This window comes from Mucilaginibacter panaciglaebae, from assembly GCF_039539265.1.
In the GTDB taxonomy this organism is placed as follows: domain Bacteria; phylum Bacteroidota; class Bacteroidia; order Sphingobacteriales; family Sphingobacteriaceae; genus Mucilaginibacter; species Mucilaginibacter panaciglaebae.
In genome coordinates this window covers 173,014-230,684 of sequence record NZ_BAABCV010000003.1, presented here as the reverse complement: position 1 = coordinate 230,684, position 57,671 = coordinate 173,014, and the positions used below count along the sequence as shown (strand labels likewise).

Below are 57,671 nucleotides of genomic sequence, written 5' to 3'. Positions count from 1 at the left end.
GTAACGGGTTGGACGGAGTCTCTATCCAGATCAGACCGGTGTTTGGTTTTAAATGAGCTTTTAAAATTTCGGTATCATCAATATCGATAAAATCAAATTCCAAAATGCCGGCGAATAGCTGTTTTAACTGGTTACGCAATCCATGATACATGTCGTCAGGAGCAATGATGTGCGTGCCCGGTTTTAATGATTGAAAGACAGCCATACCTGCAGCGTTACCCGATGAAAATGCTGCTGCGGCAGCGCCATTTTCCAACTTGGTTAAAACATTCTCTAATGCCGTACGGTTAGGATTGGATGATCGGCTATAAATATATTCACCCCGAAAACTTTCATCCGGCAACCGTTCAAACGTGGTCGACGTAATGATAGGTTGAACGACTGCACCGGTGGTATCATCAGTATGATTTCCGGCGTGAATAGCTATAGTTTCCGTTTTCATGGTAGATTGAATTAGTGCGACAATTATAAATTAATAAGCTAACATTTTTATATTTTTACTTAATAAAACTCTGGTTATGAAAAGCAATAAGTTACTGTTGTTGGGTGCTTTATTATTGGCAACAACATTATTTGCATGCAAAAAAGGTGGAGTTTCATCTTCCTTTGATAAAAGTTACGATGCCTGGTTAGCTTTTAAGAAAAAAACAAATGATACGTATGTTTATGTTGCGGTACACGATGTCAAATCCAGTACGTACTCAGAAACAAAAATCACGGTAACCCAGGGTAATATTACAGCGCGCGATTTTGTTTCCTATCAGTATGTATTCAAACCGGATAGCGATATAACCACAAAAGTTCTGACTGACGATTGGCATGAATCAGGCGGGAGTTTAAATACACATGGCTCAACTGCTGCTAACCTGTATACCCTGGATGATATTTACTACAAGGCCCAAAATATCTGGTTAAAAGCCAATACAAATAAAAACGTGGTAACCTTCGAGGCCAAAAACGATGGTTTAATATCAATTGCTGGGTATACACCTAAAAATTGCCCAAGCGGCGATTGCTTTATAGGTATCAATATTAAATCTATTACTCATTAACGCGCCCATCTGTAAAATCTGCGTCATACTACATGTTTAAACAGGTTTATAGTCTTAGTTTCCTAACTAAATTGCCGCTTTTTGCTATTTTTGCAAAAAGTCTTTTTAATGGAAGCTGAAAATAATTTACAGGTATTATTGCAGGATCCGGATTTATCTGCTGATTTAAAACATATCGCCGAAAAAGTGCTCAACCACGAGCGCATTACTTTTGATGAAGGCGTTTTACTATTTGAAAAAGGTGAGTTGGGGTATCTGGGGGTTTTAGCCAATTATATACGCGAAAAGCGCCACGGTGACAAAACTTATTTTAACCGTAATTTTCATATCGAGCCTACCAACCTCTGTGTTTACGATTGTAAATTCTGTTCATACTCGCGTTTAATTAAACAAAAAGAAGAAGGCTGGGAATATACCATGGACGAGATGTTCGATATCGTTAAAAAATACGATAACGAGCCTGTTACAGAGGTGCACATTGTTGGTGGCGTGTTACCCCAATATGATGTCCCTTTTTATACGGAATTGTTCAGACGGATAAAAACGCATCGACCTGAGCTACATGTCAAAGCTTTAACACCGGTCGAATATCATTACATCTTTAAAAAGGCCAAAATTGACTATGCTACCGGCATGAAAATGATGATGGACGCCGGTCTGGAATCAATACCGGGTGGCGGTGCCGAGATATTTCATCCTGAAATCAGAGACCAGATAGCTAAAGACAAATGTACCGCCGACCAATGGCTGGCCATTCATGAAGAGTGGCATAAATTGGGCGGCCGGTCAAATGCTACCATGCTGTACGGCCATATTGAAGAATACAGGCATCGTATAGACCACATGGAACGCCTGCGGCAATTGCAGGACAGAACAGGTGGTTTCCAGACGTTTATTCCGCTTAAGTTCCGTAATAAGGACAACCAAATGTCAAATGTGCCCGAAGCAACAGTGGTTGAGGATCTGCGCAACTATGCTATTTCACGCATCTATTTGGACAACTTTGACCACATTAAAGCCTACTGGGCGATGATAAGCCGCACTACGGCACAATTGTCACTAAACTTTGGAGTAGACGACATCGATGGTACACTTGATGATACAACCAAAATATACTCAATGGCGGGTGCCGAAGAGCAAAAACCGGGTATGAGCACTAAACAGTTGGTTGAGTTGATTAAACAAGTAGGCCGCCATCCAATTGAACGCGATACCTTATATAATGTAATTACCGACTATAACGATTATCAGTTTGCTGAGGAACCAAAACCTCAATACTATAAACTGCCGGTGATTAATTAAAGCCCCACTTAATCCTCTCCAGTTAGGAGGACTTTTAAGAAAGGGCAAAGTACATAAAAAGTCTCCCCAACAGCGGGAGATTTAAAGGGGGCTAAATGATAAAAACGCTATACATTGTCCGCCATGGGCAAACAGATTTAAATAAACAGGGCATTGTACAAGGCAGGGGGCGCGATACCGACCTTAATGATGAGGGCCGCAAACAAGCCCGTCAGTTTTTTGAGGCTTATAAAGCTGCACCGTTCGACAAGATTTATATATCAGAGCTTAAACGTACTCAACAAAGCATACAACCGTTTATTGATCTGGGTATCCCATTCGAAAAACTTTCAGGGCTGGATGAACTGGCCTGGGGTATCTATGAAGGTGCACCTAGTACCCCTAAAACCAAAGCCGCCTTTTTAAAATTAATGCGCGAATGGGTCAGTGGTAAACTGGATAGTAAGTTTGAAGGAGGCGAAAGCCCAAACGAGGTAAAGCTGCGTCAGCTGGAGGCTCTGAAAGCCATCATGAGCCATACCGAAGAAAAACAGGTACTAATTTGTATGCACGGCCGCGCAATGCGTTTATTATTATGCCTGCTTACTAATAGGCCTTTAACCGAAATGGATAGTTTTCCGCATCAAAATCTGGTGCTTTATAAAGTTATTTTTGACGGCGAAAAATACGAGATCACCAGCTTTAACAATGCCGAGCATTTAAAACACGACTAACATCCCTCTGTGAAAAATATAAAAATATCAGCTGTCAGCTATACCAATACCAAACCGTTTTTATACGGTATACAAAATACCGGCATCAACAACAAAATTGACCTAAGCCTGGATATGCCCTCAGACTGCGCGCAGAAACTTATCGATGATAAAGTTGATATCGGGCTGATTCCGGTGGCGGCTACATTGAATATGCCATATTGGGAAATTGTATCTGACTATTGCATTGGTGCAATAGGGGCAGTTAATTCGGTATTTATCTTTAGTAATTGTGATATTAAGGATATTAACACTATTCAGCTTGACCCTGAATCAAGGTCATCAAACAACCTCGCCAGGGTGCTACTTAAAAATTATTGGAAGATCACGCCCGAACAAGTTATAAATGCAATCGACTATTCAGTCAGTCAGGATAGTCAAACCGCATTCGTACAAATAGGCGATCGTACCTTTGGAAAAAAGGAGCAGTTTAAATATGTATATGACCTGGCCGAGGAATGGCAGAAGTTTACTGGTCTGCCATTTGTATTTGCGGCATGGATAGCCAACAAGCCTATTCCCGCCGATTTTATTGCTGAGTTTAACCAATCGCTCATGTATGGTTTAGATCATCGCGCAGAACTGATTAAAACGCTTCCTTCGCGGCCTGACTTTGACCTGGAAGATTATTTAATGCACAAACTTGATTTTACACTGACCGAAGATAAGCGCAAAGCGCTGTATCTTTTTCTGGATTATATTAAGACGCTTTAACTAATTTTCCTTTAACATATCGCATAGCGGGCTTTCAGGCCCGCTATTTTTGTTATAGGCTATCACAATCGGTTGATATTCAATGTAACAAAAACGATAGCAATTAAACCCAGGCCAGCTTTCTACATCGAAGCCATTGATTAACGTAAAGAAATTAAGTTAGTTATGGTAAAAAAAGCAAAAAGATATAGCACAAGTTTTAAAGTTGTCCTGATTTTATTGGGGGCAATTGCAATTGGCTATTTGGCTAAATTTTTTACCGGTACTAAACAGGTAATATTTACTGATACGGTAGCAGAAAATCATTCGCCCAAAAAACATAAGCGAAAACATAAGCTAAAAAGGCAACTGCCTATAGCAGCAGCTTTACCGGTGGTTGATACGATTGCTAGGTCTGAAAAGGTATTAGCTGTAAAGCCAGCCGTGGTTAAGCATCTGCCTGATAGTACTGATAAACGTGACAGCTTTTTATATACCACCTATGTACGGCCTAACGTAACAGGTATTGTCAGGCTACGTAGGCAGGATAATTTTTATGCCGACGTAATTGCAGATATCCCTGCAAATGCCAATGTAAGGGTGCTTAAAAAAGGGCACACATACTACCAGGTGGTATATAATAATAATACAGGCTTTGTCCCAAGGTGGGCACTGCAAATAAAATAGGGCGCAAAGCCGCAAAAAAAATTATGGAGCATCCTGAAAGCTCTGCAAATCGTTCTTTATTTAGGCCTTACAATTGTAAATGCGGCGTTACAATGCTGATTTGGTACATTTTAGGATCTTTTAAAATACCCTTATTTTATTTTATACACTAAGTAAAATTACACTTATTGTATTTTATACACTATGTATTTTAAAAAATTTATAATTTATTATTTTAATACAATATAAATTATGAAAAATTCACAAAAATTGAATTTTATTTTAATTGATTGCAAAAGTGCCGTACTTTTGTTAAAAATATTAAAACAAAGAAACTACTATGAAAAAGTTAATTTTCACCGCAGTATTTGCTACCTTAGTTAGCGTTGCTGCATTTGCCGATGGCGGAAAAAAAACATCTACTACAACTGGCGAGGAAAACGTGTCATATGCTGTATTAACTCAATTCCAAGATAATTTTGCGGATGCGGGCAATGTAACATGGACGGTAAGTTCAACCAGCCAAAAAGCAAGCTTTACAAAAAACAATGTAAACTATACAGCTTACTATGATTCAATTGACCAATACTGGGGTTTAGCTCAGGAAGTTACTTTTGCATCAGTTACTAAAGAAGTTAAAAACGTAATAGCAAAAAATTATGCCGACTATGACGTTAAATCAGTGACCAGATTTGAAACAAATGATGGCGAAGAGCCGGTTGTTTATTTCATTGGCCTGAAAAATGCTAAGGAAGATTTGATATTAACAATCTCTCCGGCTGACGGCCAGATCGAAAACATTGCCAAAGTAAAATAATTGATATTGCTAAATAAAAAGCTCGCTTAGCATACTAAGCGGGCTTTTTTGTGCCCGGCAATATAAGTATGTAATGTCTATGTAAATAGTAGATTATTTTTGATGTAAATTATTGTTATTTGAAACATTCACGCTAACTTTAAAAATAATTTCAATTTAAAACATTAAAACTATGAGCTTAAGATTAGGCGATAAAGCCCCAAATTTCACAGCACAAACTTCACAAGGCGAGATCAATCTTTATGATTATCTGGGCGATGGGTGGGGAGTATTATTTTCGCATCCTGCAGATTATACACCAGTTTGTACAACAGAACTGGGCAGAACAGCAGCTTTAAAAGATGAGTTTGCCAAACGCAACACCAAAGTACTGGCATTAAGCGTAGACTCGGTCGAGTCGCATAAGGGTTGGATCAATGATATCAACGAAACACAGAATGTGGAAGTTGACTTCCCGATAGTTGCCGACGAGGACCGTAAAATTGCTGAAGAGTGGGATATGATACATCCAAATGCCTCGGTAAGTGCAACCGTTCGTTCGTTATTCATAATAGGCCCTGACAAAACCATTAAGTTAATTATCACTTACCCGGCATCAACCGGCAGAAACTTCCAGGAAGTATTGCGTGTACTGGATTCATTGCAACTGACTGCTTACCATAGCGTATCTACACCGGCCGACTGGAAGGATGGAGAAGACGTGGTAGTGTCTACGGCCATTAAAAGTGAAGACATCCCGGCGAAATTTCCAAAAGGGTATACCGAGGTTAAACCGTACTTACGTTTAACGCCGCAGCCCAACAAATAATTTTATTTGGATAATTAAATATTTTTATATATTTGATGTAACAAGTGCATATCTATTCCACTGATTATTAATACCATTTTGTATTCAGTCTGGTTTGATTATATGTCTAAAACAATTATTAATACTATTACAATATTATGAAAACTGGAAAAGTAAAATGGTTTAACACACAAAAAGGCTACGGTTTTATCATTACAGAAGAAGGTAAAGACCTGTTTGTGCATTTTAAAGATGTACAAGGTGGCGTAAATGCCATCAAGGACAATGATAACGTAGAATATGATGTGGAAGACGGTAGAAAAGGACTACAAGCAGTAAATGTAAAAAAAGTATAATTACTTAAGCCTATTAAAAAAAACCTCTGGAATACAGAGGTTTTTTTTTTGCCCAAAAATTTTAAAATATACTTAATTGATTTACTTTAGGCCCACTAATTTATAAGTAAGTATATGACTAATGCCGCACAGGCCAAAGCCAACCGTAACGTTCTATTTTTAGTGATTGTAGCTTCGCTGGGCTACTTTGTTGATATCTATGATCTGCTCATATTCTCGATAGTGCGTGTAAAAAGTTTAACCGATATTGGTATTGTCGACAAAGCTGACATTACCGCAAAAGGTACTTTTATTATCAATGTGCAAATGTTTGGCTTGCTATTGGGCGGTATCATTTGGGGAATTATGGGTGATAAGCTGGGGCGTATTAAAGTTTTATTCGGGTCGATTATTTTATACTCTGCCGCCAACTTTGTTAACGGCTTTGTGCACGATGTCAATACCTACGCGCTGGTGCGATTCTTTGCCGGTATAGGCCTGGCGGGAGAGTTGGGTGCGGGTATTACCCTGGTGAGCGAAACAATGAGTAAAGAACGCAGGGGATACGGCACTATGATAGTGGCTGTTGTTGGTTTATTTGGTGCGGTATTAGCAAATATAGTGGCCAAGCATTTCGGTTGGCGTAATGCTTACTTTGTGGGCGGCGGCCTTGGCGCTGTCCTGCTTTTGCTGAGAGTGGGGACGTTTGAATCGGGTATGTATAAAAATGCTCAGCAAAGCGAAGTTTCGCGCGGCGATTTCCTTAGCCTCTTTACCAACGGAAAAAAATTATTAAAATATCTGTACTGCATCCTGATAGGGGCGCCGCTTTGGTATGTGGTTGGCATATTGGTTACCCAGTCGCAGGAATTCGGGGTAGCCCTGAAAGCTAAAGATGTGTTAAACGCAGGCGACGGGGTACTTTATACTTATATCGGTATTTCTGTAGGCGACCTGGTAGCAGGCATCATGGCGCAGATCACCAAATCAAGAAAACTAACTATGATGTTGTTTCTGTTATTATCGATTATCTGCGTGGCTTACTATCTTAGTTCTACCGGCATGTCAAGCGGGCAGTTTATTAAAATATGTTTCCTGATGGGCTGTACAGTGGGTTATTGGGCGACATTCGTCACTATCGCGTCCGAGCAGTTTGGCACCAACCTGCGCGCTACCGTCACAACCACAGTACCCAATTTTGTGCGCGGTTCCTTGATACCTATCAATGCGGCATTTGCTTTTTTTAAAGGTCATTACGGCATGATCAACGCCGGGTATATCATGATGATATTGCTCACCATAATTTCGCTGTTTTCGTTGAGCCAGCTTCAGGAGACTTTTGGTAAGGATTTGAATTATATGGAGGAGACGCTGTAGTCTCTTACATCCGGTTATTTTGAGCGTATACGAAAGAATCTATACACGCGCTATCAACGTATGTGAATAGATTTCTCCTGCTGGTCGAATTGACATTCTTTTTTAAGAATCCCAGATTTGACACCTTCATTACCTGCCAAATCAAATAAAATCGCATTTTTGCGCCAATGATTACCAAAGAACAAATCGTTGACGACTACCAGAGCATCCAGGATGAGATCTGTACAGCCCTGGAAATCTTGGACGGCAAAGCCAAATTTGAGCAGGAATTATGGCAGCGCGAAGGTGGCGGCGGTGGCCGTACCCGCGTTATTCAAAACGGCAATATCGTGGAAAAAGGCGGTGTAAACTTTTCGGCTGTCGATGGACAACTGCCTGAGGCTATCAAAAAAAGCCTGAAGATTTACCAGGACGATTTCTTTGCCGCTGGTGTGTCAATTGTCATACATCCAAATCATCCGCTGGTACCTATAATCCATATGAATATCCGGTATTTTGAAATGCCATCAACCTTTGGCGGGATGAAAGAGCCTGTACGCTGGTTTGGTGGGGGGATCGATTTAACACCGCATTATGTTTTTGAGGATGATGCCAAATTCTTTCACAGCAGCTTAAAAGCTACGTGCGATAAGTATAATTCAGGTTTTTATGACCGTTTCAAAAAATGGGCTGATGATTATTTTTTTATCAAACATCGTAACGAAACCCGTGGCGTCGGCGGTATATTTTATGACCGCCTGACGGCTACTGAAGAAACTTCTTGGGATGATATTTTTGAATTTTCAAAAGCTGTAGGCCGTTCGTTCGCGCCCATCTATACCGAGTTGGTCAATCGACATAAAAGCGAACCTTTTACTGCCGACCAGCAGCAATGGCAATACCAGCGCCGCAGCCGTTATGCCGAGTTTAACTTGGTTTATGACGCCGGTACCAAGTTTGGCCTGGAAACCAACGGACGTATAGAGTCCATTCTGATGAGCTTGCCACCAACAGCTAAATGGCTATATAATTATCAGCCGGCGACAGGTAGTGAAGAAGAAAAAACTTTATCATTGCTAAAAAAAGACATTAACTGGGCATAATATGCAAAAAGCTGCGACACTATTGACCTTACTGGCAACTTTATCATTCACCGATAGAGAGGCAACGCTTAACGGTAAATGGAACTATGCAGGTGGTTGGTTCAATCACAAATTATCAGCAGCACCAAAAGACTATATTCAGCAGCGCAAATACACCGACAGGGGCTTTGATGCATGGCTATATGCAAAAGGAGAGAAGGACCTGAAGTACGAGAGCGGGACCTATACCCTGCAAGGCGACAGCTGCCTGGAATCCCAGACCTTTTGCCTGCAGGATCAAAGCATGATAGGTAAAACGATGCATTATCATTACGCTATACGCAATGATACACTGATCCTTAATGGAATACTACCCAATGGTGCCGTTATTGAGGATTATTGGGTAAAAGAGAAGTAAGCGCTCACTATCCCTATCCTCACCACCACGTTGCGCGGTACCCACCTTTCCGTCGCTTAAATTTTCCCTAACTTGAGTAGCGCCGGATAATCATCAAAAGCTTTAATATGACAAAATTCAAAAACGCCTTTAGGAAATGTCAAAGAATGAACTGGACGTCTGTTACATAAGCCGGCTTAATAGCAAGAACAATATTGTCGTCTGTAACAATCATCTGATTATTTGAGCACAATTGTCATTTGTTTAAGTAGGATGACTTTTTTTATTATGTTTGTTTACCAAACATTACTAAAAGTTATGAATAAAAAACAATCATTGCTGCTGGCAGCAATACTTGCCGCAAGCACTTTAGCAGCTAATGCACAGATGAGACATGAGGATACAGAGGTTTATGAACCAGTACCAAATGTTGTTACTCCAGGTAAAACTACAGGTGATGCGCCATCAGACGCTATCGTATTATTTGATGGTAAAAACCTTGACCAATGGACTATGACCGATCACCGTGGCGATCCGGCTAACTGGTTTGTGGCAGACGGTATATTGACTGTGAACAAACGTAGCGGTAATATCGAAACCAAGAAGTCTTTTTCAAACTATCAATTACACCTTGAGTGGCGCATACCTTCAAATATTACCGGCAGTGATCAAGCTCGCGGAAATAGCGGCGTGTTCCTGGCTTCGTTAGGTAAAGGCGATGCCGGTTATGAGTTACAAGTGCTTGATTCTTATAAAAATAAAACCTATGTAAATGGTCAGGCGGGAAGTATTTATAAACAGTTTATTCCGCTGGTTAACCCGGCAAGGCCTCCCGGCGAATGGCAAACTTATGATGTGATCTGGACCGCGCCAACTTTTAATGATGATGGTACTGTTAAAACTCCGGCAAGAGTAACAGTATTGTTTAACGGTGTGCTGGTGCAAAACGATGTATCATTATTAGGCCCAACCCAATTTGTTGGTAAGGCTAGTTATCAAAACGCAAAACATGGACCTGCGCCAATTAAATTGCAAGCGCACGGTGACAGAAGCGAGCCAATTAGTTATCGAAATATATGGGTTAGAGAACTGTAAACCCAGTTTTATATATACCTAAAAATAAAAAGCCATTTCGATGAAAATTATGTCATCGAAATGGCTTTTTTGTTAAGCAAAAGTTAAGTAAGTAACCAATGATTAAGATCATTTAATAGTTTATTAAATGATATGCTTTTGCTAAATTTTTTCTAATTAATTAATTTACAACTGATTAAAATAAGTATATTTACGTCATCAATTTTTGTTCTTTAATCTCAACAAATCATGAAAAAACTCCCCCTGGTTTTTTGCTGTTTATTTTTTTGCGCATGTTCATCAAAAAAAATTATTAATAATCAAGCTATATTTGATTCACATCCCCAACCATTTCGTGTTTCATCAATAGGTAAATGGGATAATCGTTACGTGATTTACACCCTTACCGATGCCCATAATATTTATTTTACGGTCAAAGATATTTCAGGCAAGGCTTTAAAAAAAGGTGATGTTTATGCCCCCAATTTATCAATCGTTCATTGATAAGTTAGCGCCTTATTTATAACTTAGCAGCTTAACGGATATCAATCCGTGCTAATCGATAAATAGCTTGTCATGATAAAAGATCTAAATTCACTAAACCAGGTAGCCGAATTTCATACTACATTCAAACACCCAATATTACCTGTTCCCACAATACCTTCTCCCGAGCGTTGCAAACTACGCGTTGAACTGCTGGCTGAAGAATTAAAAGAACTGCAACAAGCTATAAACGATAACAACATGGTTGAAATTGCCGATGCACTTTGCGATTTGCAATATGTGCTGTCGGGCGCTGTTTTAGAATTTGGTTTGGGCGAAAAATTTAAAGAGCTATTTGACGAGGTTCATCGCTCAAATATGAGCAAAGCCTGCAAAACATTAGCAGAGGCTAATGATACCGTTGCTCATTATCAAGGCAGAGACAATACCAAATCATATCATAAAGAAGTAGATGGCCTGTTTTTGGTTTACCGCGCGCAGGACGATAAAACTTTAAAATCTATCAATTATTCGCCGGCTGATTTGGCGAAGATATTAGGCTGATTAATGCTTGATATTCTTTATCATGACGCGTTTCTGGTCGCCGTAAATAAACCGCATGGCTTGTTGGTACATCGTTCAACAATTGCAGCCGACGCCAGCGAATTTGCACTACAATTACTTCGCGATCAAATAGGGGTGAAAGTAAATCCGGTTCATCGTCTGGATAGGGCCACCGGTGGTGTATTATTGTTTGCTTTGGATAAAGACACTGAAATAGCAATGCAGCAACAATTTGCCGATAATAGGGTCAATAAAACTTATCTGGCGATAGTACGAGGTTATGCTGCTGATGCCGAGGATATCAATTATCCGTTAAAGAAAGAAAATGGTGCTTTACAAGAAGCTTTTACAAGTTATACCACTTTAAAACGCGCGGAATTGCCAGTGCCATTCGGTAAACATGAAACTTCAAGATACTCATTAGTTGAAGTAAAACCTTCAACGGGGCGTATGCATCAAATACGCAAGCACCTGAGTCATGTTAATCATCCCATAATTGGAGATACCACTCACGGCTGCAACAAACAAAATAAACTTTTCAGAGAGCGATGGGCCATGACCACGCTGATGCTGCATGCATCAAAATTGAGCTTTATACATCCTGTAACTAAATCAGAACTTATTATTGAAGCCCCGATTAATGAAGAGTTCAACAAAGTTATGGCGTTGATGGGATGGCGACCAACAAACAAACAAGACAGTATTTTGTAGTATTGGCATGACAGATCCATTAAATTATATTATTTATAAAGATGGCGAAGCGCATAACATCACCATCACGCAGGTGAACAAAAATCAAGGAAGTGCCAATTTATCCCCCACCGGTGTTTTCAAGCTATCAGAGGGACAGGTTGATATGGGCGATATTATTTTTGATGATAAAATGCAGCAATGGGAATATACCGGTCTTGGTGATTTAAACCATCTGGAGGCTGACGAGATTGCCAGTTTTATAAAGATCAATTATAATGCTCAGCTAAAAGCTCCTAATGTAAAGTAATTTACGTGTTTTACCATTTAACTTTCTATTATTGTCTAAACTAAGCGATTTGTAGATAATAGTTGCGGTTTTGCGGGATATTTATTTTCTATTTCAATTGAGTTTAATTGATCACACATTATGAAGAGTTTTATATGTAGATGCGCAATAGTGGGTAGTTTGCTTGTCAGCTTCTCTGCTCAGGCACAACTTAAGGAAGACGAAAAAGTAAAACTGATTACGTTAGATCCGGGCCATTTCCATGCTGCATTAGTACAGAAATTTACTTTGCCTGATATTGAGTCGGACGTTTATGTTTACGCACCCAAAGGTCCGGATGTAAAGTCGCATCTGGAAAAGGTTGATGCGTATAACTTCCGAAAAATCGACCCTACACATTGGAGTGAAATTGTTTACACAGGTCCGGATTTCTTCGAGAAAATGATTGCCGAGAAAAAAGGAAACGTAGTAGTAATGGCCGGTAATAATCGCAAAAAAACAGAATACATCAAAAAGTCGATAGACGCCGGTTTTAATGTGTTAGGCGATAAACCAATGGCTATTGATAATGAGCATTTTGAAATGCTTAAAAGCGCCTTTGCCAACGCTGCCAAAAAACATTTGGTGTTGTATGATATCATGACCGAGCGTTATGAGATTACCAATACTTTACAGCGAGAATTTGCAATGATTCCTGATGTATTTGGGCAGCTTAAAAAAGGTACACCCAAAGAACCCGGAGTTGAGATGGAAAGCGTGCACTATTTCTACAAATATGTATCGGGTAATGTACTGAGTCGTCCGGATTGGTTCTTTGATGTAAAACAGCAGGGAGAAGGACTGCAAGATGTAGGCGTGCATTTGGTTGATTTAACTCAATGGGAATGCTTCCCCAATAAAATTATCGATTATAAAAAAGACATTCAATTTAACAATGCCCGCCGTTGGCCATCGTATATTACCTTGAGTCAATTTAAAGCCATTACTAAACTCGACGGCTTTCCGGCCTTTTTAAAAGCCAATGTAGTAAAAGATACTATCCTTAAGGTGTATGCCAACGGATCGGTGAATTACAAGCTTTTCGGCGTTAATGTAAAGCTTACAGCCAAATGGGGCTACGCTGCGCCTGAAAATAGCGGCGATAGTCAAAACTCTGTACTTCATGGTACCAAAGCCGATTTATACGTTCGTCAGGGTGCAGTGGAGAAATACACGCCTGTATTGTATATCGAACCGGTAAATCCATCCGCCGACTATGAAAAGCTGGTAATGGCGCGTCTAAAATATCTGCAAAAAAAATATCCTGGTATTGATCTGAAAAAGAATGACAAAGGTTGGGAAGTTACCATACCTGAAAAATACAAAGACGGCCATGAAGCGCACTTCGGTCGGGTTACCGAAAAATACTTGGGCTATCTACGCGATGGCGATATGCCGGCTTGGGAAGTACCAAACATGATTGCGAAATATTTTACAACCACCAGAGCGCTGGCTCTGGCAAAAGGCCAAACCAAAGATTAATATAGGGAGGCGCAAATAAGGCGTATCTTTGGCTATGATAAAAAAGGCGCTTAATAACCTGAAGATTGGGGCATTGAATGAAATGCAAAACGCGGCGCTCAATGCCGACTCAAAGCGCGATCTGATCTTGCTATCGCCAACAGGCTCTGGCAAAACGCTGGGCTTTTTATTGCCGGTGCTTCAATCGCTTCATCAGGAAAAAGATAGGGTGCAAGTATTGATCCTGGTTCCTTCGCGCGAATTAGCTTTGCAGATAGAACAGGTATTTAAAACCATGAGCAGCGGCTTTAAAGTTAATTGCTGTTATGGCGGGCATTCCACCAAAATCGAAAAAAACAATCTATCGCAACCGCCGTCAGTATTGATAGGCACGCCGGGGCGTATAGCCTTTCATATCCGTAATGAAAGTTTCAGTACCGAGGCTATCCATACCTTGGTTTTGGATGAATTTGATAAGTCGCTTGAATTTGGTTTTCAGGACGATATGTCAATGATCATTGGCCAGTTGGATCATCTGGGAAGGCGCATACTAACATCAGCGACAAAAATGAATGAAATTCCGGCTTTTACAGGTGTGACTGATCCGGTTAAGCTGAACTATTTGGAGAATAAAGCTAATATGCCTGATATCGAGCTTAAAGCAGTGAAAACGGCGGCTCCTGATAAATTGGATGCCTTATTATCCTTGATCTGCAAAATTGGAAATCGAGCCACATTGGTATTCTGTAATCATCGCGAAGCCACTGATCGTATCAGTGATTTATTGTGGGATCGGGGGATTGAACATGGCCTTTATCATGGTGGTATGGAGCAGGAGGATAGGGAGCGGGCTTTGATCAAATTCAGAAATGGCAGCCATCAATTATTAGTTACTACTGACCTTGCATCCCGCGGATTAGATATCCCCGAGATTGAATACATTATTCACTATCAATTACCGCATACAGAAGATGCTTTTACACACCGCAACGGCCGCACTGCACGAATGCGAGCCAAAGGTACAGCCTATGTAATTTTGGCGGATGACGAGTTACCTAAATATTTAAAGCGCGAGCCCGAACTTGAACAATTGCCTGAAAAGCTATTTTTACCACACACTTCGCCCTGGGCTACTTTATACATCGCCGCAGGTAAAAAGGATAAAGTCAACAAAGTAGATATTGTTGGGTTAATATTAAAAAAAGGCGAACTGGCAAAAGATGATTTGGGGAGAATAGAAGTATTGGACAAAACGTCCTACGCTGCGGTAAAGCGTAATCAAATTGAAAGGGTAGTGCAGCGACTCAAAAGCGAAAAGATTAAAAATAAAAAAGTTAAGATCGAAATATCTAAATAACCGATTATGAGCAATAACGATATAATGAAGAAGCTGAGGGTGGCTATGAAGTTTACTGACGATGATATTATCAAGGTATTGGCGCTGGCAAATTTTCGAATAACCAAGACTGAACTAGGTGCCATATTCAGGGCCGAAGATCATCCAAACTTTAAACCTTGCGGCGATCAGATATTACGTAATTTCCTGAATGGTTTGATTATCCATCAGCGCGGCCCGCGTCCACCCAAATCTCAGGACAGCCAGAAACCTCAATAATGCTCTTTGCGCACTGATCCTCTGATGATGTGCGCTTTGCCACTTTTTATCATTTGTTTTAAAGCTGGCGAAAATTCGACCCGGCCGCCAAAGTCCTGTACCCAATATAAGTTATATACCCATATACCAACTTCTTTAAAATCCGGATTCATGAGGTTTCGGCAATGACCTTCACTATGAAACCAGCCGTTGGTTACCTGTTCAATACTCATTTGTCCTTGAGCTATGTTTTCGCCGACGGTAAAGCTTTGATAACCGTCATGTTTATAGCCTGCATCTTCGGCACGTTTCATAGCATCACGTCCGTCTTTGCTAATGTGGCTGAAATATTTTTTTGACGCCATATCTTTTGCATGGCCTTTTGCTGCTTTTTCCAGATCATCATTCCATACTAATGGAGGGGCTGGGGGCATATGCGTGTTACCACAGTCACAGCCTATGGCGCGGGTTTTATTAATTAGCTCTAAAAACTGTCTTTTGAATTTGCTGCTACCGGGTGTTTGTGCGTACAGGTTAGGTGCGTGCAGCGCTAAAACAAATCCGCACAAAAAAGTTAAATATTTCATTATTGATATATGATTACTTATGCCCGTATCAGATGTTTATTTTTTATGCTTTTTGCGCAGCCGATAAAAGATGACAAATAAAGAAATTAGCCCTATAGCAACAATCAGGATTATAATGAGGCTATCTTTTTGGATGAGTTAGCTTTTAAAGGTTTTCTCCTGATGATAGATGCTTTTTTTTTGACCTGTAGTGAATCCTGAGCATTGGCAACCAGGTTTTGTTCGCCCTTTAATAAACTGTCATTGATAAAATCCCGACGTTTGGCAGCAATATCGGCTTTAGTATAGTTTTTAAGATGGGTATAAAGTAATACATAGCCCTCTTCAATTTTCGACTCGTCTTGTGGGGAATGATTGGCTTTGGATAATGTTAGGGCTTCATCCAGATCGCGCATAGCTAATTTGTAATCTTTGATCTCCATTTTGATGTTAGCTAACACCAACAAAGAAGCCATGATATTTGGAACATCTTTTAACGCCCTCGATAAACTATTTGATTGAAGAATAAACCATTTAGCCTGAGGATACTTACGTTGTGAACGGTATACTTTTGCAAGGTTGTTAAAACTGCTGCGCAATCCTATAGTATCATTTATTCCTGAATAAAGATGCAGCGCCTCATACGAGTAATACAAGGCCTGTGCCTGAAAATTCTTTTTTGTTCTGTTGTCCAGGTTGTCGTAATTCAGATATTGTGTAGCCAGCTGTGCAAGTAACGCAGCTCTCAAAGTGTCATTAGTTGTTACACGGACCAGCTGTTTTAAGGTATCAATATTAGTAGTGAGTGGCGACAATGGTGTGTGCGCAGCACTGTCGGCCGGCAACTGAGAGGCAAACAATTTTAATCCGGCAAATAAAGTAATGATAAGTATGGTAAGTTTCTTCATATATAGTCGCTTTACTCAGCTTATCAAGCATAGTCAAATCGCATGCCTCTTTGATTAAAGGTCTGACTATTAGTTAGATATATTTGGTAAAGGGAACTAAATGTAGGCTAAAATATCGGAATACAAAAATAATAGTACAGAATACTATACACTTAATTTTATTAACAGATAAATGATTCGTAGTTATCCAAAAATTGCGTTAAAAATGACACCTTGGTAAACAGGAGGTTAAAAAGATTAATTCCCAAGGTAGCTGTGATAATTCCGGCTAAAACATCCAGCACATAATGATGACTGGTGTAAATAGCCGTCAGCCAAATTCCAATCATGACAGTAATCAAAACTATCTTCATAAGCCCTAGGTGGTTTTTAAAGGCGTAATAAACCACTATAATAGGGTAGGCCGAATGCAAAGACGGCATTGCAGCAAAAACGTTAGAGCCTTTCTGATAGATAGACTGGAAGATATGGACATTGAAATACTGATCAAATCTTGCCAGGCCGCCAGTATTACCTGGAGTGTTGGCGATGAATGTAAAACCATGCTCCTGAATATACCAGGGTGGTGCTGCGGGGAAGCTATAGTAAACTACAAACCCAAGTAGGTTAACCACAAAAAACGTCATGGCAAACGATAAAAACTCGCGCCTGTTTTTGAAAAATAAATAAGCAGCAAAGCTAAGTGGTACAGGTATCCAGCAAAGGTAAAACAGCCCGCCCAAAATGTCTAAAAAATGAGTTGAGTTGGCTTTCCAATATTCATTTGGAGTTAGGATATGGCCATTGAAACTGATGCCGAAAAGGTTTTTCTCCAGATGATAAAGATCGGCAATGTGTACAGGGCTGATCTTATAATTGGGGATGGCCTTCATATAATCAAAAAGTATCCAGTAAACTATAAATACGCTAAAGCCCAATATAAATTTACGACTGATGGACGATGCATAAAAACATGCGTTGAAAATAACAATCAATACAAGCTGATCTGATTTAAAACCAACTACCCATGCTGATAACAGTAAGTAAGCAACAGAAAGAAATGTAACAGTTAAAATAGATTTGGTATTAACTACCGGGCCTTTAGTGATAACACCATTCATCTTTATTTTTTAATAAAGTCTGAGCGGAAAATCTTATCCCACAAAGGTGAGCTTACACCATAACCTTTTTCGGGATTTTGGTAATGGTGCAGCATGTGGTGTTGTTTTATTTTTTTCCAGACGTTGCCCTTGAAATTAAAATGGTGGATAGCATAGTGCGAAATGTCATAAAACAAATAGCCTAAAATAAAGCCGGGAAAAAACCCGAAAACGCAATTTGTGGGCAGTATGACATCAAATAAAAAGTAAAAACCAGTAGCCAGTGGAATGCTTACTGATGGCGGTAAAACTAAACGTTTTGCATCGCTTGGATAATCATGATGAACACCGTGGAAGATAAAATGCAAACGCAAACCGATCTTGTTTTTAGGCACGTAATGAAAAACAAAACGATGCATGATGTATTCTACAAAGGTCCATACAAACAGGCCGATAAAAAAGTATTCGAAGTAAGCCAATGCACCTATTTGTTTCACAAAGAAAGCTATATAGGTACTGGCTAATATAACCGGTACAAAAATAAATACCGGTACCAGATAATGAACTTTGGATAAAGCTTCTAACAAGTCGCTTTTAAACATCCGTGTCGATTCTTCTGAATTTGATATGAAATTTTTTGCCATGGTTAATCAGGGTTTAAAACGTTCTGCTATTTCTCTGCCTGTGTTTGGATCTGTGCCTTTAAATTCCACATAAACGATGTTAGGTACCCAAAATGAGCCACCCTCAATCTTTACAAAGATACGGTTAACCATCATTTGTTTTTGTGCAATTGTTGCGAAGATATGATATTTTCCGTCGTTTGCCTTCATCAAAAGCATAGGAAATTTTTTGTATGATACAAATCTGACATCATACTGATTGTTCGGTAATTTTTTACTTACAACCCCATATGCAAACTTACGCTGTATATAGCTCAATTCTTCTCGTTGCCCTTTTTCTGCATAACGCAGCCAGTAAGGATGTACCGGCTCATCTTCATTTAAATGGCCGTTTGGGGCATTTAACTCGTAGATAAGTGTATTTGAGTTTGGTAAGCGTTGTAAGTAAAATAGGCGCTGGATGTTATCAGCCGGTGTCGGAAATCTATCCTCGTCAATTAAAGGGGGCTTTTGTGGCGTATGTATTGTCGTTTGGTCAGATGGTAAATAAGAACAAAGGGTAGTGAATAGCAATAAAATAGGTAATCTCATTAAGTCAGCGGCGTTAATTCTTTTCTTGTTTCTTTAGTGTGGCTTTAGCGTCAGTTAATCTTTTAAATGCTGTGATGTTGGTTAATACCGCAAGTAAAGTGACAGGTATGGTAAAGATAGACATGGTTTCAAAAACATGGTACCTGATACCGGGAACATATAATTTGTAATTACCGCCAATATACAATGAACTCACGCCGCAGATAATAGCGCATAAACCAATAGTAACTACACGCTCGGGGCGCTGCATTAATCCGCCTTTGCATTCAATGCCAAGCCCTTCAGCGCGAGCACGAACATAGCTTACCATCATTGATCCAATCAGTGCTATAAAAGCGAAAATTGAGCTTAAAAAATAGTGCTGGGCTATCAGGTAGTAGCAGATACCGAAAAACATGATCAGCTCGCTATATCTGTCTAACACCGAATCGTATAAGGCCCCGAAAATTGACTTCATGTTCCCCAGACGCGCAACCTGACCGTCCAGCATGTCAAACAGGCCGGCAAACAATATCAAGCCACCGGCCCAGCCAATATAGCTTAAATCGCCGCGGTTCCCTTCCTCGCCGCCAATTACAAATATTATGGCCACGCCGATATTCAATACAAACCCTATGGTAGTAACTGCATTGGGCGTGAGGCCCAGTTTAATTAAAAGCTTGACAAAAGGGTCAATTACCTTGTAAATACCAAGCTGCAGATTTGTACGTATAGATGTTTGTTGTGCCATTAATATTATTGTCGGGTGTTAAAAATCAAGTTTTACCCTTGCGCGTACACCGAATTGGGATACATCCGGATGATCCAGATAATTAAATCGCTTCACCAAATCGATGCGTATAAATTTAAAAATATTTTCTACACCAATACTACCTTCGATGTAGGGTGTTTTACCCAACGAATAGGTGATAGGTGTTCCATCACTTCTAACCGGAAACTGATATAGGTCAGGGTGCAGGTTAGGGTTATTGTCATTACTTAGCTGACCGTATATGGCTTTAAATGAAGCAACTTCGCGCCATTTTAGTTTTTTAAATAGTGGGATTTTATTAAAAAAGAAACCCATAAAGTGTTGGTCAATGTTCACAGCTACATATCTATCACTTACAAATTCCAAAAAGTTCATCAAGTTATATGAGTACAGGTCGTAAGCATAAGTTTGATTTGCGTGGAAAATGTTTAATAACGGATAAGGCACCTGGCCAAATATTTTGCCACCCTCAATAAAGGCATCGGCATAACCCAACTGCGACAAGTAGGTGCGCCTGTCTATGCGGGCATGTACCGTTTGATAATTGTAAGAACCGCCTACGATATCTTTGAAACCTTTAGTATAATCAAAGCTAATCACCGGATACTTACTTGGGATAGGCACCCGATATATCTTACCTTGATAAAACTGCTCATTCGGCGCATAGCGCAGGTTTAATGATGCTTCTGCAGTCGTGAGGTTATTGATTCGCCCGGCGTTATTGGTGAAATATAGTGAACCCGCAGGCGATTGCGTTAATTTGTTTAGCGACAGTGTATAGGAAAAGTGGTTTTCATATTCATGTACATAGTCAAATTTATAAAGATCATTATACAAATACTTGTCGTTTTCGCCACGTTTAAATGACAGCAAAAAGTTATCCTGTTGTACAAATCGTAACTGAGCACCCGGAATTTTAGTATCGCGGTTAAAGCTAGCCCTGATATAGTTCTGCGGAAACTTGTAAATAGATTTATCATTAAGCGAATACGTAGCGCTCAAAAAGCCTTTCCATTTTTCATCTTTAAAACCGTAGGCAGCGTAAGTTTCAAAATAATAACGTTTGCTCAATTCAGGAGTAGTACGTCCACCTAACCTTAACTTTAAACCCTCAATTGGGTTAAAGCTATAAAATGCGTTCGACGGCCCCACTTCAAACCAGTTAAACGATTTATAGCCGGCAAGCAAAAATGTAGCGATGTCCAACGTACGTTGGAAAGACTTCATGTGCGATAAGCTGTCGATGTTTTTATAAACTTTTGCCTCGGCAGTAGTCAATGTGTCCAGCCGGTTTTGCTGCCAGAACAGTTCGCTCCGATGCGAAACTTCATTAGAAACAACGGCGTCTTCGACGCCCTTTTTATAGGCGGTGTCGGGCCGGGGCTTATTTACCGCATAATTTTTGTAAACAAGGGTTCTGATACCAAACAAGCCGCCATTCTTATTTTTATTAACACCAAAATCTGCAAGATTAGTGCTTTTACTAAGATGGTAACGGCCATCAGGGTTTTGCTCAAATTCCAGGGTAATACCCATCGACTTAACAAAGTTTAAGTTGATGTTTTTGTTAATACCTAATTTGGCCCGTTGTACGGCATAATTGCTGTCCAGCGTGATGTATATCTTACCCTCAAATAACATGTCCTGCAGGTTACGCGGCGTAAAGCTCAATTCAACCAGTTTCTGTCCATTGTCAGTGGTAACCGTATCAGTTATAAAATACTTATAAAATGTAGGCCCGCCATTTGCTATCGGACTTAAAAAATTATTAGTCATCAGGTTGATGCTATTGTCATAGATATCAACCTTGGCATACATATATTTAAAAAGTTCTGTTATACCTTCTTTGTCTATTGAGCCACCATAATCAACTGTGCGTGTACCTAATATAACCGTTCTTTCTTTCTCAGGATTTTTGCGATAATAATATTGGGATAGCTTTTCGTCCAGATACAACGGTAATAATGATTTACCAGGAACAGTAGTACTGTCACGATTTTCAAGGACGAACTTGTACTTTTGCAGGAACTTTTTATTGGCAATTTTATCCGACAAATTAGCTATAGAGAACATCATTTTATCATACTCTTTATATTCAACATAGTTATAAGCTTCGGGGCGATTGAGGTCACGGTGAGCAATTACTTGCCTGATCAGTTCGACCGCAGGATTACCTTTGTTACGATATTTTTGTTTCTTAGCGGCCTTTACCTTAACCTCGGTTAATTCGGTTTCTACCGGCATCAATCTAATATTAACAACCTGAGATATGCCGGGTTTGATATTGATAAATGCATCTTTATAACCAACAAAACTGGCCTTTATTTGCTTAACAGGCTTATCTGTTGTTATAGAATAGCGACCAGCACTGTTGGTTGGTGCACCTATAGTGGTACCCGCAAAACCTACACTAACGTATGGCATAGTCTCATTTTTTTTTGAGCCGCCATCAGTCACAACACCAGTAACACGGGTAAGTTGGGCAAATAAAGCAGAAGTATAAAATAACAAGAAAGCGGTAAACGAAAGCTTTCTTAATAAACTTTTAAAATCCATGTACATCCTTTATACAAACTCACTTTAACAAGTGCTTATTTTATTTACTATGCTTATTTGATAAGAATTATAAGTCATAGTTACAAACTTGAAGTGCGTTTGAAAACGGGTGCAAAGGTAAATAAATACAATAGACTTCTGTGGTCAAAAAGTCAAATAAGGCGCTCTGTTGATAAAAATCAGCAGGTTTTACTAAAATTTGACATTTAGCAAATTGAGCCAGATGATGACATGCAAAATGATGTTAGCATAAATTCCCGCCAGCATGTCGTCAGCCATAACACCCCAGCCGCCGGGCAGCGCCTCTAATTTGCGGATGAGAAGGGGTTTGGCAATATCAAAAAATCTGAAAAGTATAAATCCTGCAATGAGATATTGTAAAGTCGCAGGTACAAAAAGGACACTGACAAATAAGCCGGCTACTTCGTCAATTACAACCCGGCTGTGGTCTTTACCCCAAATGGGTTCAACTTTATTACCGCTCCAAACTCCTAACGCGGTAACCACAAAAGTAAGAAGGAGGGAAGAAATTAAAGCCGGATTGGCATCGCGAAATAAAAAATACCAAACTACAGCAGCAAAAAAGGCCGCTACCGTGCCAACACCCTTACCTAAGTAACCAATGCCAAAAACAGTAGCGGCCAGTTTATGAAACAGCATAATTATTTTGCTTCAACCAGTTCTTCGTAATAATCTAAACCCAGGTGAGTAATCAGATCTTCGCCCATTAAGTAGCGCAACGTGTTTTCCAGTTTTATCAGTTGTTTAAATATATCGCTTTCGGCAGGTAAACCCGGGGCAGTTTGTGGCGATTTTAAGTAGAATGACAGCCATTCCTGAATACCGCTCATTCCAGCCCGTTTAGCAAAATCGCTAAATAAAGCTAAGTCTAATGCGATAGGGGCAGCCAGGATCGAATCGCGGCACAGGAAATTGATCTTGATCTGCATCTTGTAACCCAACCAACCAAATATATCGATGTTATCCCAGCTCTCTTTGTTATCACCATGCGGAGGGTAATAATTAATGCGGATCTTATGGTAGATATCGCCATATAATTCGGGGTTTTCTTCTGGTTTGAAGATATCTTCTAATACACCCAGTTTAGACACCTCTTTAGTTTTAAAGTTATCCGGATCATCCAATACCAAGCCGTCGCGGTTACCCAGTATGTTGGTCGAGAACCAGCCGCTCACCCCTAATGACCTGGCAGCTAAGCCGGGTGCCAAAACGGTTTTCATTAAAGTTTGACCAGTTTTAAAGTCTTTACCTGCGATAGGCGTGTTGGTTTCTCTAGCCAGGTCAATCAAGGCAGGAATATCGACAGTTAGGTTAGGGGCACCATTAGCAAACGGAATACCCAATTTTAAAGCCGCATAAGCGTAGATCATGCTTGGCGCGATCAATTTATCATCGGCTTTTAAACCCGCCTCAAATTTATCTAAAGTGGTGTGTACGTCTGATGCTTCGTAGTAGATCTCGGTTGAACCGCACCAAACTAAAACTACGCGTTCAAGGTCATTAGCTTCTTTAAAGTTTTGAATATCAGCTATCACCTGCTGAGCCAGCTCATACCGGGTGCCGGTTTTAACGTGAGTACCTGTTAAGTTTTTTGCATAATTTTTATCAAAGGCCGCTTTCATCGGTTTGATTTTCTGTAACTCGTCTTTTACCGAGTTAAGCAAACCGGCATCAAGTACCTTTGCATTCATTGCAGATTCGTAAACGTTATCTTCAAATACGTCCCAGCCACCCCAAACAATATCATTCAGGTCGGCCAATGGCACAAAGTCCTTAACTTTTGGACGGCGGTTTTCTGTACGTTTGCCTAAACGGATGGTGCCCATTTGGGTAAGTGAACCTATAGGTTCGGCCAACCCTTTTTTTACGGCTTCAACTCCGGCAATTAATGTAGTTGCCACTGCTCCTAATCCCGGTAGCAAAATACCAAGTTTGCCTTCGGCAGGTTTAATGTTGCTTTTCATGTTTTAATGTTAAAATGTAGATTGATGGTATTATTTGGGGGTTATATCCACTTATTATCCTTATACCATTGTAAGGTTTCTTTTAAACCTTCGGCTAAGGGGTATTGCGGGTCAAATCCAAGATCCTGTTTGGCCAGTTCATTACTGCATGACCAATTGACGGCTATTAATTCCTCCAGTTTCTCCAGATTTAAAATAGGGGCAGTGTTCCTCAAAGAACTTACTTTTTCTGAAATGCCGGCAATTAATTTTACAAAATTTACCCAAAGATGAAACTTCAACGTTTTTACGTTCAAAATAGTCTTGGTAAGCGTACCCAATTCATGCCGGTCATAGAAATTCCCGTCAGACAGATTATAGGTTTTCCTATCGCCTCTATGCAGTGCATTTACAGCGGCTTTAGCCAGGTCGGTTACATATATAAAGCTTAATTTTTGCTCGATATTACCAATATAAGGTTCCAGGCAATTGCTTACCTGTTTAAAAAAGATAAATATTCCCGTATCGCGGGGTCCGTATACCGCAGTTGGCCTTAATATGGTGTAATTTAATCCGTTAACAGCTTTCAGCATTTTTTCTGCTAACAGCTTACTCCGCCCATAAGCGGTGATAGGGTTAGGGTAGGAGTCTTCGGTGATGATACCGGGTAAAGTTTTTAAAGGGCCTATCGCAGCCAAACTACTTATCAGCACAAACTTTTTTAATGTATCACCCAAAACTAAAGCAGCCTGCGCAAGGTTTGCGGTGTATTCGGCATTTACTTTATTATATTCAGTTTCTGAGATTGCCCTGGTTACACCAGCCCCGTGAATAATATATGAATATTGCTTTTCTGATAGCTCAGCTTTAAGCGCATCGACATCCGAGTAGTCTAAATAGACATACTCAATATTAAAATCCTTAAGATGTCCGGTTTTACTATTTTTCCTGACTGCTGCATACACTTCCAGATTATTCTGTAAAGCTTCGGTAATCAGATGGTATCCAACAAATCCGCTTGCCCCGGTTATTAAAACCTTTTCCTTCATATCGCTTTTTCGTAGATGCGGTATGTTTTATAGGGGTCTCCTTTAATAGCCTCAATTGCCTTATTGATCATGATATTATTTTCCAGTGTCCAGCCGGCATCGGCATAATCGTAACCTTTACGTTTGTATTCTTTAATTATGGTGCCATATAAAACAGCCTCAATTCCCAGTTTGCGGTATCCTTCAACAACACCCAGGGCGTAAATCCGGATGCCCCGGATTTTGCCTTTGCCAAACAATAGTTTAAATAAGCCGGTAGGAAACAAGCGGCCTTTTTTTATGGTTTGAAAAATGTTATTGTAATCTGGTAACGCAACTGCAAAACCTACTACCTTACCGTCTTGTTCAGCTACCAAAGCAAAATCAGGATCCAGGATCAGTTTGAGATCCTTAGCCAACCAATCAAACTCGTCATCGGTAAGCGGCACGAAGCCGGTATTTTTATCCCAGGCGCTGTTATAAACTTCGCGCAATTTGATGGTCTCATTTTTAAAGTCTTTTAGGTTTACTTTACGGATAACGACATTACTGCGTTTTAGACGTTCTTGCAGAGCATCTAATAATTTAACCGACTTATCGTCATAATTCTGACCTTCCCAATGCCAGCCTATCAAATCTATCTGTTTATCAAATCCGGCTTTCTCAACCAGGTCGATATAGTAAGGAGCATTGTAAGTAAACATTAGCACCGGCGGGCTGTCAAATCCTTTGATCAATAAACCACAAGCTTCGTTAGTAGAAAAGTTTACCGGGCCGATAAATTTGCCGGTTATTTCCTGTTCTTTTAGCCAATCGGCAGCTGTTTTAAAAAGCAGCTTGGCAGTTTCCTGATCATTTATACAATCAAAAAATCCCCAAAAACCATCATTAACATGGTTGTACTCGTTATGCGCATTATTAAGGATAGCAGCTATACGGCCAACTATTTTATCGCCATCAAAAGCTAAAAAGCACTGCAATTTATTGTGTTTATGAAAAGGATGCTTAGTTAACAGATCACGTTGGGCTATGAATAATTCAGGCACATAGTTTGGGTCGCCCTGGTAAAGATCATGAGGGAAATCAATAAATGCTGCGAGTTCTTTTTTGGAATTTACCGGTACTATTCTTTTCATGCGGGATGCCATGGTTTATGACTATGAGTATAAAAAAATGCGGCCATCTGTTAAATGGCCGCATCCTATATTGCTGATAATTATATTCTTTCTTTAACGCCCATTACCACGCCCACATCTTTAAATGCTTTGGTAATTTTCTCAACAGCTTCTTCAATCTGTTCAAAGGTATGGGTTGCCATTAACGAGAAACGCAATAGAGACGAATCTGAAGGCACGGCTGGTGACACTACCGGGTTAACAAATACGCCTGATGATTGCAGGTGTTTAGTTACCAGGAAAGTTTTGTCGTTGTCTCTTACATAAATAGGTAAGATAGGGCTTTCTGTTGGGCCAAGATCAAAACCTTCGTCCAACAAAAGTTTCATAGCGTAGTTGGTATTATCCCAAAGTTTCTGGATACGCTCAGGCTCTGACTCGATAATGTCTAACGCGGCAATTACGCTGGCTACGGAACCAGGTGTCATGCTTGCACTGAACATTAATGAGCGTGCACGATGTTTCATATAATCAATCGTATCGGCATCGGCGGCAATAAAACCACCCAATGAGGCTAATGATTTACTGAAGGTACTCATGATCAGGTCAACTTCGTCAGTTAAGCCGAAGTGCGAGGCGGTGCCGGCACCTTTATGACCAATAACACCTAAACTGTGGGCATCATCAACCATAATATTAGCGCCGTATTTATCTGCCAGTTGAGTAATTTCAGGTAATTTAGCAATATCACCTTCCATGCTGAAAATACCATCGACAACAATTACTTTTACGGCTTCTTCAGGCAGCAAACTTAATTTGCGTTCCAAATCGGCCATGTCATTGTGTGCATATTTGATAACCTTTGAAAATGAAAGACGGCTGCCATCAATTAACGAAGCGTGATCAAATTCATCTAATATCAAATAATCATTACGGCCCGAAACGCATGACAGCACACCTAAGTTAACCTGAAACCCTGTGCTAAATAACACTGCGGCTTCTTTACCAACAAAAGCGGCTAACCGGTTTTCAAGTTCAATATGAATGTCAAGCGTGCCATTTAAAAATCTTGATCCCGCGCAGCCTGTTCCATATTTATCAATTGCTTTTTTTGATGCTTCTTTGATCTTAGGGTGATTCGTTAATCCCAGATAAGAGTTTGATCCGAACATTAACACGCGTTTACCATCTATTATCACCTCCGTATCCTGTGCAGACTCGATAGGTCTGAAATACGGGTACAGTCCTTTCTCCCTGATCATTGCCGCATCTTTAAATTGCGCAATTTTCTCATGTAGTTTTTTAACCATGTATATTAACCCTGCTTAAATTTTTTGTAAAAATACCATGAATAAGTTTATAACCTATATTAAGTCTGTAATTTTTTTTAACACCTGCCTTATTAATGAAGGTGTGCTGCTCTTCTCAATCGGCAAATTAATTAAATTTTTTATTTATTTCAGGCCTATACTTTTCATTTTTTTTCAAAATAATATAGAAAGGCTGGCGCCCCGGTATTTGATTGTAGAATTTAAGTAAAAATGTTGTGGCGCTGCTAACAATATATGTTTATAAGGCGATATTCGCACTCCCGAAAGTTTAAACCAATAGCAAGGCCAGCTTGACCTTTTGTTTTTATGTTTACTTGATCTGCCGATCATTTCTACTTATGAAAAAAAAATATTTATTGTTGATAATTAACTGTGTCTTTTTTAATGCTGCAAGTGTTTTCGCCCAACAGCCTGCAGATACTATACCCAGTGTTATTACTTTAAAGCAGAGCATACTTTTTGCATTACGCAATCAACCCGCAGTAAGGCAGGCTGCGATTGACCAGCAGATCAATGAGCGGGATATCCGTATCGGTTTATCAGGCTGGTTACCTCAAATTAATTCGACCGGCACTTATAATCATTACTTTAAAGGTAGCCCGGTAGCTTCAACCACGCCTGGAATTGTTTCGCCTATTGATGAATTTTCAAGCCTGGGTTTACAGGCCAGCCAGGTAATATATAATAATGACGTGTTGTTAGCATCCAAAACAGCCAACTACTCACGCTTATATTATCAGCAAAATACAATGAGCACCCAAATCAATGTGGTGTCCGATGTCAGCAAGGCGTTTTATGATGTACTTTTGTCTCAAAAACAGCTAAATATAGTTAATGAAGATATAACCCGCCTGCAACGGAGTTTGAAAGATGCTTATACCAGATATCAGGCCGGTGTAGTAGATAAAATTGACTATAAACAGGCGACCATTGCATTAAATAATGAGATTGCGTTGCGTAAACAAACTTCTGAAAGCATTAATGCCAAGCTTGCTTATTTAAAACAGATCATGGGTGTGAATCCTCAAGAACAAATCATATTGTCTTACGATTCGACCAATTACGAAAAAGAAGCTTATATAGATACCAATCAAACTGTCAATTACAATAATCGTATTGAGTATCAATTACTGCAAACAGAGAAAAATCTAAGAAACCTTAATGTAAACTATTACCGCTGGGGATTTTTGCCCTCGCTTTCAGCTAATGGCAGCTATAGCCTGGCTTACTTTAATAAGCATTATGGCGATCTATACAGCAACGCTTATCCAACCGGCTATGTTGGCTTGTCTTTGGCGTTACCCATTTTCCAGGGTACCCGACGTTTGCAAAATCTGGCCAAATCGCGGTTAGAAGTTCAGCGTGCCGATCTGGATATTGTAAATTCACAAAACACTATTAACACACAGTTTACCCAGGCGTTAGCGAGTTATAAAAGTAATTACACGTCCTGGCAGACGGTGAAACAAAATGTTGACCTGGCGAAGGATGTGTATAATGTGGTTAGCCTGCAATACCGGGAAGGTGTAAAAACTTACCTGGACGTAATTGTGGCGCAGTCAGATTTGCGTACCGCAGAGTTAAATTACTATAACTCATTATTTCAATTATTGTCGAGTAAAATCGACCTGAAAAAATCATTGGGAACACTTACAGTGGATCAAATACAAGAATAATACGATTGTATAGTAAAAAGAAATTAAAGATTATTACCCTCGCTACACTAATGAAGAAAAGATACATATTTTGGTTAGCCCCGGTTGCTATGTTAGCATGGGCATCATGTAAAGACAATTCAGCAAAGCAAGACGGGCCGCCGCCGGCAATGTCAGTTACTATGGTTGTAGCAAAAATGGGCGACGCTGTATATTATGATCAGTATCAGGGCACCGTTGTGTCATTAAATAATGTTGAGCTGCGCGCACAGGTATCGGGTTTTATAACAGGTATCTTTTTTAAAGAGGGAGATGTTGTACAAAAAGGTCAGCGGCTTTATGAAATCGACAGACGCAAATTTCAGGATGCAATAGCACAGGCACAGGCCAATTTAGCCAATGCTAACGCAAACCTTGACAAGGCTAAGAAAGATCTGGATCGTTATAATATGCTATTAAAGAATGACGCAGTTGCACGCCAAACTGTCGATCAGGCAACGGCGACTTATGAAACCAGCAAAGGTCAGGTTGCTGTGGCGAAAGCAGCTTTGGCATCGGCAAAAACAGACCTTTCTTATGCCACAATCACTGCGCCGGTTACCGGTCGTATCGGTATATCGCAGGTTAGGTTGGGGTCGCAGGTTGGTGCCGGTACCACCTTATTAAATACCGTATCAAGCGAAAACCCAATTGGTGTCGATGTGGTGATTAATGAACAGGATATCAACCGTTTTTATGATCTGCAAAAAAAGAGCACCGACTCAACTTTCAGATTGATACTACCCGACGGTGTAACCACTTATGATAAACCCGGAAAGCTTTTAGCTATTGATCGTGGCGTCAATAATCAAACCGGATCAATTAAAGTGCGGGTACAGTTCCCTAATGAACGTTCAATATTGAAAGATGGCATGAGCGCAAACTTAAAAGTGCTTAACAGTCAGTCAGGTAATCGCGTTATTATACCGTATAAAGCAGTTACTGAACAAATGGGCGAATTCTTTGTGTTTGTGGCTAAAGATACCACTATCCGGCAAAAAGAAGGCGGGGCAAAAAAGGATACTATTGCCTTTCAACATAAAGTGGCTATAGGTCCGCGGCTGGGCGATAAGGTCGTTATTGTATCGGGCGTTAACGCAGGCGACCTTGTCGTTACCGAAGGGCTGCAACGTCTACGTGACAGTAGTATGGTGACATCAGGTACCCCAGGTACTGGTACACCAGCCAAAAAATAATTTTCGGTACTTAAATATATTTTAAATGATCGCAGAAACTTTTATAAAAAGACCTGTTACAGCAATTGTTATATCTATTGTGATTGTTGTAGTAGGTATTTTAGCTATCACCAGTTTACCGATAGGGCAGTATCCGGAAATTACTCCGCCCACAGTTACTATTTCCGGTAGTTACACCGGTGCCGATGCACTGACGGTTGAACAAACCGTTGCCACCCCTATTGAGACTCAGGTTAATGGTACGCCTGGCATGACTTACTTACAAAGTAACAGCACCAATAATGGTGCTTTAAGTATGACAGCCAATTTTGAGGTAGGTACTGACATTAATATTGCTGCACTCGACGTGCAAAATCGTGTTGGCATTGCTACGCCGACTTTGCCCCAGGAAGTGCAGCGTTTGGGCTTAACTGTTAGAAAAAAGAATCCAAGTATTTTAATGCTGGTTGCAATGTTTTCGCCAAAAGGCACTCATGACGTAACCTATTTGGACAACTACGCTAACATCTTCATTAAGGACGCCTTATTGCGTACCAAAGGTGTGGGCGATGTGATATCGCGTGCAGACGATTTTAGTATGCGCATCTGGCTAAAGCCTGATAAACTGGCCGCCCTGGGAATGACTCCAGCTGATGTAACGGCTGCATTGAACGAGCAGAATGCACAGGTAGCAGCCGGTACAATAGGTGCAACACCGCAGGAAACCGGACAAACCTTTGAATATTCTGTAATTGTAAAAGGCCGGTTAGCTAAACCAGAAGAGTTTGGCAATGTGATTGTACGAACCCAGCCAGGCACAGGCGCTGTTGTGCACCTGAAAGATGTTGCCCGGGTTGAGCTGGGTAAATTTAACTACGCCGGCAACTCTTATGTCGATGGCAAAAGAGCATCTTATCTGTTGATCTACCAGGCGCCAAATGCAAATGCAATAGAGACTGCTGACAATGTATATGCGACTATGAAGCAACTTAAACAGTCATTTCCTGTTGACGTTGATTATGTAGTTCCGTTTGAATCAGTTACTGTAGTTAAGGTGTCCGTACGTGAGGTGGTTGAAACATTGGTTATAGCGCTGTTCCTGGTGGTTATTGTGGTATTCTTGTTTTTACAGAGCTGGCGTACAACTTTGATCCCGGTATTAGCTATTCCTGTATCCATTATAGGCACATTTATTTTCTTTATTCCCCTACATTTCACTATTAACACCTTAACCTTATTCGGGTTTGTACTGGCCATTGGTATCGTAGTGGACGATGCCATTGTGGTGGTTGAAGCTGTGCAGCACTATATGGATCAAAAGAACCTTTCGCCAAAGGAGGCTACTTTACATGCTATGCGCGATATATCTGCACCGGTGATAGCCATTGCCCTGATTCTGGCAGCGGTATTCGTTCCCGTAGGCTTTATACCGGGTATAGTAGGCCGGCTGTATCAACAGTTTGCAATCACTATTGCTATATCGGTATTGATCTCTGCCTTTGTAGCCTTGTCCCTAACACCGGCATTATGTACTTTGTTACTAAAGCCACATAAAATGGACGAAAGATCAAGTGGTTTAGATAAATTTTTCTTCAGATTTAACAGTTGGTTTGACAGGGTTACCGGTAAATATCATAATGGTGTACACAAAGGAATACAAAACTCGAAATTTGTTGTCATCATATTAATTTGTATAATAGTTGGTACCATACTGTTATTTAAAGGTAAACCAACGGGTTTTATACCGGTAGAGGATGAGGGACGTGTCTATATCACATTCGATTTGCCAGAAGGCTCATCGACTCAACGTACAGTGGCTGTACTTCATCAGATGATGGATACCCTTGATAAAGTGCCGGAGGTGGCACATTATGCTGCTTTAGGTGGATTGAACGTTGTAAGTTTCGCTACAAAGTCAAACAGTGCTACCATATTCGTACAGCTGAAAAACTGGGACAGCCGGAAAAGAACGTCACTGCAATTGGTAGGTGTGTTGCAAGCTAAGCTAAGCGCCAGGTTTAAAGAAGCCAATGTCGTGGTGATACCACCGCCTGCTATCCCGGGTTTAGGTACTACGGCCGGCTTCTCATTTATATTAGAAGAAAAACAAGCTGGGGGTGATATTAAAAATTTTGAAAGTGTATTAAAGAATTTCGTTGCAGCTATTTCAAAACGTCCTGAAATTGGCAAAGCATTTTCATTTTTTACTGCGCGTACACCGGCTTATCAACTCACTATCGACCGCGAAAAGGCCAAGCGTCTGGGCGTTCAGTTATCAGATATTAATAATGCGTTGCAAACTTATATGGGTAGCGCTTACATTAATGACTTTACCTTGTATGGACGTAATTTCAGGGTGTTAGCCCAGGCCGATACCAACTATCGTACTAATATGTACAACCTGGGTCAGTACTTTGTGCGTAACTCAAGTGGTGCTATGGTACCGCTAAGCACGCTAACATCCTATAAGATGATCGAGAATGCGCCATTAATATCGCATTATAACTTATTCCGATCTGCCGAAGTTGACGGTAATGCTAAAGAAGGCTACAGTAGCGGCGATGCATTAAAAGCTTTAGAAGAAGTAGCTGCCACAAACCTGCCTCAAGGCTATGGCTATGAGTTTTCGGGCCTTAGCCGTGAGGAGAAGCTCTCGGGATCTAAAACAGTTTACATTTTTGCATTATCAATAGGTTTCGTATTCCTCTTTTTGGCTGCCTTGTATGAAAGTTGGTCAGTACCGTTTTCGGTACTGTTAGCCGTGCCATTGGGTGCATTTGGTGCGATATTGTTCCTGACACTCCAGCCTTCGCTCGTCGACAACATTTATGCACAGATAGGTTTAATTACACTCATTGGTCTTGCGGCCAAGAATGCCATCCTGATCGTTGAGTTTGCCAAAGAGCGTGTGGACAGTGGCATGGAGTTAGAAAAGGCTACGCTTGAAGCTGTCAAACTACGTCTGAGGCCAATTGTGATGACATCAATGGCGTTTATACTTGGTGTTACCCCGTTATTATTTGCCGCAGGCGCAGGTGCCGAAGCACGTAAAACAATAGGATGGACCGTATTTGGCGGTATGCTTGGTGCAACTTCATTAGCGATATTTATAGTACCGGTGTTATTTTACCTGATAACTAAAGTTGCTTATGGAAAGGCTAAGTTAGCAGAGCTGCAGAAAAACTATAAAGAAAACCCCGACGAACTTCACTAATAGAAATTAATAATCTCGAGACGCCCTTAGCTAAATGTTAAGGGCTTTTTTATTGCGCATTTTTTAATATAGCCAGATACCGGTTTTTGTATAGATATTAAGACACTTTAAGCCTTTAAAAGCGAGCGCAAAACAAATTGTACCATACAAATTGCCTACAAAATCAGGCAATTTTGTTGCAATTACCGCTATCAACCTGATAGCAGCTAATTAATCCGTATTGATTTTAAGTACTCAAGTATAAGGCTCATTATTAGTATTTAAGCTATTAACAATTGTTAAAATCAGCTAAAATTATGTATGCCTGTACAGCTATTCAAGTGTTAAAAATGTAAAAAGATGGCACAATGGCAAAGTATTTGATTAACTGGGGTATTAACATATATCTATCACTATTAACAATTAAAGAGAAACACAACAATGAAAAAGTTAACAAAATTAGCAGCAGCAGCTTTAACGGGTGTTGCGCTATTCATCGGAACTACTGTAAAAGCACAAACTACCCCGGCAAGTAAATTGCGTTTTGGTATTGGATTAGAAGCAGGTGCACCAACCGGCAACATACACAATGGACCAGGAGGCTCAAACTTTGAATTGGGTGGGACTGCCCGTTTACAATACGGAACAAGCGATCACTTTGCATTGACACTAACCTCAGGTTATTACAATTTCTTTGGTAAAGATTATGATGCAACAGTAGGTGGTGTAACTACCCATTTTGACGCCGCAAGCACTGGTGTAGTACCGGTAAAATTAGGTTTAAAGGCCTTCTTCTCTAACAATGTATATTTCTCAGCAGAAGCAGGCGCCGGATTTGAGACTAAATACGCTAAAGACACTAAATTGATCTTATCTCCGGGCTTAGGCTGGGCTAATCAAAAATGGGACGTTGGTGTACGTTATGAAGACTTCTCAGGTCAAAACAATAACTACGGTCTGGTAGGCTTACGTATAGCTTATGGCTTTGCGTTATAACAAAACAGGGAACCTTCAAGAAAAACAAAGCCCCGGTGCATACGCATCGGGGCTTTGTTTTTAAAATGATAATCGGTTAAACCAATTTTCCTAAAGCAGCTTTAATTCTTGACATCGCTTCAATCAGTTTTTCTTCAGATGCAGCATACGACATACGGATCGATTTTTTGTCGCCAAATGAATCACCGCCAACAGTTGATACATGGGCTTCTTCCAGCAGGTAAATGCTTAGCTCATCGGCGTCTGTAATTGTACGGCCATTATAGCTTTTGCCAAAAAAACTGGTAACATTAGGGAAGAAATAGAATGCGCCACCTGGCAGGTTTACTTTAATGCCATCTATGTCTTTCAATAAATTATAAACGATATCGCGGCGTTTTTTGAAAGCTGCACGCATCTCTAGTACAGTTTCTAAACCACCCTCATAGGCAGCTAAACCTGCGCGCTGGGTAATAGACGAAGTACCCGAGGTTATTTGCCCCTGTAGTTTATCAATAGCGGCTGCAATCTCTTTATTTGATGCGGAATAGCCTAAACGCCAGCCTGTCATCGCAAAACCTTTTGACCACCCGTTAATAATGATCACACGATCTTTAATGCTGTCAAACTGAGCAATTGACTCATGTTTATCAACAAAGTTAATATGCTCATAGATCTCGTCAGACAGGATGTAGATATCAGGATATTTTTCAAATACTTTAGCCAGTCCTTCCAACTCCTCTTTGCTGTAAACGCTGCCGGTTGGGTTACATGGCGATGAGAACATGAAAAGTTTAGTTTGTGGTGTAATGGCTGCCTCCAATTGCTCTGGTGTGATTTTGAAGTCACTTTCAACGGTGGTGTCAATAAACACTGATACACCTTCAACCAGTTTAACAACTTCTGAGTATGATACCCAGTAAGGAGTAGGGATTATCACTTCTTCGCCCGGATTAACTAAGCAAAATAACACATTAGCAATTGATTGTTTAGCACCGGTTGAAACAACGATCTGGCTGAAATCATAATCAAGGCCATTTTCGTTCTTCAACTTGGCAGCAACAGCTTTGCGCAGCTCAGGGTAGCCCGGTACCGGAGTATAATAGGTATAATTATCATCCAGTGCCTTTTTTGCAGCATCCTTAATATGCTGTGGAGTATTAAAATCGGGTTCGCCAAAGCTAAGGTTTATTACATCAATACCTTTAGCGGCAAGTTCGCGGCCCATTTTGGCCATTTTAATAGTAGCTGATTCTGACAGGTTGTTGATCCTGTTACTTAATGCACTCATAGTTTGTTTTTATTTGTCGCGCAAATATAGAAAATAACCCCGAAGGCTACGACTAAAGCTTTAAGTGGTAATGCATTATTTACTTTCTTTTATCAAGCTTCGGCATTATGGTATAATTACCCTAAATTTGACGCCTGATCCATCGCTTTGCAAGAACAAAAGAAGATAATCCTTATTTCGCTTGTTACCGGTATTGTGTTAATGCTGGCTAAGTTTACTGCCTATTTTATAACCAATTCTAACTTTGTATTGACTGACGCTGCAGAAAGTGTGGTCAATGTAGTAGCAAGTTCGTTTGCGTTTTTCAGCATTTACTTATCAGCGCAACCCCGCGATCAGAATCATCCTTATGGACACGGTAAGATTGAGTACTTTTCGGTTTTTATTGAAGGAACATTGATTTTTATCGCCGGTGCCGGTATCGTCATTAAATCAACTTACGGCATATTTCACCCTAACGTGATACATGACCTGGTTTTGGGTGCCATTATCATTGGTGCTACAGGAGCAATCAATGGCATTTTGGGTTATTATATGACTCGTAAGGGTAAATCTATTCCATCTATAACCATCGAGGCAGATGGGCATCATTTGCTAACGGATATGGTTACCAGCTGTGGTCTGGTGATTGGTTTATTGTTGATACACTTTACCAGGATAGCCCTGCTGGATAGTATCCTTTCTATCCTTGTCGGTACTTATATTGTCTTTACCGGCTATAAATTAGTCAGAAAATCTGTTGGCGGGCTGATGGACGAAGCAGATTTTGATGTGGTAACCAATGTAGTTAAATTTTTAAGTGACAACAGGCGCAATGCCTGGATTGATGTGCATAATTTAAGAGCGCAAAAGTATGGTAATGAGCTGCATATTGATTGTCACCTGACATTACCTTATTATTTCGACTTAAATAAAGTGCATGAAGAGGTTTCGTTGGTAGATAGAATGATCAACGCCAACGCAACCAAAACCGAGCTCTTTATTCATGCTGACCCCTGTTTGCCCGAATGCTGCCATTATTGTAATATGCCCGACTGCCCGGTTAGGTACGAGCCGAAACGCGAGGATATTGAATGGACTATGGACAGGGTTATCCGCAATAAGAAACACTTTGAACAAGAATAATGTATCTATTTAACGTACGTGTATATGGCTTGCTGATAAATGCTAACCAGGAAATACTGGTGAGCGACGAACAGGAGTATGGTATGCGTTTTACCAAATTTCCGGGCGGTGGCTTGGAATATGGTGAGGGATTAACAGATGGATTAAAGCGCGAGTTTGTTGAAGAATGTAACTTAGATGTCGAGATCGTCAATCATTTCTATACTACTGATTTTTTTGTGAAGTCGGCTTTCAACGACTCACAGATCATCAGTGTGTACTATGTGGTGCAAAATACCACACCGGTTGACTTGATCATCAAAACTGATGTTTTTGATTTTGATAGCGATATGGAGCCACTTCAATCTTTCAGGTGGATAAAACTCAGCGAATTGAATGAGGGTGATTTCACTTTTCCAATTGATCAACACGTTGCAAAACTTTTACTACAAAGCTTATGAATTTAGTTGAACGCGATCTTAAAATAATTTGGCACCCCTATACACAAATGAAAACGGCCCAACCGCCGGTACCCATTGTACGGGGTGAGGGTGCTATACTTTTTGACGAGGACGGCAAAAAATATATTGATGCGGTGTCATCGTGGTGGGTTAATATTCATGGGCACGCCCATCCTTACATAGCAAAGAAGGTATCCGAGCAGTTGACAAAACTGGAGCACGTAATATTTGCCGGTTTTACCCACCCTGCAGCAGTTGAGTTGGGTGAACGGTTGCTTGCCATTTTACCGGCCAATCAGCAAAAGGTATTTTATTCAGATAATGGCTCCACGGCGGTAGAGGTAGCCATAAAAATGTGTTTGCAGTATTGGAATAACCAGGGCCAGAGCCGCACCAAAATGCTGGCATTTAAAAATGCTTATCACGGCGACACCTTTGGCGCTATGGCTGTAAGTGGCCGAAGTGCTTTTACTGCTGCTTTTGATTCGCTCTTGTTTGAGGTTGAGTTTATTGATCTGCCTACACAAGAAAATATAGAAGACCTCAAATCTCAAGTCTCAAATCTCAAATCGCTATTAGCCTGTTTCATTTTTGAGCCATTGGTACAAGGGTCGGGTGGTATGCTGATGTACGAGGCGCAGTACCTAAATGAACTGATTGCTCATTGCCGCAAGGAGAGTGTACTAACAATAGACGACGAAGTTTTTACCGGTTTCGGCCGCACAGGCAAGCCATTTGCCGCTGATCATATTACTGAGCAACCAGATATTATGTGTTTCTCAAAAGGACTTACCGGAGGTACTATGGCTTTAGGGCTCACCACATGCACGCAGCAAATATTCGATGTTTTTCTATCGGATGATAAGTTAAAAACACTGTTTCATGGGCATTCGTTTACGGCTAACCCTGTAGCTTGTGCTGCAGCATTGGCTAGTTTAGATTTGTTTTTAGATCCGGCGACAGCCGAAAACATTGAGCGCATAAAAAACTCGCACGCTAAATTTGCAGAGCGTATCAAGAATCACCCTAAAATAAAAGCGGTGCGTCAAACAGGTACCATCGTGGCCATGGAGTGGGAGACGGGTGATAATACTTCCTATTTTAGTTCGTTGCGCGATAGGTTGTATAATTACTTTTTAAAGGCCGGTATAATTCTGCGCCCGCTGGGTAATATTATCTATATTTTACCTCCATATTGCATAACCGATGCCGACTTAAATTACATTTACAGCAAAATTGAGCAGGCACTAGAAGAGATATGATACTATGAGCTTACACAAAATACTACCTACTATAATTGCTAATAACCAGCTACACGCGCGCTGGCTAAACACCTTGTCGCTGATGGAGAACACCGGGGCGCGCAAAATATCAGCCAGCGAGGACCCTGCAACGGTTACTTATATCATCTTAAAGCATGCTGCAGAAGAGCATCGCCATGCTTTTTATCTGAAAAAACAGATTGAAAAAACCGGTAAGAACAGCTGCCCAACTTATGCTGATGAATACCTGGTAGCATCAAACTATAGTAAATACTATTTAAATAAACTTGATGTTGAAGTAAGCCGCTATTTAAAAAAAGAACTTAACTTATCAGGTAAAGATTTGCGATTTGCTGCTTATCTGCTGGTAACTTATGCTATCGAGGTGCGTGCAGATGAGCTTTACCCGGTTTATCAGGCGGCTTTGGACGGAGCCGGTAGCAAGATCAATGTCAAGTCGATTATTTTAGAAGAAGAAGGGCATCTGGAAGAAATGATCAATCAACTGCGCCAATTTTCGCCGCAATGGCAGTTACATGCCGATAGGGCTGTTGCAATAGAAACCCGGTTGTTTAATGACTGGATTGTTGCTTTAGGTAACGAGGTTAATTGATCTGACTATCAGTCTAATACGCTAAATATTCTGTAAATATTTGCTGCATGAAAGCCTTGCCCGTTAGCAAGGTTTTTTCAGTTACCGCCTTATCTGCGTTCTTGTTTTTTACGTAGATCATCCGGCGACCCTGGTTGTCATATGATACCGCTTGTTCGGGTGTCATGAAACCGAAACCGTTGTCCCAATCATAAAATGCAAAAGCCGGAGCGTAGGGGTTTAACAGGTTTTTTGACCACCCAAACTTTTGTGCCGGCATGTTGACCTGTGCTAAAAGTGTAGCTGCTATATCGATCTGATTACCTAACTTATTTACTATTGTGCCTTTGTATTCAGGTTTCAGAACATCACCCATAAACAACAACGGTATATGATATTTCTGCGGACTGAATGCTCCCGCGGTACTCTTAGGTAAACGATGCCCGTGATCGGCAACCAAAATAAACAACGTGTTTTTATACCAGGCTTGCTTTTTTGCCTGTTCAAAATAAGCATTCAGGCATGAGTCTGTAAACCAGGCTGTACTTCTGAACCGATCAGCGACATCCTTGCCTTTAAAATGGCCTTTAACCGGTAACACGAAAGGCTCATGATTGGTGGAAGTTTGCAGCAACGAAAAGAAAGGCTTGGTTTGCTTATTCAAGTAAGCAACATGCTTGTTAAGCAGCACGTTATCAAACGCACCCCAGGTTGACCCTATTTCACTTTCGCGCATCGTGTGACGGTCAATGATCTGATCGATATGATGATCATGCATATAGGTATCAAAGCTCATATAATCGGCAGAGCCTCCATAGAAATAAGAAGTGGTATAACCCGCACTTTTAAAATCTGTTATCAGCGAAGGTAGTTTTCTCTGCTTGGTGGTATCAACCACAATCGTGCGGATTGCCTGGGATGGAAAGCCACTCAAAATAGCAATCAAGCCCTTATCAGTACGGTCGCCGGCCGAATAAATATTATGGAATAAGACGCCTTCTTTAATAAACTTTTCAAAGTTTGGTGCGTCGCCTTTTTCACCGCCTAATGATTCTATCAGGTCGGCAGTAAAGCTTTCCAGTTGGATGATCACCACATTTGGTTTATCGGTTGTCAGGATATGAATCGTTGTATCTTTTGGTGTTTTAAAAGCCTCGGCTACTAACTTCTTCGCGTCATTTGGCGGCAAAAATAAGTAAGGATTATATGGCTTACGCAGGTTCTCAAAAATGTTATTAAACAAATTCCATTCTGTGTTTTGAGCAGAAAGGTCCAATAATTGATTATCAGAGAAATAGCCGGCGCTTTGGTTTATAGGATCGGGGGTAAGGGTGCCCCGTAGTATAATAAAGTTTAGTCCAGTCAACAAAACCGACCATAACACTTTGCTGCCGGTGTTTTCTGCAGGTTTTTTAAAGCGATAGTCTATTATATAATTTGATAGCAATGCTCCTGCAACAAATAAGCCCGCCATGATAGTTAAATTCAGGACAATAGGCGAGGAGGCAGTTGATGACATCGACTCGGCAGGCGAATTGTACAGCGTATCAAAAGCCCTGAAGTTTACTTTAGCACCCCATTCGGCAAATATGCCCAGGTCAACAACCGCTATCAAGCTTATACAAAAAAGGCAAAACCAGGTATAAATTTTAAGCCAGATAGGATGAATATGTTTTTTATTTCCTGAAAGCCAGTTGATAGTAAATATCAGGAGCGGAATAATGGCAATGTAAGCTGTAGCCGATGCATCCATACGGATGCCATACAAATAGGTTTTTAAAATGTCGGCAAAAGTTGCGCCTTGCAGTTTGGCGTGAAAATATATTTCAAAAACTACCCTGGTTAGTGCAAAAAACAGTAGCCAAAAAATATAAAATCTTATAAAACTAAAAAGGCTTCTTAACATTGAATGGCAAAAGTAATTAATTTACCATAAGGTTAAGAAGCCTTCAAAAAAATGTTATAGCACAGACTTATCTGCCGCTCATCGCTTTCAGATCATCCAGCGAAATTTTTTCAAAACCTGCCGGAATTCCGAAGCTGCCGGTAGGAGCTTTTTCATCAGTTACTGATTTTAAGGTTACATCCAGCGCCTGACCTTGCTGAATAGTAGTAAACTGAACAGGAGTACCGCCGGCCCCAACAAAATATTTGGTTAACATATTTGTAGGCATGGTTACATCGTTGGTTACCCATGCTACATAGCTGCTACCGCTTTTTGTGTCTTTTACATCAACCTTTTTGCAACTATAACCATTAATAACCTTCGTTTCGGTTGATGGTGTAAATGCAAACTTCGGGGCCGCTGCGATACCTTGTTCAATTTCGTCGGGTGTTAAAACAGCAGCTTTTTTAATAGACGCTACGGGCACGTCAACCAAAATAGCAACGTAAGTATTCTTGTTATTGGTTAAAACCTTGATCAAGGCAGGCCCTTGCTGTGTTACCGAAACAGCCGAATCCGGAGTGAAATATATTTTTGACTCTGCATCGCCCATCTGTGTCTTCAGGGCATATGTAGCAGTACCTTGTGTATAAGATTTTTGAGCACTGGCAGTAAAAGCTAAGGCGCTGAACGCCAGCCCTGCGGCTATTTTTAATTTAGTATTCATGTTTTGTTTTTTGTTAGTACAATTTAGCGATTATTATTTATCAAGCAACCCCTCTAAATAATATTTAATTAGATAACGAAATATATGAAATGTTACGTTTTAAGCAATAATATTTTGCCCGGCTGTCGGCGGCTTGTTTTTCCCAATCGGTAATTAACTGATCGTTGTTATTGCCGCCGATGATCAACGTTTTAAATTGATAATTATTGGTTAAGCCGGTAATAGTTGCATGCGGATTATCTGTCAGATAAATATAGTCGACTTTTAATTTATCTGGCAATCTGACATTTTGCAGGGGTTTATTGAAAATCAATACTTTAACATGATTAAACCGGATAATATTGCCGTGCTTTAATAAATAGGGCGATACTATATTTTGCGCAAGCGTATAAACCGAGGTATCTGTCACTTTACTGCTATCCAGATAGGGCTGAATGCTGTACCGGTAGTTCTTATCGGTACAAGCCAGATCAGACAATATAATAGCCTTATCGCCCTGTTTAAAAACTATTCCTGAGTGCTTGCGTAAATTTAAAAAGACTATACTGTTTGATGATATTGATTTGAACTTTTTAAAGCTGCTGCTAATTGCCAGCACAAACAGCAGAACCAGGGCTAGCCTGAGCAGTAACATTTTGCGGTTAAAGAAATAGTAAGCCATACAAATAATTATAGCATAGGCCAGGATATATTCGGCGGTATTAAACCATATTTTGTTGATGCTGGCAAAGGGGGCCTGCTCAATTACCAGAAGCACCTTATTCATGATCAGAATTGATTTCTCCAGTATCCAACCCAGCGATGCGGATACAAAAACAATTTGTGGCAATGCCAGATAAAATATACCGGTAAACAAGATCAACTCGGCCGGGAGAATAATAAACAGGTTGCTGATGAGGAAATAAACCGGGAATTGATGAAAATAAAAAGCAGCCAGCGGAAAAGTAATTACCTGTGCCGCTATGGAAACCGAACAAGCCGCCCATAGCTTATCTGCCCATCGGTTTTTAAACCCAAGCAAGCCATAAACCATAGGCTGTAAAATAATCATCCCGGCTACAGATAGGTAGGACAGTTGAAAACCAACATCGGAAATATAGAACGGATTATAAAGTAGTAAAAAGAAAGCCGAGACAGCCAGGATATTTAATGTATTGATATACCGGCTATAAGTTTTGCCGATGATGATTAGTGAGATCATGACAGCGGCCCGGCAAACAGCAGGCGACAAACCGGTTAATAAAGCATAATACCATATCAAACTGATAGTAAGTATGGCTTTGATCAGCTTACCATGCTTATACCGGCCTATAAAGCCCAATAGTATATTTAATAACAGGTATATGACAGCCACGTGCCCGCCGGATACAGAAAGAATATGGATAGTGCCGGTCTTTGAATAAGCCTGTAATAAATCACTGCTTAAATCAACTTTATAACCCAAAATTAGTGTCGAGGCCACATTAACGGCCGAAGTATCGTGAATGTTTACCTTTAGTTTTTCTACCAGATGTCGCCTTAGTTTCAATGCATAAGCAATAAGGGGATTCCCTTTGCCATGAGCAATTACCCTGTATTGGCCTGGGTATAAATAAGTTTGCTGGTAAATATTCTGATTAGCCAGATATTGCTTGTAATTAAACTCAGCCGGGTTAAACGGCGGATCAACAGCGTTGTATTTTGCCGGGATCAGCAACTCATCTCCGTATTGCAGCTTTTGAGCAGTTGTGTCATTGATGGTTACCAGTAAAGTGCCTGTAGCCACGGTTGGCTTCCCGTCAGACATTTGCTGGTTAACCGTTGCAGAGAATCTTATCAGTCCATTTTTAAAAACCGGCTCACTGTTGATCCTGGTAATTAAGTATGGCGAGTGATGCTTTGAGAAATGTGCCGGCTGATTCAGCTCATTGTTTTCAATGACACAAAACCATCCCGCGAAAAATAAAATTAAATGGATAAGGACGCCACCAATCCATCTGGATTTATAAAAATCCAACCGGGCATAGCCCAGATTAAATGCGACAAAAATTAAGCTGAATGAAAGGAGCGGAATACTAACCCAATTTAAATAACCGGCTGATGAAAAAGATAATCCCAACCAGATCCCTGACAGAAATGGTAACAGTAATACAATAAACGGGATTTCGCCTTTATGATTAGCTATCACTTTGAGATGAAGATTACAGGATTTAGTAGTGCTAATTTAACCTTATAATCCTTAAAAGCAATGGCGGCCGGGTTGCTGCTGACCCGGAATTTCGGGCATCCGACAAGTACCGGGTGCATCAAGTCGTTGGTCACAACACCAATAATGGGCAGCAACCATAAAAAGGGTGTCATGTTGGGTTATAAAATCCACGGCCTCTAAAGGTGAAAATGACATATTTTGTTCATGTCATCTCGACCAACGGGAGAGATCTATACACGCGCTAAGCAATAGCGTAAATAGCTATGTATAGATATCTCGCTATCGCTCGATATGACAACGTTATATTTTATGTCATGTGTAGGCTCCCGAAGCATGAAGTAAAGGCTTAAATCGCTTTATTATTCCCAACGCTCACCCTTCGAGAGCCTTAGGGTGACACCTGTTTAACAAAGTTTAACTTTTTACTTCAGCCCCTCGTCGGTATTGTCACCACAACTACCGGGCGATTCCCTGAGTTACAATTGATCCCGGACTTCGAGCAGGAATTTCTTTAAGTTTTCTAAAGAACCAATAATACGCTGGCTGTCTTTACTTTGGCCCATGTTCTTTTTCAGATAGTCTTTAGCGCCGGGAAGCGTATAGCCTTTATCGCGGATGAGCGAAAAGATGATTTTAAGATTCTCAATATCTTCCGGACTGAATAAGCGGTTGCCCTTTTTATTCTTCTTGGGTTTAAGAATATCGAACTCTTTTTCATAAAAACGTATCATTGACGGGTTGACGCCAAACATGGCCGTTACTTCGCCCATGGTATAATACATTTTGCTAATATCGCCGCCCTCGTATTCCATACACAAATGTATTTATAATTTGTCAAAGTGTATAAAAGCGTTTGAAAGTGCATAAAAACTACACAATTTTTTACCTTTGCACAAATATGCAGCAAGGTAGCTGCGTCTTATAATTGATATGACTGCTAATCAAATACGCCAAGCTTTTCTTGATTTTTTTGCCTCAAAGGGCCACACCATAGTTCCGTCTGCACCGATAGTGGTAAAGAATGACCCTACGCTGATGTTTACCAACGCCGGTATGAACCAGTTTAAGGATATCTTTCTGGGCGAAGCACCGGTTAATTCGCCGCGTGTAGCCGATACCCAGCGTTGTCTGCGTGTATCAGGTAAACATAACGATTTAGAGGAGGTGGGTATTGATACCTACCACCATACCATGTTCGAGATGCTGGGTAACTGGAGCTTTGGCGACTATTTTAAAAAAGAAGCGATAGCCTGGAGTTGGGAATTGCTGACCGAAGTTTTGAAAATTGACAAAAGCCGGCTGTATGTAACCATATTTGAGGGCGACGAGAAAGAGGGTTTACCAAAAGACCAGGAAGCTTTTGATTTCTGGAAAGCTTTGGTGCCCGAGGATCATATCCTTTTAGGTAATAAAAAGGACAATTTCTGGGAGATGGGCGAAACCGGCCCATGCGGACCGTGTTCTGAAATTCATTATGATAATCGTAGTGAAGCCGAAAGAGCCAAAGTGTCGGGCGCTAAACTGGTTAATGCTGACGATCCGCAGGTTATCGAGATCTGGAACAACGTATTTATGCAGTTTAACCGACTGAAAAACGGATCGCTGCAACCGTTGCCTGCTCAACATGTAGATACCGGTATGGGCTTTGAGCGTTTGGTGCGTGTAATACAGGGCAAATTCAGCAACTACGATACTGACGTGTTCACGCCGATGATTGACTTCATCGCACAAAAATCAGGTAAAAAATATAATGCCGATGCTATTGCTGGTGATGGCGATTGGAACGCCGCCGTAGCCATGCGGGTACTGGCCGACCATATTAGGGCGGTAAGCTTCGCCATTGCCGATGGCCAGCTGCCATCAAACAATAAAGCCGGTTATGTCATTCGACGTATTTTACGCAGGGCTGTACGCTACCAGTATCAATACTTAGGTTTCAAAGAGCCATTCCTGAATCAACTGGTGCCGCTGTTGGCCCAACAGTTTCATGGGGTATTTGATGAGCTTTGGAACCAGAGGGATTTTGTGCAGAAAGTGATTTTGGAAGAAGAAGCATCTTTTTTACGCACGCTAGAGAACGGCATCAATAGATTTAATAATTATATAGCCGATCAAAAAGGTCAGTGCATAGCCGGTGCTTTTGCATTCGAGCTTTCTGACACCTATGGTTTCCCGCTGGATTTAACGGAGCTGATGGCTCGCGAAAAAGGTTTTGATGTTGATACCACAGGTTTTGAAACTGCTTTGCACGAACAAAAAGCACGTTCTCGCGCAGCCGGTGCTATTGATACCGGCGACTGGGTGATCCTGAAAGATGACGACACTGTTGAGTTTACCGGTTATGATGAAACCGAAACCGTGGCTCACGTAGTAAAATATCGTAAGGTAACGGCAAAAGGTAAGGAGCAATATCAGATAGTATTGGACAAAACGCCTTTCTACGCAGAAAGCGGCGGCCAGGTAGGCGATACCGGCGAACTGATCTTTCCGAGTGGCGAAGTCATAAACGTTACCGATACTAAAAAGGAAAATGGGCTCATTGTTCATTACATTGATAAACTGCCTCAGGATATTGACGACGCTTTAACAGCCATTGTTGATCAAAGCCGCCGTAACAGTATTATGAATAACCACACTGCAACGCATTTACTGCATGCAGCAATGAAACAGGTGTTGGGTACCCACGTTAACCAGAAAGGGTCATTGGTAAATGCCGAATATCTGCGTTTTGACTTTTCGCATTTTGCTAAAGTGACTGATGATGAGCTGGCGCAGATCGAAGCTATCGTCAATGAAAAGATCCGCGAAAACATCGCCCTGAAAGAAGAACGCAATGTGGCTTATGATGTAGCCATCAGCAGTGGCGTAACAGCCTTATTTGGCGAAAAGTACGGCGATTTTGTACGGGTGATCACCTTTGATGAAAAATTCTCGAAAGAGCTTTGCGGTGGTACACACGTAAAGGCTACCGGCGCTATAGGTTACTTTAAGATAGTGGCCGAAAGCGCAGTTGCAGCAGGCGTGCGCCGTATTGAAGCTATCAGCGGTATAGCTGCCGAGCTGTTTATTAATGAGCAAATCAAGCTGGTGTTACAGGTTAAAGAACTGTTAAAGAATCCAAAAGATATCACTAAAAGCATTGAAGACCTGTTGGCCGAAAATGCGCGGTTAAAGAAAGAGATCGAGAAAAGCGTTCTGGAAAAATCAGCAGGCTTAAAAGACGAACTGGCTCAAAAGGTAGAAAATATTAATGGCATCAAGTTCTTGGCGCAACAGGTAGAGCTGCCAAATGCTGATGCCATCAAAAACCTGGCTTATCAGCTGAAAGATATTGTGCCTGATCTGTTCCTGGTGCTAACCTCTGTTATTGATGGCAAGCCGGGTATTACCGTAATGATTGCCGATAACCTGGTGAATGAAAAAGGCCTGAACGCCGGTAACATCGTTCGCGAACTGGCTAAAGAGATTCAGGGCGGTGGCGGCGGTCAGCCGTTCTTTGCTACTGCTGGCGGTAAAGATTTAGCGGGCCTGGCTAAGGTGTCAGAGAAAGCGAAAAGTCTGATTAGTTAATTAACCATCCAAAATGGCTCATATAGCCTTTGCTTTAGCCGCAATACCTATTGGTCTATTTAATATTAACCTTATATTTGACAGGATTAATAAAGTTTTAAATCCGATTTTATCATATGTCCGTTTTGGAAAAAACTGTGAGCGACAAGTACGAATTAGTTGTAGGTTTAGAGGTTCACGCACAGTTATCTACCTCAAGTAAAGCTTTCTCGTCAGATTCGGCTGCCTTTGGCGCCGAACCTAATCATCATATCAGTGCTATCTCATTAGGCCATCCGGGTACGCTGCCACGCATCAACAAACGCGCGGTTGAGTATGCTGTAAAAATGGGGCTGGCCTGTAATTGCACTATCAATTTAGATAACCGCTTCGATCGTAAAAATTACTTTTACGCCGACCTGCCTAAAGGTTATCAGATCACCCAGGATAATATGCCGATATGTCTGGGCGGATATATCACCGTCAAGCTATCAGACGGAACAATCAAAGATCTGAACATCCATCACATCCACATGGAAGAGGATGCGGGCAAAAGCATGCATGATAATCATCATGCCGATTCGCTGATAGACCTGAACAGGGCGGGGGTGCCGTTGCTGGAGATTGTGACCCAACCGGATATGCGCAGCGCAGAAGAAGCCGGTCATTTTCTAACCGAAACACGAAAGATCCTGCGTTATCTGGACATTTGCGACGGTAACATGGAAGAAGGCAGCATGCGCTGCGACGCAAATATATCTGTACGCTTAAAAGGCGAGACCTCATTTGGTAACCGCTGCGAGGTAAAGAACCTGAACTCGATCCGTAACGTACAGCGTGCCATTGAACATGAATTTGTGCGCCAGGTGCAGATCATTGAAGCCGGCGGCCACATTGATCAAAATACCTTAAACTTTAACGCCGACACGGGCGAAACCTCAGTATTACGTTCAAAAGAAATGGCTAACGATTACCGCTATTTCCCTGAGCCCGACCTGATGCCGTTAAAGCTAGACCAGGCTTACGTTGAAAACGTTCGCCAGTCGTTACCGGCGCTACCCAATCAGCTTTATAAAAAATATATGGAGCTGGGGTTGTCAGATTATGACGCGTCGGTACTTACAGCTGATAAGGAAGTGGCATTATATTTTGAAGAACTGATTAAACACACTCAAAATTATAAAGCCGCTGCCCACTTGATGATGGGTGCGGTTAAATCATACCTGAACGAAACCGGTAATCACATAACTGATCTAAATATTAACCCGGCCCACCTTGCCGGTTTGATTAAACTGGTTGAAGCCGGCTCTGTCAACAACACGGTGGCATCTCACAAACTATTCCCGGCTATGGTCAAATCGCCCGAAAAAACTGCCGAACAACTGGCTGGCGAACTCAACTTATTGATCACTGCCGGCACCGACGATGTAAACAAATACATTAAAGATGCCTTAGCCAAATATCCGGATAAGGTAAAAGAATACCAAAAGGGTAAAAAGGGCGTTTTGGGTTTGTTTATGGGCGAAATTATGAAAAGCTCCAAGGGTAAAATTGACCCGCAGGCTACCAATAAATTATTAATCAAAGAATTAGAATCAAAATGAAGATACAATCATTAACTTATGGCGCAATCGCATCGTTATTGGTGCTGGCAGCCTGTAAAGACGAATCGAAATTTAAGATAGAAGGCACTATAAAAACCGCCGGTGCTGTTAAAAAAGTTTATCTGTTAGAAGCTGACAGTGCGCAAATAAACGTTGTCGATTCGGTAGCTATCAACAGCGACGGTAAGTTTGAAATTAAACATAGTGCGCCTTATGCCAACCTTTATAAATTGCGTATAGGCACAGGTGTTTTTGACCTTATCGCAAAAAATGGCGAGGTAATTAATTTCACCACCGACCTCAAAGACAAAACCCCGGTTTATGAAATAACAGGTTCTGAAAACTCTGAAAAAATTCAGGAGTTTAACAAGATCAGTAATTTTTGGGGCCAAAAAAATGGAAAAATAGTTGAAGAATATCAGGCCAAAGTTGAAGCTGCAGGTAAGGAGTCAGATTCTCTGGTAAATATATACCGCCCGTTGTTTTTGAAAAATATGGACGATTACGCCCAAGCGGTGTTAAAATTTGTTAACGACAATAAAAACTCGCTGGCTTCATTTTATGCATTGTCATCACTGGAGCCTATGCGCTACGAGCAGCAAATGGTTGCCTACGCTGATGACCTTAAGAAATCAAACAGCTTTACCGACAATCCTGCTGTACAACGCTTTATTAGTCAAATGGAAGCTGCTAAGCCTACATCAATAGGACATAAAGCTCCTGATTTTACGATTAAAAGTATAAAAGGCGATTCAATTAAATTGTCCAGCTACCGGGGTAAATACGTAATGCTTGATTTTTGGGCCTCCTGGTGCGCGCCGTGCCGTGCCGAAAATCCCAATGTTTTAAAAGCTTACAACACCTATAAAAATAAAGGATTCAATATTTTAGGTATTTCACTTGATATTAGCAGGAACGACTGGGAAAAAGCGATAGCTGATGATAAATTGGCTTGGGCACATGGGTCAGATCTGCAACGTTTTGAAGGCCCTACAGAGCGCCTCTACCATATTGAGGCTATACCCTCAAACTTCATTATTGATCCGCAAGGTAATATAGTGGCGAAAAACGTTACGGGACAGGCGCTTGAAGATTTTTTAAACAAAACTTTTAAATAAGGCACATTAATATGTTAAGTCCATGTGACTATTAACAATTTGTTAATATTAAGTTTACTGTAAGCTTTTTTTAAGTATATACTTTTATAACAAAATTTACGATAGCACATGAGCACCTCTACCAAACAAAAGATATTAATAGTTGATGATGAGCCGGATATTTTAGAGCTTATTGAGTATAACTTAAAAAAGGAAGGATACCAGGTGTTTTCGGCACGTAACGGGCAGGAAGCAGTTACAGAAGCTAAAAGATCATTGCCAGACCTTATTGTGCTTGATATTATGATGCCTAAGATGGATGGTATTGAGGCTTGCCGCATTATGCGTACCATGCCAGAGTTTAAAAATACTTTTATGGTATTTTTAACTGCCCGAAGCGAAGAGTATTCAGAAATTGCAGGCTTTAATGTAGGTGCCGATGATTATATAGCCAAACCCATTAAGCCGCGGGCTTTGGTTAGCCGCATTAACGCAATTCTGCGCAGGAATGCCCCCGCCGAGGAAGTAGGCGATAACAAACTGGAAATAGGCGACCTGGTGATTGACCGCGAAGCATACCTGGTTTACAAAGGCAGCGAAAAGGTAGTTTTAGCTAAGAAAGAATTTGAATTACTATATCTGCTTGCATCAAAACCGGGCAAGGTTTACACCCGCGAGGTGATCTTGAAAAACATTTGGGAAGACTCGGTAGTGGTAACCAACCGCACCATCGACGTACATATACGTAAACTGCGTGAGAAATTAGGCGATGATATAGTGGCCACCGTTAAGGGCGTAGGCTACAAATTTGAAGCTTAACAAAAATAACAAGGCCCCGAATGGGGCCTTTGTCATTCTGTATCAAACTTAGGTTATGCTACAGCTTTTCTTTTAGAAGCAGTTGTTGTTTTACCTTTTGATTTGGCAGTTACTGATTTAGCTTTTGTATCCGCTTTCGCTTTTACATCGTCCGCAGCTTTTTTGGCTTTAGTGGTAATGTCTTTCGCTTTAGCGTCTGCTTTTGTTTTCACGTCAGCCACTTTAGCTTTTGCTTTTTTTACTTTGGTATCGGCTTTAGTTTTAGTATCTTTTGTTTTTGATGATACGGCATCGGCTTTAGCTTTTACAGTTTTTTTAGCGGTAGTAACCTTACCGGTAGCTCTGCGTTTAGCCGGAGCAGCTGTTGTTGTAAGATCATCATATTTATCTTCGGCAGCTTCTTTCAAGTCTTCTGCTTTATCTTTAGTTCCGTCCCAAAGGTCTTCAATGACATCTTTTACCTTTTCGAAAAATCCTTTTTCTTCAGGTTTGGTTGCTTTATCACTCATGATATTTTAAGTTAGATTTATGTTTTTAAGAAATTGCAATAACTGCACCAATCTCATTTTTAAGCAATTTACTGTTCAGTTGTAAGTCAAAAGTGTAGCTGTTAAGCTTAAAAACTGTACTTTTGCTGACTACTATTTTATACATGAAGATTCCAAAATTTGCCGACCTGATACTGTTTGAAGATAATGACCTGATTGTCATCAACAAGCCGGCTTTTGTCAGTTCGCTTGACGAACGCGAAGGGGGCGAGATCAATATACTGCGCCTGGCGAAAGATTATAGCGACGACGCCCAGATATGCCACCGCCTGGATAAAGAGACCTCAGGAGCGCTGATTATAGCCAAAAATCCCGAGGCTTATCGCTCCGTATCTATGCAATTTGAAAAGCGTCAGATCAGTAAAGTATATCATGCAGTAATTGACGGTACACATACGTTCGATAAACTGCTGGTCGATCTGCCGATACTAAACGTTGGCAAAGGCAACGTAACTATCAGCAGGCAGGAGGGAAAGCGTGCCGAAACATGGTTTCAATCACTCCGGTATTTTAAACATTATACGTTGGTAGAATGCAGGCCGGTAACCGGCCGCATGCACCAGATCCGTATCCACCTGGCCACTCAGCGCGCCTCTATAGCCGGCGATGAAATGTATAAGGGCAAACCGGTTTACTTATCGGCCATTAAACGTAAATACCATTTGGGTAAAGATCAGGAAGAACTGCCTGTCATGAAACGTTTTGCGCTGCATGCTTACCAGGTTACCTTTAAAAAGATGGACGGCGAGCCAATAACAATCCACGCCCCATATCCGAAGGATTTTGAAACGCTGCTAAAGTTGCTGGAAAAGTTTGACAGTTAATTATAACAAAGACGTCAGTGCAAGAAAGGACGACGAAGCAATCTCTGCGCGTCAATTCCCGTAAACCAGGATATAGTTCGATCTTTAATTATCCGTCTATCGTGCTGAGACTGCTCGTGCCTCAAAATGACGCCTGGGGAGATGGGCAAATGACACACTACCCAATCATTACCCCGGGCTTATTCACTATCGGCAGCTTAATGAAGTTGGTGTCGATAATGCTTTCGGGCAGAAAGATGAATTTCTTATCATAGATGTGATTGCCGATATAGTAACTCACCCAATACTCGTTGGCCAGGCCAAATGTTTGCTCATCTATCAGTTCTATTTGTTTGCTTGAATTGGCATCCACCGACGCAAACATATGGCGCAGCGTAGACGTTTTTACCTGCTCACCATCCCGTTCGCCATAACCTTTCGACGTGATCAGTACGTTTTCGATAGGCTCATTCTTTAAATTAATGAGGTAAACATGAAATATTTTGCTTTGTATGTTTTCGCCCTCCAAAGCCACGGCAACGGCAATATCGGTCACATCGTTTTCGGGGAGATCTTTGATCATAGTTAGTTGATTAAGTTGGTTGAGTTGGCCGGGTGAGTAGTTAAGTGAAATAATCATTCACTTAATCACCCATCAACTACGCTCCATCACTTACTTTTTCTTAGCAAACTTCTTACCACCTTTTTTAGGCGCTTTACTATCGGCATCGGCCAGGGCTTTGCATTCTTCGTAAGTAAGTGCCTGCGGGTCTTTATCTTTCGGAATCTTAACGTTCTGTTTGCCAAATTCGATGTACGGCCCCCAGCGGCCATTTAATACTTTAACTGCCGGATCTTCATCGAAGGATTTGATTAGTTTTTCGGCGTCTTTTTTGCGCTTTTCCTGTATCAGTTCAATGGCTTGCTCTTCGGTTACATCCAGCGGATCAATTTCTTTTGGTAATGAAACAAACGCGCTGTTATGGCTTATGTACGGACCGAAACGACCCACGGCTACCTTCATCTGCTTACCTTCAAACTCGCCCACCACTTTAGGTAATTTGAATAGCTCCAAAGCTTCTTCCAGCGTAATAGTCTCAATACTTTGACCGTTGCGTAAGCTGGCATATTGTGGTTTGTATTCTTTGTTATCATCGCTGGCATTTTCGCCTATCTGTACAAACGGCCCGTACCGGCCAATCCGTACCGATATCTTTTCGCCTTTTTCGGGGTGTATGCCCAACTCGCGTATACCTGTCGCCTTGTCTGCGGTTTCCATGGTGCTTTGAACATCGGCATGGAAAGGCTTGTAAAAATTGCCGATCATGTTTGTCCATTCTTCAAGGCCGGCAGCTATTTCGTCAAATTGTTTCTCCACTTTAGCAGTAAAGTTAAAATCGACAATACCTTTAAAATGCTGTACCAGGAAATCATTCACCACCGCGCCAATATCAGTTGGAAACAGCTTGCCACGCTCGGCCCCGGTATTTTCGGTACGCTCTTCTTTAGCTATGTTACTGCCTTTAAGTGTCAGTACCCTGAATTTCCGTTGCTTGCCATCCCTGTCTTCTTTAACCACATAGCCACGATTTTGGATAGTGGAAATAGTAGGAGCATAGGTTGATGGCCGGCCGATGCCCAGTTCTTCCAGTTTTTTTACCAAACTAGCCTCCGTATATCTTGCCGGCGGACGAGAGAAGCGCTCTGTTGCCGACATTTCCTGCAAATCCAAAAGTTGGCCCTTAGTTAATGGTGGCAGCATAGCGTTATCAGTATCGTCCTGTTGTACGTCGTCCTCTTCATCGTTCGATTCAAGGTAAACTTTCAAAAAGCCGTCAAACTTCATTACTTCACCATTGGCAACCAATTCTTCTTTGCGGGTTGAAATGCCAATTTTTGCGGTAGTTTTCTCAAACTGCGCTTCGCTCATTTGCGAGGCAATGGCGCGTTTCCAGATCAGTTCATACAGGCGTTTTTCGCTGTTATCACCGTTGATGGTATGATTATTAAAATAGGTAGGGCGGATGGCCTCGTGGGCCTCTTGCGCACCTGCAGACTTGGTTTTATATTTTCTCTGCTGATAGTATTGATTACCGTAAGCACTCGTGATCTCTGCCGATGCAGCTGATAATGCAGTTTCAGACAGGTTCACTGAGTCTGTACGCATATAAGTAATATGTCCCGATTCGTACAGTTTTTGCGCAATTTGCATAGTACGCGAAACCGAATATCCTAACTTACGGCTGGCTTCCTGTTGCAGGGTAGAGGTGGTAAACGGGGCAGCAGGCGAGCGTTTAGTCGGTCTGGTTTCTAATGAATTAATCTTGAAATCAGCACCCATGCAGTCCTGCAGGAACTTTTCGGCATCTTCCTGCTTGCTGTAGCGCTCGGCTAACTCGGCTTTAAAAGCTTGTCTGCCACTGCCAAATATCGCTACTATTTTAAATAACGCTTCCGACTGGAATTTATTGATCTCGCGCTCGCGCTCAACAATAATACGTACCGCTACAGATTGCACACGACCGGCAGATAACGACGGTTTAACTTTTTTCCATAAAACAGGCGAAAGCTCAAAACCTACCAGTCTGTCTAACACGCGGCGCGCCTGTTGCGCATTGACCAGGTTATAATCTATTTTACGTGGATTTTCAATAGCCGCCATAATAGCGGGTTTGGTAATTTCGTGAAAAACAATGCGTTTGGTATTTGCTTCCTTTAAATTTAAGGTATCAAATAAATGCCATGATATGGCTTCTCCCTCGCGGTCCTCATCGGACGCTAACCAAACTGTTTCTGCTTCTTTGGCTAATTTCTTTAATTCACTCACTACCTGCTTTTTGTCGGCAGGTACCTCATAGGTTTGTTTAAAATTGTTGGCTATATCAATTGCGTCTTCAGACTTTACCAGGTCGCGGATATGGCCGTAGCTCGACTTCACGGTGAAGTCTTTGCCCAGGTATCCCTCAATGGTTTTGGCTTTCGCCGGTGATTCTACTATGAGTAAATTTTTAGCCATTTAGTACGGTATTTTTTTGCAAATAAAGGATAAAGTAAGCGAAACGCAAATTTTAAGCAAGCTTAATTTGGGTTGATTGGGTTAATTGAGTTGGTTAATGGAATGGTTGTAACTTAGTTAACCGTTGATCAAGCTAATCAGGCTAACGTTATTTATAACTACTTACCAAATCAACTTAATCAACCACTCACCAAAAAATCACATCAGGAAGCCGCCGCCCAGCAGGTCGTTTCCTTCATAAAATACAGCCGACTGGCCGGGAGCGATGCCCGATACCATATGGGTAAAGTCCACTTTCATGTGTTCGCCCATTTGTACAATGCTGCTTTCGGCGCCGGCATCTTTATATCTTATTTTGGTGATTGCGTTTAGTGGCTCGGTAATGGTTTCGTATTTAACCAGGTTGAGGTTGCGTACCCAGGCTTGTTTGCGTTGCAATTCTTCCTCGGTACCCAAAACCACGGTGTTGGTAACCGGGTCAATGCTGGTTACAAACATGGGTTGGCCTAAAGCTACACCCAAACCGCGGCGTTGACCAACGGTATAAAAAGGATACCCCTGGTGTTTGCCCACAATAGTGCCGTCTGTCAGCGTAAAATTGCCACCAGAGACACGCTCTTCCAGATCTTCTACTTTATGCCTTAAAAAGGCTCTGTAGTCATTGTCCGGCACGAAACAAATCTCATAGCTTTCGCTTTTTCCGGCTAATTCTATCTGGCCCATTTCTAAAGCCATCTGCCTGATTTCAGGCTTGGAGAAGCCGCCTAACGGAAATTTGGTACGGGCCAGGTTTTCTTGCGACACACCCCAAAGCACGTATGACTGATCTTTATTCTCGTCTTTACCTTTTGATATGACGTAACGGCCGTTGTCCTGTAAACGAATGTTGGCATAATGCCCGGTTGCTATAAATTCGCAGTCCAGTTTATCGGCACGTTTTAATAATGCCTCCCATTTAATATGAGTATTGCATAGCACGCATGGGTTAGGCGTACGGCCGGCCAGGTATTCATCAACAAAATTGTCGATCACAAAATCGCCGAACTCATTACGAATATCTAATATATAATGCGGGAAGCCATAGCCAACGGCCAGAGCGCGGGCATCATTAATGCTGTCCAGACTGCAGCAACCCGTTTCTTTTGAGCTCCCACCGGCCGAAGCATAGTCCCAGGTTTTCATGGTAAGCCCGATAACCTCATAGCCTTGCTCGTGCAGCATCACTGCCGCTACCGAACTATCTACGCCACCGCTCATCGCCACCAATATTCTTCCGTGCTTACTCATATCGGGCGCAAAGATACGGCTTTCAATTGGATATAGATATTGCGGGTCGGTCAGTTACAGGTAAATATATTGGGGAGCTGTTTTAAATAAAGTGTATCCTCAACCCGGGATTGATCATCCAAAATTTTTTACCACGAGTAACACGGCGAGGTGTTTCAACTGAAGTGTTTCACCCTAAGACATCTAAATCGCTTAAAAATATAACAAATAACTGATTATTAGATACTTAAGTGTGTTTACCTGAAGCTTTACTACTGTTTCAAAGTGTTTCACCGGTTTTTCATAATCATCTTATTTACAGATACTTACAGAGTAAAAGTGTTTCAAGTGTTTCAAAGTGTTTCACTATTTTATGAAACACTCTTGCAGGTTATGCACGTATTTGCCCGTTACCCCGAATCAGCCATTTGTAGCTGGTAAGCTCGTGCAAACCCATTGGCCCGCGGGCGTGGAGTT

55 protein-coding genes (2 of these 55 only partly in view) are annotated in these 57,671 nt (G+C 41.1%); 32 read left to right on the top strand and 23 right to left on the bottom strand.

What is annotated here, in order from left to right:
• Positions 1-442 carry the 5' portion of a trans-sulfuration enzyme family protein gene (locus ABD772_RS05235; protein ID WP_345101455.1) on the bottom strand. Its footprint begins 674 nt before the window's first position, so only the first 442 of its 1,116 coding nucleotides appear in the window; it begins with the start codon at positions 440-442; the stop codon falls past the left edge of the window.
• 76 nt (positions 443-518) lie between these two features.
• Between ABD772_RS05235 and ABD772_RS05230 the strand changes: the two genes are divergently transcribed.
• The 19 genes from ABD772_RS05230 to ABD772_RS05140 all read left to right on the top strand — a co-directional run bounded on the left by ABD772_RS05230 (position 519) and on the right by ABD772_RS05140 (position 15,454).
• Positions 519-1,052, top strand: a complete 534-nt coding sequence (locus ABD772_RS05230; protein ID WP_345101453.1) for a hypothetical protein — start codon at positions 519-521, stop codon at positions 1,050-1,052.
• Between the two features lie 108 nt (positions 1,053-1,160).
• Positions 1,161-2,354 carry an aminofutalosine synthase MqnE gene (gene mqnE / locus ABD772_RS05225; RefSeq protein WP_345101451.1) on the top strand — a complete coding sequence of 398 codons (1,194 nt, stop codon included), beginning with the start codon at positions 1,161-1,163 and terminating at the stop codon, positions 2,352-2,354.
• A gap of 95 nt (positions 2,355-2,449) precedes the next feature.
• Complete coding sequence (locus ABD772_RS05220; protein WP_345101449.1) at positions 2,450-3,067, top strand: histidine phosphatase family protein; 618 nt, start codon at positions 2,450-2,452, stop codon at positions 3,065-3,067.
• Between the two features lie 9 nt (positions 3,068-3,076).
• A complete protein-coding gene (locus ABD772_RS05215; RefSeq protein ID WP_345101447.1) occupies positions 3,077-3,820 on the top strand; it encodes a menaquinone biosynthetic enzyme MqnA/MqnD family protein in 744 nt (247 codons plus the stop codon).
• Positions 3,821-3,985: 165 nt separating this feature from the next.
• Positions 3,986-4,486, top strand: a complete 501-nt coding sequence (locus tag ABD772_RS05210) for a hypothetical protein (RefSeq protein WP_345101445.1) — start codon at positions 3,986-3,988, stop codon at positions 4,484-4,486.
• Between the two features lie 319 nt (positions 4,487-4,805).
• The gene (locus ABD772_RS05205; protein ID WP_345101443.1) at positions 4,806-5,282 is read left to right on the top strand and encodes a hypothetical protein; all 477 of its coding nucleotides are present in this window, start codon (positions 4,806-4,808) and stop codon (positions 5,280-5,282) included.
• Positions 5,283-5,454: 172 nt separating this feature from the next.
• Positions 5,455-6,090, top strand: a complete 636-nt coding sequence (locus ABD772_RS05200) for a peroxiredoxin (RefSeq protein WP_345101441.1) — start codon at positions 5,455-5,457, stop codon at positions 6,088-6,090.
• A gap of 137 nt (positions 6,091-6,227) precedes the next feature.
• A complete protein-coding gene (locus ABD772_RS05195) occupies positions 6,228-6,425 on the top strand; it encodes a cold-shock protein (protein WP_345101438.1) in 198 nt (65 codons plus the stop codon).
• 114 nt (positions 6,426-6,539) lie between these two features.
• Positions 6,540-7,781 (top strand): MFS transporter, encoded by a 1,242-nt coding sequence (locus ABD772_RS05190; protein ID WP_345101435.1) that lies wholly within the window; start codon positions 6,540-6,542, stop codon positions 7,779-7,781.
• Between the two features lie 167 nt (positions 7,782-7,948).
• Positions 7,949-8,863 carry an oxygen-dependent coproporphyrinogen oxidase gene (hemF, locus tag ABD772_RS05185; RefSeq protein WP_345101433.1) on the top strand — a complete coding sequence of 305 codons (915 nt, stop codon included), beginning with the start codon at positions 7,949-7,951 and terminating at the stop codon, positions 8,861-8,863.
• 1 nt (position 8,864) lies between these two features.
• Positions 8,865-9,260 carry a hypothetical protein gene (locus ABD772_RS05180; protein WP_345101430.1) on the top strand — a complete coding sequence of 132 codons (396 nt, stop codon included), beginning with the start codon at positions 8,865-8,867 and terminating at the stop codon, positions 9,258-9,260.
• 297 nt (positions 9,261-9,557) lie between these two features.
• Positions 9,558-10,334: a 3-keto-disaccharide hydrolase gene (locus ABD772_RS05175; protein WP_345101428.1), complete on the top strand. Its 777-nt coding sequence runs from the start codon at positions 9,558-9,560 to the stop codon at positions 10,332-10,334.
• A gap of 228 nt (positions 10,335-10,562) precedes the next feature.
• A complete protein-coding gene (locus ABD772_RS05170; protein ID WP_345101426.1) occupies positions 10,563-10,817 on the top strand; it encodes a hypothetical protein in 255 nt (84 codons plus the stop codon).
• A 72-nt stretch (positions 10,818-10,889) separates the two neighbouring features.
• Positions 10,890-11,360 (top strand): pyrophosphohydrolase domain-containing protein, encoded by a 471-nt coding sequence (locus ABD772_RS05165; protein ID WP_345101424.1) that lies wholly within the window; start codon positions 10,890-10,892, stop codon positions 11,358-11,360.
• A gap of 3 nt (positions 11,361-11,363) precedes the next feature.
• Positions 11,364-12,071, top strand: coding sequence for a pseudouridine synthase (locus tag ABD772_RS05160; protein ID WP_345101422.1), 708 nt, complete (start codon positions 11,364-11,366; stop codon positions 12,069-12,071).
• Between the two features lie 7 nt (positions 12,072-12,078).
• Positions 12,079-12,360, top strand: coding sequence for a hypothetical protein (locus ABD772_RS05155; protein ID WP_345101420.1), 282 nt, complete (start codon positions 12,079-12,081; stop codon positions 12,358-12,360).
• A 120-nt stretch (positions 12,361-12,480) separates the two neighbouring features.
• Entirely contained in the window at positions 12,481-13,860 is a 1,380-nt protein-coding gene (locus tag ABD772_RS05150) for a putative oxidoreductase C-terminal domain-containing protein (RefSeq protein WP_345101418.1), read from the top strand.
• Positions 13,861-13,894: 34 nt separating this feature from the next.
• Positions 13,895-15,196 carry a DEAD/DEAH box helicase gene (locus tag ABD772_RS05145; RefSeq protein WP_345101416.1) on the top strand — a complete coding sequence of 434 codons (1,302 nt, stop codon included), beginning with the start codon at positions 13,895-13,897 and terminating at the stop codon, positions 15,194-15,196.
• A 24-nt stretch (positions 15,197-15,220) separates the two neighbouring features.
• Positions 15,221-15,454 carry a DUF1456 family protein gene (locus ABD772_RS05140; RefSeq protein WP_345101414.1) on the top strand — a complete coding sequence of 78 codons (234 nt, stop codon included), beginning with the start codon at positions 15,221-15,223 and terminating at the stop codon, positions 15,452-15,454.
• Here ABD772_RS05140 and ABD772_RS05135 read toward each other — a convergent pair.
• The 12 genes from ABD772_RS05135 to spt all read right to left on the bottom strand — a co-directional run bounded on the left by ABD772_RS05135 (position 15,448) and on the right by spt (position 27,924).
• Complete coding sequence (locus ABD772_RS05135; protein WP_345101412.1) at positions 15,448-16,020, bottom strand: CAP domain-containing protein; 573 nt, start codon at positions 16,018-16,020, stop codon at positions 15,448-15,450. The genes ABD772_RS05140 and ABD772_RS05135 overlap by 7 nt on opposite strands.
• A 110-nt stretch (positions 16,021-16,130) precedes the next feature.
• On the bottom strand, positions 16,131-16,907 hold the full coding sequence (locus ABD772_RS05130) for a tetratricopeptide repeat protein (protein WP_345101410.1): 777 nt from the start codon (positions 16,905-16,907) through the stop codon (positions 16,131-16,133).
• 161 nt (positions 16,908-17,068) lie between these two features.
• A complete protein-coding gene (locus tag ABD772_RS05125; protein WP_345101408.1) occupies positions 17,069-18,007 on the bottom strand; it encodes a phosphatase PAP2 family protein in 939 nt (312 codons plus the stop codon).
• Between the two features lie 2 nt (positions 18,008-18,009).
• Positions 18,010-18,630, bottom strand: a complete 621-nt coding sequence (locus ABD772_RS05120) for a sterol desaturase family protein (RefSeq protein WP_345101406.1) — start codon at positions 18,628-18,630, stop codon at positions 18,010-18,012.
• A gap of 6 nt (positions 18,631-18,636) precedes the next feature.
• The gene (locus ABD772_RS05115; protein WP_345101404.1) at positions 18,637-19,200 is read right to left on the bottom strand and encodes a DUF4833 domain-containing protein; all 564 of its coding nucleotides are present in this window, start codon (positions 19,198-19,200) and stop codon (positions 18,637-18,639) included.
• A gap of 13 nt (positions 19,201-19,213) precedes the next feature.
• Positions 19,214-19,930, bottom strand: a complete 717-nt coding sequence (locus ABD772_RS05110; RefSeq protein WP_345101402.1) for a CDP-alcohol phosphatidyltransferase family protein — start codon at positions 19,928-19,930, stop codon at positions 19,214-19,216.
• Positions 19,931-19,948: 18 nt separating this feature from the next.
• Positions 19,949-22,507 carry a DUF5686 family protein gene (locus ABD772_RS05105; RefSeq protein ID WP_345101400.1) on the bottom strand — a complete coding sequence of 853 codons (2,559 nt, stop codon included), beginning with the start codon at positions 22,505-22,507 and terminating at the stop codon, positions 19,949-19,951.
• Positions 22,508-22,699: 192 nt separating this feature from the next.
• A complete protein-coding gene (locus tag ABD772_RS05100; protein WP_345101398.1) occupies positions 22,700-23,167 on the bottom strand; it encodes a phosphatidylglycerophosphatase A family protein in 468 nt (155 codons plus the stop codon).
• A 2-nt stretch (positions 23,168-23,169) separates the two neighbouring features.
• Positions 23,170-24,492 (bottom strand): inositol-3-phosphate synthase, encoded by a 1,323-nt coding sequence (locus tag ABD772_RS05095; RefSeq protein ID WP_345101396.1) that lies wholly within the window; start codon positions 24,490-24,492, stop codon positions 23,170-23,172.
• 41 nt (positions 24,493-24,533) lie between these two features.
• Positions 24,534-25,520 carry an NAD-dependent epimerase/dehydratase family protein gene (locus tag ABD772_RS05090; RefSeq protein WP_345101394.1) on the bottom strand — a complete coding sequence of 329 codons (987 nt, stop codon included), beginning with the start codon at positions 25,518-25,520 and terminating at the stop codon, positions 24,534-24,536.
• Entirely contained in the window at positions 25,517-26,635 is a 1,119-nt protein-coding gene (locus ABD772_RS05085; protein ID WP_345101392.1) for a GNAT family N-acetyltransferase, read from the bottom strand. Before ABD772_RS05085 ends, ABD772_RS05090 begins: the two co-directional genes overlap by 4 nt.
• An 80-nt stretch (positions 26,636-26,715) precedes the next feature.
• The gene (gene spt / locus ABD772_RS05080) at positions 26,716-27,924 is read right to left on the bottom strand and encodes a serine palmitoyltransferase (protein WP_345101390.1); all 1,209 of its coding nucleotides are present in this window, start codon (positions 27,922-27,924) and stop codon (positions 26,716-26,718) included.
• A gap of 359 nt (positions 27,925-28,283) precedes the next feature.
• Between spt and ABD772_RS05075 the strand changes: the two genes are divergently transcribed.
• From ABD772_RS05075 to ABD772_RS05060, 4 genes are all read left to right on the top strand, one after another.
• Positions 28,284-29,621 (top strand): TolC family protein, encoded by a 1,338-nt coding sequence (locus ABD772_RS05075; protein WP_345101388.1) that lies wholly within the window; start codon positions 28,284-28,286, stop codon positions 29,619-29,621.
• 50 nt (positions 29,622-29,671) lie between these two features.
• Positions 29,672-30,835 (top strand): efflux RND transporter periplasmic adaptor subunit, encoded by a 1,164-nt coding sequence (locus tag ABD772_RS05070; RefSeq protein WP_345101386.1) that lies wholly within the window; start codon positions 29,672-29,674, stop codon positions 30,833-30,835.
• 25 nt (positions 30,836-30,860) lie between these two features.
• Positions 30,861-34,028, top strand: coding sequence for an efflux RND transporter permease subunit (locus tag ABD772_RS05065; RefSeq protein ID WP_345101384.1), 3,168 nt, complete (start codon positions 30,861-30,863; stop codon positions 34,026-34,028).
• A 420-nt stretch (positions 34,029-34,448) separates the two neighbouring features.
• Complete coding sequence (locus tag ABD772_RS05060) at positions 34,449-35,003, top strand: hypothetical protein (protein WP_345101382.1); 555 nt, start codon at positions 34,449-34,451, stop codon at positions 35,001-35,003.
• Between the two features lie 76 nt (positions 35,004-35,079).
• Here the strand turns inward: ABD772_RS05060 and ABD772_RS05055 are convergent, their stop codons facing one another.
• Positions 35,080-36,273, bottom strand: a complete 1,194-nt coding sequence (locus tag ABD772_RS05055) for a pyridoxal phosphate-dependent aminotransferase (protein WP_345101380.1) — start codon at positions 36,271-36,273, stop codon at positions 35,080-35,082.
• Between the two features lie 147 nt (positions 36,274-36,420).
• Between ABD772_RS05055 and ABD772_RS05050 the strand changes: the two genes are divergently transcribed.
• From ABD772_RS05050 to ABD772_RS05035, 4 genes are read left to right on the top strand one after another with little or no spacing between them, the layout of a single operon-like run.
• A complete protein-coding gene (locus ABD772_RS05050; protein WP_345101378.1) occupies positions 36,421-37,398 on the top strand; it encodes a cation diffusion facilitator family transporter in 978 nt (325 codons plus the stop codon).
• Positions 37,398-37,838, top strand: coding sequence for an NUDIX domain-containing protein (locus tag ABD772_RS05045; RefSeq protein WP_345101376.1), 441 nt, complete (start codon positions 37,398-37,400; stop codon positions 37,836-37,838). Before ABD772_RS05050 ends, ABD772_RS05045 begins: the two co-directional genes overlap by 1 nt.
• Positions 37,835-39,100 (top strand): adenosylmethionine--8-amino-7-oxononanoate transaminase, encoded by a 1,266-nt coding sequence (gene bioA, locus ABD772_RS05040; RefSeq protein ID WP_345101374.1) that lies wholly within the window; start codon positions 37,835-37,837, stop codon positions 39,098-39,100. Before ABD772_RS05045 ends, bioA begins: the two co-directional genes overlap by 4 nt.
• A gap of 4 nt (positions 39,101-39,104) precedes the next feature.
• Entirely contained in the window at positions 39,105-39,713 is a 609-nt protein-coding gene (locus ABD772_RS05035) for a hypothetical protein (protein ID WP_345101372.1), read from the top strand.
• Positions 39,714-39,726: 13 nt separating this feature from the next.
• Here the strand turns inward: ABD772_RS05035 and ABD772_RS05030 are convergent, their stop codons facing one another.
• The 4 genes from ABD772_RS05030 to ABD772_RS05015 form a co-directional block, all read right to left on the bottom strand.
• Positions 39,727-41,598: an LTA synthase family protein gene (locus tag ABD772_RS05030; protein WP_345101370.1), complete on the bottom strand. Its 1,872-nt coding sequence runs from the start codon at positions 41,596-41,598 to the stop codon at positions 39,727-39,729.
• A gap of 67 nt (positions 41,599-41,665) precedes the next feature.
• Positions 41,666-42,304 (bottom strand): hypothetical protein, encoded by a 639-nt coding sequence (locus tag ABD772_RS05025; RefSeq protein WP_345101368.1) that lies wholly within the window; start codon positions 42,302-42,304, stop codon positions 41,666-41,668.
• Positions 42,305-42,368: 64 nt separating this feature from the next.
• Positions 42,369-44,471, bottom strand: a complete 2,103-nt coding sequence (locus ABD772_RS05020) for a ComEC/Rec2 family competence protein (RefSeq protein ID WP_345101366.1) — start codon at positions 44,469-44,471, stop codon at positions 42,369-42,371.
• Between the two features lie 497 nt (positions 44,472-44,968).
• The gene (locus ABD772_RS05015; protein WP_345101364.1) at positions 44,969-45,304 is read right to left on the bottom strand and encodes a MerR family transcriptional regulator; all 336 of its coding nucleotides are present in this window, start codon (positions 45,302-45,304) and stop codon (positions 44,969-44,971) included.
• A 118-nt stretch (positions 45,305-45,422) separates the two neighbouring features.
• Between ABD772_RS05015 and alaS the strand changes: the two genes are divergently transcribed.
• The 4 genes from alaS (at position 45,423) to ABD772_RS04995 (ending at position 51,561) form a co-directional block, all read left to right on the top strand.
• The gene (gene alaS, locus ABD772_RS05010; protein ID WP_345101362.1) at positions 45,423-48,062 is read left to right on the top strand and encodes an alanine--tRNA ligase; all 2,640 of its coding nucleotides are present in this window, start codon (positions 45,423-45,425) and stop codon (positions 48,060-48,062) included.
• Between the two features lie 116 nt (positions 48,063-48,178).
• Positions 48,179-49,645, top strand: a complete 1,467-nt coding sequence (gene gatB, locus ABD772_RS05005) for an Asp-tRNA(Asn)/Glu-tRNA(Gln) amidotransferase subunit GatB (protein WP_345101359.1) — start codon at positions 48,179-48,181, stop codon at positions 49,643-49,645.
• A complete protein-coding gene (locus tag ABD772_RS05000; RefSeq protein WP_345101357.1) occupies positions 49,642-50,763 on the top strand; it encodes a redoxin domain-containing protein in 1,122 nt (373 codons plus the stop codon). The genes gatB and ABD772_RS05000 overlap by 4 nt, the downstream gene beginning before the upstream one ends.
• A gap of 108 nt (positions 50,764-50,871) precedes the next feature.
• Positions 50,872-51,561 carry a response regulator transcription factor gene (locus ABD772_RS04995; protein WP_345101355.1) on the top strand — a complete coding sequence of 230 codons (690 nt, stop codon included), beginning with the start codon at positions 50,872-50,874 and terminating at the stop codon, positions 51,559-51,561.
• A 53-nt stretch (positions 51,562-51,614) separates the two neighbouring features.
• On the opposite strand, the gene ABD772_RS04990 is transcribed toward ABD772_RS04995, so the two are convergent.
• On the bottom strand, positions 51,615-52,070 hold the full coding sequence (locus ABD772_RS04990) for a hypothetical protein (protein WP_345101353.1): 456 nt from the start codon (positions 52,068-52,070) through the stop codon (positions 51,615-51,617).
• Positions 52,071-52,213: 143 nt separating this feature from the next.
• On the opposite strand from ABD772_RS04990, the gene ABD772_RS04985 reads away from it, so the two are divergent.
• Complete coding sequence (locus tag ABD772_RS04985) at positions 52,214-52,933, top strand: RluA family pseudouridine synthase (RefSeq protein ID WP_345101351.1); 720 nt, start codon at positions 52,214-52,216, stop codon at positions 52,931-52,933.
• Between the two features lie 157 nt (positions 52,934-53,090).
• Here the strand turns inward: ABD772_RS04985 and ABD772_RS04980 are convergent, their stop codons facing one another.
• The 4 genes from ABD772_RS04980 to ABD772_RS04965 all read right to left on the bottom strand — a co-directional run.
• Complete coding sequence (locus ABD772_RS04980) at positions 53,091-53,495, bottom strand: hypothetical protein (protein ID WP_345101349.1); 405 nt, start codon at positions 53,493-53,495, stop codon at positions 53,091-53,093.
• 90 nt (positions 53,496-53,585) lie between these two features.
• Positions 53,586-55,928, bottom strand: coding sequence for a type I DNA topoisomerase (gene topA / locus ABD772_RS04975; RefSeq protein WP_345101347.1), 2,343 nt, complete (start codon positions 55,926-55,928; stop codon positions 53,586-53,588).
• 198 nt (positions 55,929-56,126) lie between these two features.
• Positions 56,127-57,215 carry a tRNA 2-thiouridine(34) synthase MnmA gene (gene mnmA / locus ABD772_RS04970; RefSeq protein WP_345101345.1) on the bottom strand — a complete coding sequence of 363 codons (1,089 nt, stop codon included), beginning with the start codon at positions 57,213-57,215 and terminating at the stop codon, positions 56,127-56,129.
• Positions 57,216-57,585: 370 nt separating this feature from the next.
• Positions 57,586-57,671 carry the 3' end of a glutamate-5-semialdehyde dehydrogenase gene (locus tag ABD772_RS04965; protein WP_345101343.1) on the bottom strand. Its footprint extends 1,159 nt past the window's final position, so the window shows 86 of its 1,245 coding nt (coding positions 1,160-1,245); its start codon lies off the right edge, out of view — the gene reads right to left on this strand; it ends in the stop codon at positions 57,586-57,588.

What these genes read in the sequence shown, in the direction of transcription:
- ABD772_RS05230 (WP_345101453.1), top strand. Translation starts at nt 519, where the DNA reads ATGAAAAGCAATAAGTTACTGTTGTTGGGTGCTTTATTATTGGCAACA.
- mqnE (WP_345101451.1), top strand. Translation starts at nt 1,161, where the DNA reads ATGGAAGCTGAAAATAATTTACAGGTATTATTGCAGGATCCGGATTTA.
- ABD772_RS05220 (WP_345101449.1), top strand. Translation starts at nt 2,450, where the DNA reads ATGATAAAAACGCTATACATTGTCCGCCATGGGCAAACAGATTTAAAT.
- ABD772_RS05210 (WP_345101445.1), top strand. Translation starts at nt 3,986, where the DNA reads ATGGTAAAAAAAGCAAAAAGATATAGCACAAGTTTTAAAGTTGTCCTG.
- ABD772_RS05205 (WP_345101443.1), top strand. Translation starts at nt 4,806, where the DNA reads ATGAAAAAGTTAATTTTCACCGCAGTATTTGCTACCTTAGTTAGCGTT.
- ABD772_RS05200 (WP_345101441.1), top strand. Translation starts at nt 5,455, where the DNA reads ATGAGCTTAAGATTAGGCGATAAAGCCCCAAATTTCACAGCACAAACT.
- ABD772_RS05195 (WP_345101438.1), top strand. Translation starts at nt 6,228, where the DNA reads ATGAAAACTGGAAAAGTAAAATGGTTTAACACACAAAAAGGCTACGGT.
- ABD772_RS05190 (WP_345101435.1), top strand. Translation starts at nt 6,540, where the DNA reads ATGACTAATGCCGCACAGGCCAAAGCCAACCGTAACGTTCTATTTTTA.
- hemF (WP_345101433.1), top strand. Translation starts at nt 7,949, where the DNA reads ATGATTACCAAAGAACAAATCGTTGACGACTACCAGAGCATCCAGGAT.
- ABD772_RS05180 (WP_345101430.1), top strand. Translation starts at nt 8,865, where the DNA reads ATGCAAAAAGCTGCGACACTATTGACCTTACTGGCAACTTTATCATTC.
- ABD772_RS05175 (WP_345101428.1), top strand. Translation starts at nt 9,558, where the DNA reads ATGAATAAAAAACAATCATTGCTGCTGGCAGCAATACTTGCCGCAAGC.
- ABD772_RS05170 (WP_345101426.1), top strand. Translation starts at nt 10,563, where the DNA reads ATGAAAAAACTCCCCCTGGTTTTTTGCTGTTTATTTTTTTGCGCATGT.
- ABD772_RS05165 (WP_345101424.1), top strand. Translation starts at nt 10,890, where the DNA reads ATGATAAAAGATCTAAATTCACTAAACCAGGTAGCCGAATTTCATACT.
- ABD772_RS05160 (WP_345101422.1), top strand. Translation starts at nt 11,364, where the DNA reads ATGCTTGATATTCTTTATCATGACGCGTTTCTGGTCGCCGTAAATAAA.
- ABD772_RS05155 (WP_345101420.1), top strand. Translation starts at nt 12,079, where the DNA reads ATGACAGATCCATTAAATTATATTATTTATAAAGATGGCGAAGCGCAT.
- ABD772_RS05150 (WP_345101418.1), top strand. Translation starts at nt 12,481, where the DNA reads ATGAAGAGTTTTATATGTAGATGCGCAATAGTGGGTAGTTTGCTTGTC.
- ABD772_RS05145 (WP_345101416.1), top strand. Translation starts at nt 13,895, where the DNA reads ATGATAAAAAAGGCGCTTAATAACCTGAAGATTGGGGCATTGAATGAA.
- ABD772_RS05140 (WP_345101414.1), top strand. Translation starts at nt 15,221, where the DNA reads ATGAAGAAGCTGAGGGTGGCTATGAAGTTTACTGACGATGATATTATC.
- ABD772_RS05135 (WP_345101412.1), bottom strand. Translation starts at nt 16,020, where the DNA reads ATGAAATATTTAACTTTTTTGTGCGGATTTGTTTTAGCGCTGCACGCA.
- ABD772_RS05130 (WP_345101410.1), bottom strand. Translation starts at nt 16,907, where the DNA reads ATGAAGAAACTTACCATACTTATCATTACTTTATTTGCCGGATTAAAA.
- ABD772_RS05125 (WP_345101408.1), bottom strand. Translation starts at nt 18,007, where the DNA reads ATGAATGGTGTTATCACTAAAGGCCCGGTAGTTAATACCAAATCTATT.
- ABD772_RS05120 (WP_345101406.1), bottom strand. Translation starts at nt 18,630, where the DNA reads ATGGCAAAAAATTTCATATCAAATTCAGAAGAATCGACACGGATGTTT.
- ABD772_RS05115 (WP_345101404.1), bottom strand. Translation starts at nt 19,200, where the DNA reads ATGAGATTACCTATTTTATTGCTATTCACTACCCTTTGTTCTTATTTA.
- ABD772_RS05110 (WP_345101402.1), bottom strand. Translation starts at nt 19,930, where the DNA reads ATGGCACAACAAACATCTATACGTACAAATCTGCAGCTTGGTATTTAC.
- ABD772_RS05105 (WP_345101400.1), bottom strand. Translation starts at nt 22,507, where the DNA reads ATGGATTTTAAAAGTTTATTAAGAAAGCTTTCGTTTACCGCTTTCTTG.
- ABD772_RS05100 (WP_345101398.1), bottom strand. Translation starts at nt 23,167, where the DNA reads ATGCTGTTTCATAAACTGGCCGCTACTGTTTTTGGCATTGGTTACTTA.
- ABD772_RS05095 (WP_345101396.1), bottom strand. Translation starts at nt 24,492, where the DNA reads ATGAAAAGCAACATTAAACCTGCCGAAGGCAAACTTGGTATTTTGCTA.
- ABD772_RS05090 (WP_345101394.1), bottom strand. Translation starts at nt 25,520, where the DNA reads ATGAAGGAAAAGGTTTTAATAACCGGGGCAAGCGGATTTGTTGGATAC.
- ABD772_RS05085 (WP_345101392.1), bottom strand. Translation starts at nt 26,635, where the DNA reads ATGAAAAGAATAGTACCGGTAAATTCCAAAAAAGAACTCGCAGCATTT.
- spt (WP_345101390.1), bottom strand. Translation starts at nt 27,924, where the DNA reads ATGGTTAAAAAACTACATGAGAAAATTGCGCAATTTAAAGATGCGGCA.
- ABD772_RS05075 (WP_345101388.1), top strand. Translation starts at nt 28,284, where the DNA reads ATGAAAAAAAAATATTTATTGTTGATAATTAACTGTGTCTTTTTTAAT.
- ABD772_RS05070 (WP_345101386.1), top strand. Translation starts at nt 29,672, where the DNA reads ATGAAGAAAAGATACATATTTTGGTTAGCCCCGGTTGCTATGTTAGCA.
- ABD772_RS05065 (WP_345101384.1), top strand. Translation starts at nt 30,861, where the DNA reads ATGATCGCAGAAACTTTTATAAAAAGACCTGTTACAGCAATTGTTATA.
- ABD772_RS05060 (WP_345101382.1), top strand. Translation starts at nt 34,449, where the DNA reads ATGAAAAAGTTAACAAAATTAGCAGCAGCAGCTTTAACGGGTGTTGCG.
- ABD772_RS05055 (WP_345101380.1), bottom strand. Translation starts at nt 36,273, where the DNA reads ATGAGTGCATTAAGTAACAGGATCAACAACCTGTCAGAATCAGCTACT.
- ABD772_RS05045 (WP_345101376.1), top strand. Translation starts at nt 37,398, where the DNA reads ATGTATCTATTTAACGTACGTGTATATGGCTTGCTGATAAATGCTAAC.
- bioA (WP_345101374.1), top strand. Translation starts at nt 37,835, where the DNA reads ATGAATTTAGTTGAACGCGATCTTAAAATAATTTGGCACCCCTATACA.
- ABD772_RS05035 (WP_345101372.1), top strand. Translation starts at nt 39,105, where the DNA reads ATGAGCTTACACAAAATACTACCTACTATAATTGCTAATAACCAGCTA.
- ABD772_RS05030 (WP_345101370.1), bottom strand. Translation starts at nt 41,598, where the DNA reads ATGTTAAGAAGCCTTTTTAGTTTTATAAGATTTTATATTTTTTGGCTA.
- ABD772_RS05025 (WP_345101368.1), bottom strand. Translation starts at nt 42,304, where the DNA reads ATGAATACTAAATTAAAAATAGCCGCAGGGCTGGCGTTCAGCGCCTTA.
- ABD772_RS05015 (WP_345101364.1), bottom strand. Translation starts at nt 45,304, where the DNA reads ATGGAATACGAGGGCGGCGATATTAGCAAAATGTATTATACCATGGGC.
- alaS (WP_345101362.1), top strand. Translation starts at nt 45,423, where the DNA reads ATGACTGCTAATCAAATACGCCAAGCTTTTCTTGATTTTTTTGCCTCA.
- gatB (WP_345101359.1), top strand. Translation starts at nt 48,179, where the DNA reads ATGTCCGTTTTGGAAAAAACTGTGAGCGACAAGTACGAATTAGTTGTA.
- ABD772_RS05000 (WP_345101357.1), top strand. Translation starts at nt 49,642, where the DNA reads ATGAAGATACAATCATTAACTTATGGCGCAATCGCATCGTTATTGGTG.
- ABD772_RS04995 (WP_345101355.1), top strand. Translation starts at nt 50,872, where the DNA reads ATGAGCACCTCTACCAAACAAAAGATATTAATAGTTGATGATGAGCCG.
- ABD772_RS04990 (WP_345101353.1), bottom strand. Translation starts at nt 52,070, where the DNA reads ATGAGTGATAAAGCAACCAAACCTGAAGAAAAAGGATTTTTCGAAAAG.
- ABD772_RS04985 (WP_345101351.1), top strand. Translation starts at nt 52,214, where the DNA reads ATGAAGATTCCAAAATTTGCCGACCTGATACTGTTTGAAGATAATGAC.
- ABD772_RS04980 (WP_345101349.1), bottom strand. Translation starts at nt 53,495, where the DNA reads ATGATCAAAGATCTCCCCGAAAACGATGTGACCGATATTGCCGTTGCC.
- topA (WP_345101347.1), bottom strand. Translation starts at nt 55,928, where the DNA reads ATGGCTAAAAATTTACTCATAGTAGAATCACCGGCGAAAGCCAAAACC.
- mnmA (WP_345101345.1), bottom strand. Translation starts at nt 57,215, where the DNA reads ATGAGTAAGCACGGAAGAATATTGGTGGCGATGAGCGGTGGCGTAGAT.